At 36.6% G+C, this 50,769-nt stretch carries 45 protein-coding genes and 1 tRNA gene; 19 read left to right on the top strand and 27 right to left on the bottom strand.

Translation table 11 applies throughout. The features are described 5' to 3' along the window. Nucleotides 1-190: hypothetical protein (locus tag E0946_RS04180; protein ID WP_133201221.1), on the bottom strand; the 190-nt coding region annotated here is incomplete at its 3' end. A gap of 616 nt (nucleotides 191-806) precedes the next feature. Between E0946_RS04180 and dnaN the strand changes: the two genes are divergently transcribed. The 6 genes from dnaN to mtaB are packed head-to-tail and all read left to right on the top strand — an operon-like array spanning nucleotide 807 to nucleotide 8,005. Further along, entirely contained in the window at nucleotides 807-1,979 is a 1,173-nt protein-coding gene (dnaN, locus tag E0946_RS04175) for a DNA polymerase III subunit beta (protein ID WP_133201220.1), read from the top strand. Nucleotides 1,980-1,983: 4 nt separating this feature from the next. Next, on the top strand, nucleotides 1,984-3,060 hold the full coding sequence (gene recF / locus E0946_RS04170; protein ID WP_133201219.1) for a DNA replication/repair protein RecF: 1,077 nt from the start codon (nucleotides 1,984-1,986) through the stop codon (nucleotides 3,058-3,060). Continuing rightward, nucleotides 3,057-4,292: an MFS transporter gene (locus E0946_RS04165; protein ID WP_133201218.1), complete on the top strand. Its 1,236-nt coding sequence runs from the start codon at nucleotides 3,057-3,059 to the stop codon at nucleotides 4,290-4,292. The genes recF and E0946_RS04165 overlap by 4 nt, the downstream gene beginning before the upstream one ends. Nucleotides 4,293-4,312: 20 nt before the next feature. Then, a complete protein-coding gene (gene aspS, locus E0946_RS04160; RefSeq protein WP_133201222.1) occupies nucleotides 4,313-6,094 on the top strand; it encodes an aspartate--tRNA ligase in 1,782 nt (593 codons plus the stop codon). Further along, a complete protein-coding gene (gene purN, locus E0946_RS04155; RefSeq protein WP_133201217.1) occupies nucleotides 6,061-6,678 on the top strand; it encodes a phosphoribosylglycinamide formyltransferase in 618 nt (205 codons plus the stop codon). Before aspS ends, purN begins: the two co-directional genes overlap by 34 nt. Nucleotides 6,679-6,721: 43 nt before the next feature. Further along, entirely contained in the window at nucleotides 6,722-8,005 is a 1,284-nt protein-coding gene (mtaB, locus tag E0946_RS04150) for a tRNA (N(6)-L-threonylcarbamoyladenosine(37)-C(2))-methylthiotransferase MtaB (RefSeq protein WP_133201216.1), read from the top strand. Here mtaB and E0946_RS04145 read toward each other — a convergent pair. The 16 genes from E0946_RS04145 to E0946_RS04070 form a co-directional block, all read right to left on the bottom strand. Next, nucleotides 7,992-9,770 (bottom strand): peptidylprolyl isomerase, encoded by a 1,779-nt coding sequence (locus tag E0946_RS04145; RefSeq protein ID WP_133201215.1) that lies wholly within the window; start codon nucleotides 9,768-9,770, stop codon nucleotides 7,992-7,994. The genes mtaB and E0946_RS04145 overlap by 14 nt on opposite strands. Before the next feature lie 119 nt (nucleotides 9,771-9,889). Next, the gene (locus E0946_RS04140) at nucleotides 9,890-10,591 is read right to left on the bottom strand and encodes a class II aldolase/adducin family protein (RefSeq protein WP_133201214.1); all 702 of its coding nucleotides are present in this window, start codon (nucleotides 10,589-10,591) and stop codon (nucleotides 9,890-9,892) included. A 65-nt stretch (nucleotides 10,592-10,656) separates the two neighbouring features. Further along, nucleotides 10,657-11,295 carry a hypothetical protein gene (locus tag E0946_RS04135; protein WP_133201213.1) on the bottom strand — a complete coding sequence of 213 codons (639 nt, stop codon included), beginning with the start codon at nucleotides 11,293-11,295 and terminating at the stop codon, nucleotides 10,657-10,659. After that, complete coding sequence (locus tag E0946_RS04130; RefSeq protein WP_133201212.1) at nucleotides 11,288-12,151, bottom strand: hypothetical protein; 864 nt, start codon at nucleotides 12,149-12,151, stop codon at nucleotides 11,288-11,290. Before E0946_RS04130 ends, E0946_RS04135 begins: the two co-directional genes overlap by 8 nt. Beyond that, entirely contained in the window at nucleotides 12,148-12,846 is a 699-nt protein-coding gene (locus E0946_RS04125) for a hypothetical protein (RefSeq protein WP_133201211.1), read from the bottom strand. The genes E0946_RS04130 and E0946_RS04125 overlap by 4 nt, the downstream gene beginning before the upstream one ends. Nucleotides 12,847-12,848: 2 nt before the next feature. Next, a complete protein-coding gene (locus tag E0946_RS04120; RefSeq protein ID WP_133201210.1) occupies nucleotides 12,849-13,964 on the bottom strand; it encodes a DUF6754 domain-containing protein in 1,116 nt (371 codons plus the stop codon). A gap of 18 nt (nucleotides 13,965-13,982) precedes the next feature. Further along, nucleotides 13,983-14,774 carry a hypothetical protein gene (locus E0946_RS04115; protein ID WP_133201209.1) on the bottom strand — a complete coding sequence of 264 codons (792 nt, stop codon included), beginning with the start codon at nucleotides 14,772-14,774 and terminating at the stop codon, nucleotides 13,983-13,985. A 75-nt stretch (nucleotides 14,775-14,849) separates the two neighbouring features. After that, a complete protein-coding gene (locus E0946_RS04110) occupies nucleotides 14,850-16,142 on the bottom strand; it encodes a DUF2851 family protein (protein WP_133201208.1) in 1,293 nt (430 codons plus the stop codon). A 10-nt stretch (nucleotides 16,143-16,152) separates the two neighbouring features. After that, complete coding sequence (mtgA, locus tag E0946_RS04105) at nucleotides 16,153-16,824, bottom strand: monofunctional biosynthetic peptidoglycan transglycosylase (protein ID WP_133201207.1); 672 nt, start codon at nucleotides 16,822-16,824, stop codon at nucleotides 16,153-16,155. An 85-nt stretch (nucleotides 16,825-16,909) separates the two neighbouring features. Then, complete coding sequence (gene rpsT / locus E0946_RS04100) at nucleotides 16,910-17,176, bottom strand: 30S ribosomal protein S20 (RefSeq protein ID WP_133201206.1); 267 nt, start codon at nucleotides 17,174-17,176, stop codon at nucleotides 16,910-16,912. A 672-nt stretch (nucleotides 17,177-17,848) separates the two neighbouring features. Then, nucleotides 17,849-19,132, bottom strand: coding sequence for a glycosyltransferase family protein (locus tag E0946_RS04095; protein ID WP_133201205.1), 1,284 nt, complete (start codon nucleotides 19,130-19,132; stop codon nucleotides 17,849-17,851). After that, nucleotides 19,132-20,253, bottom strand: a complete 1,122-nt coding sequence (locus E0946_RS04090; protein ID WP_133201204.1) for a glycosyltransferase family 4 protein — start codon at nucleotides 20,251-20,253, stop codon at nucleotides 19,132-19,134. The genes E0946_RS04095 and E0946_RS04090 overlap by 1 nt, the downstream gene beginning before the upstream one ends. 8 nt (nucleotides 20,254-20,261) lie before the next feature. Beyond that, complete coding sequence (locus E0946_RS04085) at nucleotides 20,262-21,251, bottom strand: asparaginase (RefSeq protein WP_133201203.1); 990 nt, start codon at nucleotides 21,249-21,251, stop codon at nucleotides 20,262-20,264. Beyond that, nucleotides 21,248-21,940, bottom strand: a complete 693-nt coding sequence (queC, locus tag E0946_RS04080; RefSeq protein ID WP_133201202.1) for a 7-cyano-7-deazaguanine synthase QueC — start codon at nucleotides 21,938-21,940, stop codon at nucleotides 21,248-21,250. The genes E0946_RS04085 and queC overlap by 4 nt, the downstream gene beginning before the upstream one ends. A gap of 133 nt (nucleotides 21,941-22,073) precedes the next feature. Continuing rightward, on the bottom strand, nucleotides 22,074-23,162 hold the full coding sequence (locus E0946_RS04075) for a TdeIII family type II restriction endonuclease (RefSeq protein ID WP_133201201.1): 1,089 nt from the start codon (nucleotides 23,160-23,162) through the stop codon (nucleotides 22,074-22,076). Further along, complete coding sequence (locus tag E0946_RS04070) at nucleotides 23,159-24,757, bottom strand: DNA methyltransferase (RefSeq protein WP_133201200.1); 1,599 nt, start codon at nucleotides 24,755-24,757, stop codon at nucleotides 23,159-23,161. Before E0946_RS04070 ends, E0946_RS04075 begins: the two co-directional genes overlap by 4 nt. Before the next feature lie 402 nt (nucleotides 24,758-25,159). On the opposite strand from E0946_RS04070, the gene E0946_RS04065 reads away from it, so the two are divergent. Beyond that, the gene (locus E0946_RS04065) at nucleotides 25,160-25,447 is read left to right on the top strand and encodes an HU family DNA-binding protein (protein WP_133201199.1); all 288 of its coding nucleotides are present in this window, start codon (nucleotides 25,160-25,162) and stop codon (nucleotides 25,445-25,447) included. 136 nt (nucleotides 25,448-25,583) lie between these two features. Here the strand turns inward: E0946_RS04065 and E0946_RS04060 are convergent, their stop codons facing one another. Then, nucleotides 25,584-27,119 (bottom strand): NAD(P)/FAD-dependent oxidoreductase, encoded by a 1,536-nt coding sequence (locus E0946_RS04060; protein ID WP_207930823.1) that lies wholly within the window; start codon nucleotides 27,117-27,119, stop codon nucleotides 25,584-25,586. A gap of 32 nt (nucleotides 27,120-27,151) precedes the next feature. After that, nucleotides 27,152-27,227, bottom strand: a tRNA-Phe gene (locus tag E0946_RS04055). 462 nt (nucleotides 27,228-27,689) lie between these two features. Between E0946_RS04055 and E0946_RS04050 the strand changes: the two genes are divergently transcribed. From E0946_RS04050 to E0946_RS04000, 12 genes are all read left to right on the top strand, one after another. Continuing rightward, complete coding sequence (locus E0946_RS04050) at nucleotides 27,690-28,505, top strand: mechanosensitive ion channel family protein (protein ID WP_133201197.1); 816 nt, start codon at nucleotides 27,690-27,692, stop codon at nucleotides 28,503-28,505. Between the two features lie 24 nt (nucleotides 28,506-28,529). Further along, nucleotides 28,530-29,231, top strand: a complete 702-nt coding sequence (locus E0946_RS04045; protein ID WP_133201196.1) for an HAD family hydrolase — start codon at nucleotides 28,530-28,532, stop codon at nucleotides 29,229-29,231. Then, nucleotides 29,231-29,647 carry a secondary thiamine-phosphate synthase enzyme YjbQ gene (locus E0946_RS04040; RefSeq protein ID WP_133201195.1) on the top strand — a complete coding sequence of 139 codons (417 nt, stop codon included), beginning with the start codon at nucleotides 29,231-29,233 and terminating at the stop codon, nucleotides 29,645-29,647. The genes E0946_RS04045 and E0946_RS04040 overlap by 1 nt, the downstream gene beginning before the upstream one ends. A 142-nt stretch (nucleotides 29,648-29,789) precedes the next feature. Next, complete coding sequence (locus E0946_RS07330; protein ID WP_207930822.1) at nucleotides 29,790-29,927, top strand: hypothetical protein; 138 nt, start codon at nucleotides 29,790-29,792, stop codon at nucleotides 29,925-29,927. A 639-nt stretch (nucleotides 29,928-30,566) separates the two neighbouring features. After that, a complete protein-coding gene (locus tag E0946_RS04035) occupies nucleotides 30,567-32,024 on the top strand; it encodes a FlgD immunoglobulin-like domain containing protein (RefSeq protein ID WP_133201194.1) in 1,458 nt (485 codons plus the stop codon). Nucleotides 32,025-32,096: 72 nt separating this feature from the next. Further along, on the top strand, nucleotides 32,097-32,711 hold the full coding sequence (locus tag E0946_RS04030; protein WP_133201193.1) for a hypothetical protein: 615 nt from the start codon (nucleotides 32,097-32,099) through the stop codon (nucleotides 32,709-32,711). A 78-nt stretch (nucleotides 32,712-32,789) separates the two neighbouring features. Next, nucleotides 32,790-33,044: a hypothetical protein gene (locus E0946_RS04025; RefSeq protein ID WP_133201192.1), complete on the top strand. Its 255-nt coding sequence runs from the start codon at nucleotides 32,790-32,792 to the stop codon at nucleotides 33,042-33,044. Between the two features lie 514 nt (nucleotides 33,045-33,558). After that, nucleotides 33,559-34,794, top strand: a complete 1,236-nt coding sequence (locus E0946_RS04020) for a right-handed parallel beta-helix repeat-containing protein (RefSeq protein WP_165942079.1) — start codon at nucleotides 33,559-33,561, stop codon at nucleotides 34,792-34,794. A 625-nt stretch (nucleotides 34,795-35,419) separates the two neighbouring features. Beyond that, on the top strand, nucleotides 35,420-37,792 hold the full coding sequence (gene priA / locus E0946_RS04015; RefSeq protein ID WP_133201190.1) for a primosomal protein N': 2,373 nt from the start codon (nucleotides 35,420-35,422) through the stop codon (nucleotides 37,790-37,792). 65 nt (nucleotides 37,793-37,857) lie between these two features. After that, nucleotides 37,858-38,181: a DUF1292 domain-containing protein gene (locus E0946_RS04010; protein ID WP_133201189.1), complete on the top strand. Its 324-nt coding sequence runs from the start codon at nucleotides 37,858-37,860 to the stop codon at nucleotides 38,179-38,181. Nucleotides 38,182-38,243: 62 nt separating this feature from the next. Next, nucleotides 38,244-39,494, top strand: coding sequence for an imidazolonepropionase (gene hutI, locus E0946_RS04005; RefSeq protein WP_133201188.1), 1,251 nt, complete (start codon nucleotides 38,244-38,246; stop codon nucleotides 39,492-39,494). Between the two features lie 3 nt (nucleotides 39,495-39,497). Beyond that, the gene (locus tag E0946_RS04000; RefSeq protein WP_133201187.1) at nucleotides 39,498-41,420 is read left to right on the top strand and encodes a bifunctional serine/threonine-protein kinase/formylglycine-generating enzyme family protein; all 1,923 of its coding nucleotides are present in this window, start codon (nucleotides 39,498-39,500) and stop codon (nucleotides 41,418-41,420) included. A gap of 243 nt (nucleotides 41,421-41,663) precedes the next feature. Here E0946_RS04000 and nadD read toward each other — a convergent pair whose 3' ends face one another. From nadD to E0946_RS03960, 8 genes are all read right to left on the bottom strand, one after another. Beyond that, entirely contained in the window at nucleotides 41,664-42,245 is a 582-nt protein-coding gene (gene nadD, locus E0946_RS03995; protein ID WP_133201186.1) for a nicotinate (nicotinamide) nucleotide adenylyltransferase, read from the bottom strand. Beyond that, on the bottom strand, nucleotides 42,242-42,964 hold the full coding sequence (locus E0946_RS03990) for an outer membrane protein assembly factor BamD (protein WP_133201185.1): 723 nt from the start codon (nucleotides 42,962-42,964) through the stop codon (nucleotides 42,242-42,244). The genes nadD and E0946_RS03990 overlap by 4 nt, the downstream gene beginning before the upstream one ends. Before the next feature lie 9 nt (nucleotides 42,965-42,973). Continuing rightward, a complete protein-coding gene (locus tag E0946_RS03985; RefSeq protein WP_133201184.1) occupies nucleotides 42,974-43,558 on the bottom strand; it encodes a hypothetical protein in 585 nt (194 codons plus the stop codon). Further along, a complete protein-coding gene (locus E0946_RS03980; RefSeq protein ID WP_133201183.1) occupies nucleotides 43,551-44,834 on the bottom strand; it encodes a tetratricopeptide repeat protein in 1,284 nt (427 codons plus the stop codon). Before E0946_RS03980 ends, E0946_RS03985 begins: the two co-directional genes overlap by 8 nt. A gap of 23 nt (nucleotides 44,835-44,857) precedes the next feature. After that, complete coding sequence (locus E0946_RS03975; protein WP_133201182.1) at nucleotides 44,858-46,273, bottom strand: aminopeptidase; 1,416 nt, start codon at nucleotides 46,271-46,273, stop codon at nucleotides 44,858-44,860. A gap of 16 nt (nucleotides 46,274-46,289) precedes the next feature. Then, on the bottom strand, nucleotides 46,290-46,769 hold the full coding sequence (locus E0946_RS03970) for a GreA/GreB family elongation factor (protein WP_133201181.1): 480 nt from the start codon (nucleotides 46,767-46,769) through the stop codon (nucleotides 46,290-46,292). Between the two features lies 1 nt (nucleotide 46,770). Next, nucleotides 46,771-47,583: a hypothetical protein gene (locus tag E0946_RS03965; RefSeq protein ID WP_133201180.1), complete on the bottom strand. Its 813-nt coding sequence runs from the start codon at nucleotides 47,581-47,583 to the stop codon at nucleotides 46,771-46,773. Nucleotides 47,584-47,653: 70 nt separating this feature from the next. Further along, nucleotides 47,654-50,769 (bottom strand): DEAD/DEAH box helicase (locus E0946_RS03960; protein WP_133201179.1); only part of this gene is annotated, 3,116 nt, incomplete at its 5' end.

Genomic DNA, 50,769 nt, shown 5'->3' with positions numbered 1-50,769 from the left:
GGTATCCTGGAGAGGGAGATAATCTCTTCATATTTTTTGCGATATCGGCATAGAGTTGGTTTTGTGCTGTCTGACGACGGCGTGAATAGTGACGAGCATAGTAGCATTTCAAGCGTGGATTGTAACAATAAATCAGGTCATCAAAATTACCGCTATACGATTTAATCAGGTTTTTGTAATATACTTTCATTTTGCCCTCCTATAAGTTATAAAAGTGTAAATTATATTGAGTTGGTGGTGAGCTTATGTCCACTTTCGGACATAAGCTGGACATGAGTTGGACATGAGCTGGACATCAGCTCTCCATTTAAAGTAAAAAAATTAATCTTTCTATAAATATAGGGATGACATTTAATGGTGTGTGGATGTTAATGGTGTGCAGATGTCCTCATCTGCACCTTACGGTATCAGCTAAAAGTATATCCGAAAGAAAATAAAAGCATAATAACTTTTGAATAAGCGTTAATTAAACAATTTCATAAGGTTATCACGCAATCGTGAGCTTAGCAATAAGTGAAAGTCATCAGGGTATGATGCAAAGGTGGATCTTTGCATACCATTATAAGTTAATAATGAGTTAATAATCTTACGAATGGATTAGAGCTGGTGCCGTATGATGAAAAGGGGGACCTTTTCATACCAATTTAATAATGAGTTGATGAACGTACGAATGGATTAGAGCTGGTGCCGTATGATGAAAAGGAGGACCTTTGCATACCTGTATAAATTCAGAGAAACTTATTGACAAGGTGGCAAAAAGAAATTTTAAGGAATTAATAGAGTAATATCTTAATAAAGGGGTAGTTATGAAATTCGCAGTTGAAAAAAGTGAATTAGTTCAGCACATTCAGCATTTAGCAGGGATTATATCAACGAAAGCTGCTTCTCCAATTTTGACTAATTATTTAATAGAGGCAGATGAGAAAAAAGGTGAAGTTAAGATTACTGCTACGGATTTAAAAATTACTGCAGTAGTAGTTTTAAATGCAGCTGTGAGTGATAGTGGAATTATTGCTGTATCAGCAAGTTATTTTAATAGTATAATATCTCAGATGCCGGATTCTGTGATCAATATCTGGCAAAATGAGGACCTCTTGATGATTCAATGTAACAAGATTGAATTCAATATTCTTTGTGCTGATTACACTCTCTTTCCTCAGCTTCTAATGCCCAGTTTTGACAACGCTACTCTGGTTAATGCAGAGACTTTTAATAGGATGATTAGCAAGACCGTTTTTGCTGTCTCTACTGATGTCAATAGACCGGTCCTTACTGGAGTTTGTTGGAAAATTATGGAAAAAGTTAATTTAATGGCAGCAACAGATGGAAGAAAGGTGGCAGAAATAATTGTTCCGAACACAGCTGCTTCAGTCACAGAAAGTGGTGAAGAAAATATTGATGAGTCCATCTTTGATGATCCCTATTCTGGACAGTTATTAGAGAAGATTATTCCTGTAAAGACATTGAATTTCTTGCAGAAGATACACGACCCCGCGGTTAAGGAAATGAAGGTCATTTTTGAGAGAAATAATATCATCTTCGGCTATGCTGATTATCTGGTAGTTTCCAATATCATTGACCATAACTATCCGGAATATGAAAAAGCCTTTTTAGCAGAGCTTCCCAATCATCTTATTCTGGATAAGGAAACTTTAATGCAATCCATACGCAGAATTGCATTATTAGCACCAGAAGATAGTGGCAGGGTCAAATTTGATGTGGATAAAGACCATTTTGAAATCAGCACTGTCAATAAAGAAACAGGTGAGGCGAAAGAATTTATAGATAAATATGAATACAATGGAGTTCCGACCTCTATTTCCTTTAATAATAAATATTTGCTTTCCATACTGGATGCAATAGATACAGAGCAGGTCTTGATAAAATTAGGTGATTCCAGAGACCCGATAATGGTATTTAATGAGCCTCCACTCAAGAATCAGAAAATAACCTTTTTGTTGATGCCTTTGCGGACCTGATTTATTGATTCTAAAACAGCTCTTTCTGGTGCATTTTCGCAATTATGAGAATGCCAGATTTGATTTGCATCCTGCTGGTAATTTGATAATCGCACCCAATGGTTATGGTAAGACCAATCTACTTGAAGCTATAGCTTATTGCGGGATAGGTAAATCGGTGCATTTTCATAGGGATGAATATCTCTGTGAGCAGGGCTATGATTTTTTTTCGTTAAAAGGTCTTTTCCAAACTGATAATGAACTCGGTTTGGAGATACAGATATCCTGGCAAAAAGGGAAGAAGTTATTAAAAATCAATGGAAATCCAGTTCGGCAACTCAGTAGAATCTATGAAGGCGTGAAAGTAATCTATTCCGCACCAGAAGATATGAATCTAATTGATGGTTCACCTCGTTTTCGCAGACAATATTTTGACCTTGCTCTCTCTCAAATTTATCCTGAATACATAAGTCTTTTAAGGAATTATTTACATATTGTGGAACAACGCAATAACCTGCTCAAAAAAGAATATACTTATGCTGAAAAACACAGCTGGGACATCCATTTCTGTGAATTCTTATTCCCTGTCCTGCAATACAGGCAAAAATATCTGAATCTCGTCAATCAGGCTTTAAAAGAACAATATCCTCATATCTCTGAACAGGTTAAAGATATATCAATACAGTATAAAGTTAATGGAATAGAGGATTATCCAAATAGTATAGATAAGCTTTTAAGGATATTAGAGGAACTGGAAAAGAGGGAGAAAAATTATCAACGAACGCTGGTTGGACCTCATCTGGATGACTATGAATTTCTGCTCAATCAAAACAATCTTAAGAGCTACGGTTCTCAGGGTCAAAAAAGAATCACCGTAATTATTTTAAAGCTGATTCAAGCTTCCTTGATAGAGAATTTAACCTCTATAAAACCTATTATGCTTTTTGATGATGTTTTTGCAGAATTAGACCAGCTGCACACGCATCGCATCAAAGAGTTTCTTGATTTTCACTATCAGATTTTTATAGCCAGTCCCAATGAACAAATAACCAGTGAATGGAACGAACTTACCAGATTGAGTTTACCTGAAAACAAGCAATGAAACTAAGAAAAGAGGCTATCGGCTGGATGTTCTATGATTTTGCCAATTCGGCATTTACCACGGTCATAGTTACAGTCGTCTTCAGTGTTTATTTTGTGCAGACCATAGCTTCTGGAAGACCTGAAGGTGGTGAATGGTTATGGTCTCAAGCAATAGCTATCTCAATGACTTTAGCTGCTATCTTTGCTCCTATTCTCGGTGCTATGGCAGATTATTCTCGTTCCAAAAAGAGATTCCTCCTTTTCTTTACTATTTTAACTATTATTTCCACTGCACTACTTTACTTTGTTGGTCAGGGAGATTTAATTCTGGCAATGATACTTTTTATCATAGCCAACTTTTCTTTCAATAGTGCCAATGTCTTTTATGATGCATTTTTACCAGAAGTTGGAATGAAAAAAGACCTCGGAAGGATATCAGGTTTAGGCTGGGGTTTTGGCTATATTGGAGGATTAGTAACTCTCATTTTAGCACTGGCATTGATAGATAAACACATAAAGCTTGTCTGGCCTATGGTGGCTTTGCATATATTAATATTTTCCAGCATAACTTTTTTAACCTTAAAGGAAAAAAAGTATTCAGTGCAAAAAAAGAACTATTTTAAAGTGGCACTGGACCGGGTGTTGTTTTCCTTTAAGCACATAAAAAAAATGCCCGATTTACTCAATTTTTTAATCAGTTATTTTCTCTATAATATAGGAATCTACACCGTTATCGTCTATGCTGCTATTTTTGGTGGAGCACAATTTGGAATGACGCAACAGAGTCTCATCATCTTTTTCATTATTGCACAAGTAACTTCCTTTGTTGGAGCTGCACTTTTTGGTTTGATAGCGGATAAACTCAATGTTCGTTTAGCTTTAAGTATATCTTTAATAATATGGGTGGTGGTAGTGGTCTGGGCATTTTTCTGCAATACTGCACAGGAATATTACTACCTTGGACTTCTGGCTGGTCTAGCTATTGGAAGCAGCCAAGCTAATAGCAGGACTATGCTCTCCTTGCTAACTCCACTGGATAAGCAAGCAGAATTCTTTGGTTTTTATACGCTGGTAGGAAGAATATCTGCTATTATAGGTCCTTTTGTTTATGGAGAAATAACTCGTTTAGCAGGAAATCAGCGCTATGCAATTATATCTTTAATAGTGTTTTTTATAGCTGGCTGGATAATGCTTCACCAGGTTAAGCTGGAAAGAGGCATTAAATTCGGTCAAGAATATGTATTTAAATAACTTTTGAAGGTGAGTTTATGATGATAGACAATCTGGGTAATTTGAAGAGAACAGATTATTGTGGTGATTTGAGGTCTAAAGATATTGGTAAAGATGTGACTTTAATGGGATGGGTTAATAGCAGAAGAGATCTGGGTGGTTTAATCTTTATTGATTTGAGAGATATTAAAGGAATGATTCAAGTAGTGATTCATCCGGAAGAGAAAGAGTCTTTTTCCAAAGCGGAACGATTACGACTTGAATATGTGGTTGCAGCAAAAGGGAAAGTGGTAGCTCGCACTCCGGAAAATGTAAATATGAATATTCCCACCGGAAATATAGAGATTAAAGCAGAAGAAATATATCTTCTCAATGATTGTGAACCTTTACCTATCCAGCTGAATGAAGCTGCCCTGGCAGAAGAAGACCTCAGATTAAAATATCGCTATCTGGATTTACGCAGACCCTCTCTACAAAAAAATATCCTGATGCGACACCAGATTATGCAGACTATGCGAAACTTTCTTTCTCAAGAAGGTTTCTATGAGATTGAGACTCCTATCCTGATGAAAAGTACACCCGAAGGTGCCAGAGATTATCTGGTGCCCAGCAGGATTTATCCAGGTAAATTTTATGCTCTGCCTCAATCTCCTCAGATGTTTAAACAGCTTTTGATGATTGCTGGATTTGACCGCTATTTTCAGCTTGCTCGTTGTTTTCGCGATGAGGATTTGAGAGCTGATAGACAACCAGAATTCACGCAACTGGATATTGAAATGAGCTTTGTGACGCAAGAACAAATCTTTGATTTGTTAGAAAGATTGATGCACACTTTATTTTCGGAGGTGTTGAATATAGAACTCCCCATTCCTTTTACTCGTTTGACCTATAGAGAAGCAATGGACCGTTTTGGCTGTGATAAACCTGATTTGCGGTTTGCTCTGGAATTAAGTGACCTTACCTCTGCTCTGCAAAACACTCAATTTCAAGTATTCCGTTCCGCTATTCAGCAAGGAGCGGTGATTAAAGCTCTATGCATTCCTGATGGTGCAAACTACAGTAGGTCCAAACAGGACGAATTAATCTCAGTGGCAAAACATCAAGGTGGAAAGGGAATCGCTTTTGCTAAAGTGACAGAAAAGGGATTGGAATCTGGGATAAGTAAATTTTTAACAGAAGAAGAAAGCAAGGCTATAATTGAACTCACTCAAGCTAATCCCGGAGACTTAATTGCTATCGTAGCAGATAACTACGATATGACTTCCAAGGTTCTTGCCGCTCTCAGAAATACCATAGCTGAATGGCAAAATCTTATTCCTGATAATACTTTTTGCTTTGTCTGGATAACAGATTTCCCACTTTTCCAGTACAATGCGGAAGAAAAACGATGGGAACCCGCTCATCATATGTTTACCTTACCTAGAGAAGAACATATTCACTGGCTCTATGAACCTGATAAATATGGTCAAATTATAGGTCAGCTCTACGATTTAGTCTGCAATGGAGTGGAGCTTTCCTCTGGAAGTATTCGTTGTCATCGCTATGACCTCCAGAGAAGGATTTTTGATATTCTCGGATTAAGTGAACAAGAACTCAATGAAAGATTTGGATTTTTCCTGGAAGCTTTAAAATATGGCACTCCACCTCACGGAGGAATTGCACCTGGATTGGACCGTTTAGTGATGATAATGACGAGAGCAGAATCTATCAGAGATGTTATTGCTTTTCCTAAGACTTTGAAAGCTACTGATTTGATGTGTGGAGCACCCTCGGAAGTTTCGGAAGAACAATGGAAAGAACTCCATCTAAAACCTGGCGAATAGCAGTTTTAACCAGTGGTGCTGGAAGAGGTTCTAATCTTCAAGCGCTCTATGAATATTTTAAAAAACATTCTCTTCCTGTAGAGATTGCATTTGCCACCGCTTCCCGCAAAGATGCACCAGTGGTGCAATTATGTGAGAAACTGAATATTCCTTGCTACATCCTTTCTCCCAAAAAAGATAAAGACTTTGAAAATCAGCTGTTGGAACTCTGTCAGCAAGAGAAAATTGAACTTATTGCCCTCGCCGGATTTATGAATTTGCTATCCTCCTCTTTTCTGGAAAAAGTGAAGATTCCGGTACTCAATATCCATCCTGCACTTTTACCCAAATATGGTGGAAAAGGTATGTATGGTATGAATGTTCATAATGCAGTATTTGCCTCTGATGATAAAGTATCAGGAGTGACTGTTCATCTGGTGGACCCTCAATATGATAATGGACCGATTATAGCTCAGGTAAAAGTGGATATATCCGATTGTAAAAGTCCCGAAGAAATAGCCGCAAAAGTGCTGGAAATTGAGCATCAAACCTATGCTCCAGTTATCTATCAGTTTTTATGTAAATATTATGCACCAGAGAAATGATGTCTTTCTGGTTTCCTTCTTTACCACTTATTAAGAAATATAAATGATTAAGATTGCCATTGCCACACTCGGTTGTAAAACCAATACTGCTGAATCTGCTATTATTTCCGGACAGTTTAATCCTGAGAAGTACACTCTGGTTCCTTTTGATAGTGATGCAGATATCTATATTATCAATACCTGCACCGTAACTCAAAGGACAGATTATAAGAGTCGTAATCTGATTCGTAAGGCGCTAAAACAGAAAAATAAAAATCCAGCTGTGAAAGTTATTGTTACCGGTTGCTATGCACAAAGAAATTTTGATGAGATAAAAAAACTGGGAGATATTGACCTCATTGTAGATAATCAAAACAAACTAAACCTGGCAGAACTCCTGGATAATGCTGATTATCATTTTCAGGATATAATGACAGTAGACAGGTTTAATTTTAAACCAGTGCAAAAGATGATAGAGCATACCCGCGCTTTTCAGAAAATACAGGATGGTTGTGATTTTCGTTGTTATTATTGTGCAGTTCCATATGCTCGTGGTCCTGCTCGTTCTGCTAAATTTTCCGAGGTCATCACTCAGGCAAGAATGTTTGTGGAAAATGGATATAAAGAGATAGTGCTGGGTGGAATCAATCTGGGATTGTATGAAGATGAGGGGAAAAATCTGGCTGATGTAGTAGAAGCCTTAGAGAAACTTGAAGGTTTAGAGCTAATAAGATTAAGTTCTCTGGAGCCGCATCTTTTTTCTCCGGAGCTTATAAAAAGATTGAGACAATGTACAAAACTCTGTCCCCACTTTCATATCCCTCTTCAATCAGGATGTGACCGTATCTTAAAAAATATGGGCAGACCTTATAATACCAGAGATTTTGAAGCCTTACTGAATAATATCCTTAGTTTTTTCCCTGATGCAGCCATCGGACTGGATGTTATAACAGGTTTCCCAGGTGAAGATAATTCCGATTTCCAGACCACGCTAAACTTTATATCTAAACTCTCTATAGCCTATCTTCATATCTTTCCCTTTTCTCGTAGACCAGGCACAGTTGCCTATTCTCTTCCCGAGCAGGTTCCTAAACCAGAGAAAAACCTTCGGGCGCAAAAATTATTGCAATTGGGGAAACAGAAAAAAGAAAAGTATAAACAAAAATTGATTAATGAAAAGATTATTCTTAGAGGTATTCTTGAGGATATGGAAAATGGTAGAGGAACCTTTTTATCCGACCACTATATTCGTGCTTATACTTTCACCAATGAAAAAGCTGGAGAATTATTAAAGATAATTCCCCAGCAAACATATAGAGATGGTGTTTTCGGAACTAAAGTTGAATGACCTTGTCGGTGGAAGTCAGGTCATAGAAATCTCTTCTATTATCAATAATAGTAACTTTACGGCGTTCTTCTAAATACCATTTATTCAGATGTTCCTGTCCTGCTTTTTCTTTAGCCTCTTTAATGAGAGCAGCTTTATTCTTTTCCCATCGTGCAGGATCTGGAACTTGATGTTTGGTGATTTTACCCAGAAACCAGCGTGACTGGTCATTAATTAGAGGGGTAAAGCTTCCCACGGGAGTTTCAAATAGTGCATTATCCAAATCTGGAATCTTTCCCAGAGAACTTATAGGGTCTCCTTTTTTATGATTGGTGATTTCTATTACCATTAAACTATCCTTTGTCGCTTGTTCCAGATATTGATCAGGAGTAAAGTTCCGAACGAAGTTATGAGCATATTCATTCATATAATTATTTCTTTTATTTTTAGTGACGGTGTTCATAATTCTACTTTTTTCATCTTCAAAAGGAGTATAATAAACAGAAATGCTATCCGATAACTCACAAATATAGGCATCACCGTTGGGTGAATAGTAAATATTAGGAATTGAGCCCACAGGATTTTGGAAGGCAAAACTAACCAAGTTGGCATCTCTTCCTATCCCTTTAATAAATGAGTCTTTTTCCTGGAAAACTCCACTTTCTTCAACTTTATAGCCCATCTCTTGAGCAGCTTTTTGCAACCCTTTCTCCTGTGCCTTTTGATATAAGGAGAAAGCATCCATTTTTAGCTGCTTTAAAGTGGTCTCACTGGGCTCAATACGAAGAAGAATATGACGAGCTAAAACTTCTTCACCGTTTTCTCCCTGACGACGGTCTAAAGTTTGAATGATATGCCAGCCATAATTGGAAAGTACTGGCTCTGCTATTTGTCCAGGATTTGTTTTAAAAGCAGTTTCTTCAAAAACGGGAATCATTTGACCTCTACCGAACCAACCTAAATCGCCACCTTTCTCTGCTGAACCAGGGTCCTGAGATTTAGCTTTTGCCATTTCTGCAAAATCTGCACCTGCAAGTAAATCCTGATATATCTTCATCACTTCTTCCTTTACGGCTAAGGAATCCGCTGTTGAAGTGGCTTTGGGAATCCTTACATAACGATAAGAACGACAGTTCTCTTTGCGATACTGCTCTTTATGGGATTCATAATACGCTCTACCTTCTTCTTCTGTAGCTGTTATATTAGTCAACTTATTGGCATCAAAACAGATTATCTGAGCATCCACGAGGTCATTATCTCGGAACCATTCTTTATAGACGCTATCCTCACTGACTGTGACCTCATTTCTTATAGTATTCAGTAACTTTTGATATTGATAAGTAGCCTTCACTTCTTCTAAAACAGCTTTCTTGAATTCGGGAATATTATTCAGTGCATCTTCATATTTTTTACGGTCAAACTTGCCATTAGTTTTTAATTCAGGAATTTGCTTTACCGCTTCAGGAGGATTCTTTTTCGCTTCTCTCAGGAGTTCCGCTTGCGTTATGGTTATTTTTCCCGCTTTTATAGCTTTATCATAGATATAACGTCCTACCAGCTCTTCCCAGCATTGATTATTTAATTGTGCCTTTTCTTCTGTAGAAAGTGGATGTCCCCATTTTTTCTGATAATAAGCGTAATAATTGGAAAGGATTTTATCATATTCTGCATAGGTGTAAGTAATATTATCTATTTTTCCGACTACTGCTTTAGGATCTGGACTTTTTGCATCCAGAAAGCTCATAGTCAGAATAAATAATAGCAGGATTATAACTCTATGTTTCATTTATCACTCCTTAGATTACTTTTTATGTATATACCCTTTATATTCTACTATTCTTCATTATTATTTAAATTCTATTCGTCAATAAAAAATGATTCAGACGGGGGAGAAGAATAGTATGTTCAAAACCTTAACTGAGTCAAGAAAAGCTTACGAATTGCCAGTTCTGCCGCTTTTTCTACAATTTCCATATAATCCAGAGCTTCATCCAGGTCTTTTCCCGTACAAAGCAAACCATGAGATTGCCAGATTAGAGCTTTGCTATCACCAATAGATTCCAGAGAGTTTGTAGCTAAAGCTTCCGAACCAGGAGGTGCATAAAAAGCTGTTCCCACTCCAGAAGGAAGGTAAATAGGTAATTCTGGCAAAGCTTCTGCCAGCATTTTATTAATTCTAATCTTATTTGGATAAAATGGTAGTTGACTGAGCAAAATAGTGTTTGAAGGGTGACAGTGGATAATCACCCTATCTTTTCTTCCAACTTCCAGAAAATATTGCTGAAGCCTGCGATGAGAAGACCATTCAGAAGTAGGTTTAGCCTCTGCAGGATAGCACTTTTCTTGATTAGCTTGCAATTGAATCAAAATTAAAGAAGAAATAGGGTCTTGTACCATTTCCCGATAACGACTTCTGGTGCGAGTTACCAGATACCATTCTGAGTTTGTTTCTTTCAGTTCGTTCATTTCCTGACTGATATTAAGAGAAAGATTGCCAGCATTGGCTTCTGCCCAGTTATGGCTCATTATCTCTTGGGAAATATTGCTAATCTTATCAATCAATTCTTTTATAGCTGGAGAAAGAGAGACAAGTTCTTTTAAATCCATATCCTTTTTCCTTAAAACCTTCAGTTTTAATAATGCTTAAATTCTTGGAGCAAGAGAGAGCTTTTTCATCTGATTAGATGTAGCCAATCTCGTAAGAGGAAGTCCAATCTACCAATCAATAGTGAAATACGTGCCATAACGGTATAACCAAAAGAGGCACCGAAACTTACCATAAGAAACCAGATTCCAACCTTGGAAGGAATTTTATAGAATCCTTCCTGCTTTTTACTGAAGTAGAAGAAATATATACCACAAATAGTTCCTATAATCAGAAGAATAGTGCCTACAATATCTACTGGAGATGAGTATTTGAAAGGATTGACCATCGTAGCTGCTATCTGGCTGAGAAAATCAGATTGAAAAGCAAGAAGCATAGCTATGGCTGCAGTAGTTCCCACCATAATTGCCATAGGATAATGACTTAGCCATTCCAGTTTGGGAAACATTCGCATCAACATCATAATGCCCAAAGCCATAGGTATGAGTAAAATCCAGTTATGTGCAAAATCAGTGAAAAGCTTATTAAAAAGATTCGGAATTAAGATATTATATATGGTGTAAACCAGCCAATAAGCAGCAGAAAGACCAACGAAAATTTGTTCTGCCAGCTTATAGAATGGGTTATCTTTGTAAAGAAAACTGAAGATACTGAGAGTGAAATAGGCGCTCAGCCAGATACCGATAGTTTTCATCAATTCAGCCATTATTCACCTCCTTTGCCATTTTTTCTTTTCTTCTATTTCTCCAGACGCGAATATTACCTGCTACGATTAAAGCCAGAATCAAAAGATGTGCTATGGATTGTGGATTCATTCCTCTGCTGGCAGTTCCTTCATAACCCAGAAGTAATTCATATTCTGCTGCTGCTTTCAATCCGCCCAATAAACCTGAAAGCTGATTCTGGTCATTTACATAAGGTAAGAAGCCAGGTGCACTAACAGCTGTGGTCCCTCCAGCAACTGGAATGCCAAATTTACCATTAGCAGTCATTATCCAATCTCGTAAACCAGGGTCTCCTGCTGATAAAGAGACCACATATTTTATATCTTTTATGGTCTTAATATTTTTCAATAGAGGTATGCTATCATAATCATTCATAGCAGTGTCTTTGGGGAAAACCGTCTTTAAGTTTCGTCCCATAGTCTGAATAATGACCATACCACCAGGTTTATAACCTAAATTAACATAATCCACACCATACACTTTTTCTTCACCAAACTTTTTTTGGACTTCAGAGAAAGCCATATCTGCCATCTGTGAACCTTGAGGCCACATAGCCATAGCAATAATCCGATGGTTTTTCCGCCAGGCATGCTCAATGATAGCAATAGCCATAGGCTGAAGTTCGGTGACTGTTGAAGGGTCATAATCAAAAGAAATGATGACTGGAGAACCTGCAGGAGTTGATTCTATCAGATTAAAAGCTTTTTCTGTCAAGGGAGTGCTATGTGTCTTCAAACTGAAAGGAAATATTATGGGAATTGCTACAGCTAATACCAGTAGAAGGAAAATGATTCGTCGTTCTCTTAAGGTTTTGGTTAGATTGATATCTTCACTCATTTTTCTCCTCCCAAATAAGACCTTTCAATTCCCAGAATTATCCTTAAAGAAGCTCCCACGACACCTAAAGCTGCACTAATAAGAATAGCTCTTTGAGCAGCGGTATTAGGATATTGCATAATAAAATCGGTTAATTCTGGTAAACGAAGAAAATGCAAGGAATCAGGAATCCAGCTCGTTAAAATAGTGGCAAAACTGGTTCTACCAAGCATCACTATTACCGCGGTAATCAATAGCAGATTAGATTCAAAGGTCCTCATTATGAAAGCACGATAAGCAGCTGAAGCAATATAGAAAGCCAGCAAAGAAAACATCGTAGAAGATAGAGGCATAAAGGCATATTCAAATAGATAATCAAAAGGTTTTGAGCCTAAACTTTCTGCTAACTTTTCTCCCTGACCCAAAATTCCAGGTGTGTTTTCCATTCCCCAGAGCAGACCAAAAATCAGCATTACTCCAAAACTTACCAGTGTGGCAATATGATATTTCCAGTTTGGTGCTTTTTGCGTAATTTTAGCTACATTTGATTGAATTAAGCTACTCTGTCCTAAGAGAATAGCAAAACTGGAGATAATCATAAACCAGTTAGTAAGAGTTTCTTCAAACATTCCAAAGGGTGTGTGAGGAATAAAAGCAGCTACAAGTATAACCAAACCGGAGAGGAAAGCAAGTAATTGAGGTATTTTGCTTTTCATCTTTAGAACACTCCTTCAAAGAAATTTTTGAACCAGCCAAAACCAGCAATTTCAGCAATAATTCCTGCTAAAATCAGGATGATGGTGAGTAATTTACCAAAATCTTGTCCTTTTAGGCTACCTAATTGTTGCGGGTCTCTTGATAAATAGGCAGAAGCAGCATATAATTCTTCTCCAATCAAGGTATAATCACAAGAAACGACAAAGAAAGGTAATTGATGAGGTTGTCCAGTTCCAGCAGTTTGAATAGCTCCAGTGATAAATCCAGTTTCTGTTAGGATTAGAGATTCAGCCCAGAAAGCTCCAAGAAAGAAATTTGCTGCTGGCATTTCACGAAGCATTATTCCATCTACACCAGCCACAAATCCAAACTGGTCATCTGTTACATAAAAGATATTATCCTCTTTATAAGCATCAGGTCTGCCTGCTTTAAGATAGGCATCTTTAACCGTCTCATGAGCAGCGGACATAACCATAGAAAAACGACAAGGCACAAGGAGCTCAGTGCCGTATTCAGCAGATTTCATTGCCACATGGTTCAAGATATTCAAAGATGCTATGGTTTGAATATCATTAAGGTCACTAATTCCAGGAACATAGAGTATAGGTTTACCCTTTTCTGTGGCTCTTCCAATAGCTTCATCTATGCTATCCAGACCACTAATCCTACGGATAAATAGTTCTTTTCCTCTACGAGCAGATAGAATATAATAAAGAACGGAACTGCAAATGATTAGCAGAAGAATGAGGAGGGGAAGTTTATCCATAGAAAACCATTGCTGTTGAGTGGTAGTTTCAGCAAAAAGAGTGAGACTATCCCCTTGTTCTTTATTATATAACACCAAGCGGTACTGATGTTTGATGTCTGGAGTGAGACCGGTTTCTTTGTATTGACCGGACAGTGAAAATTCATTAAATATCTCCTGATAGACACCAAGCGAATCAGCTTTTTGCAAACTTAAAGAATCCCATTTAGCACTTAAATTCCACTTATGAAGCACGGCTGTTCCATCATCCCAAGGTGCATCTTCAGCATAATAAGTGTCAATTTCCTCAGGATTGGCAAAAGCAACCATACTGATGAGTAAAAATAACAGGATAAGGTGTAAATGTTTCATATTCACCTCAATAAAAGCTTAAGATTTCAAGTATAACTCCCTCAGAGCGGTAGTATGTTCAACAATGGTCTCAACCTGTTCCAGAGTTAAAACTGCCGCTGTTCCAGAAGAAAGAGTATTCTGAATTTTATGTACTAATTCTATGGTTTGGGCAAGCAAAGGTGATTTATCTTTAGACATATTCTGGATAAGGTTGAGATTAAAAGCAAGATCTTCCCAGGCATCAGTTTGTAAGGTCCTGGATTTTTCCGTACTATAATCCTTTGCGATTAGTCTGGCTATCTGATTGGTAGTTTCTGTCCAGCCACCGAGATATATAAAAGTGAGCTCTTTTTCTCTATTGTTTGATAACATCAAGGTATCCACACTTTCTTGCATAGCATAGAAAACATCTTTTAACAATCCCCAATTGTTATTCTTTATCTCAGGCTTTACTGCATCTCTTAATTGATTAGCAAACTGGTGGAGACCAAGCTGAGGTGCAAGAGAGATAAACTGATCAGTTACCGAGATTAGTTGATTTTGATTTTTACTGGCTATGGCAAGTTGAGCATCAGAAGAAAGTACTCCCCAGCCAAAAGCATAATATATAGTGTCCTTTTGAGCAGGGACGACCTGAGCTAAAGGTAAGTTGTTAAGTTTAGTTTCTTCCAGCTTATCTAAAGCAAGAAACATTGCTTTGAAAGAGGGAATAGTCCTGAATTCACTCACCTTAAAAGTTTCATCTGGTAGGTTGCTTTGTTTTTTTGTGCAGGAAAACATTCCTAATACCAGGATTAACCATAGGATAAGGATAAGTTTACTTTTCATAATTATCTTCCTTTTCAATATCATTTTTATATATAAAGTTACTAAACTACATTCTATATATTCCTCTTTTCTGATTTAGCTTTTACTGGCAAGACATTCTGAACAGAGATGATAGTTGCAAAAGCGATGAAATAGTTCCAGTAATCCCTGCTGAAGAATAGTTTTGTGATTTATTAAATCATAATGTGCATCACTCATATATCTGCTCATATAGCGTAGGATGTGATTTTCTTCCAGGGCAGGAAATTCTTTATAATATTTTAGTATCTTCCGGCAGTTATCAGATTCAGAATGCTTTTCAAAGAACATATAACTGATAGGTAGAAAAATATTGATGTAGATATTGCTGATTAAGCTTTTTCCAGGTCTGGGCAGAGTTTCAGCTCCAGGAAGGATGGATTCCTTAAAAATGTGGGAAAACTCAGAGAAAGCTTTCTTGCTATCACTTCTTTCTATATCCACTCGTTCCAGAAAATAATTCAATAAGCCCTGATCTTGAGTTTTATTCAGTAGATTTGCCATAGTGAGCAGTCTATAAAGAGGATGGCTATTAGGACGGATGCGGAAAAGTTGCCAGTCTATATCCCAAGAGCGAGCATAGAATCTTTGCCGTTCATAGGTTTCCAGAAGCAAATGATAGAGCTCAGGTTTCAGGTGGTGCTTACAGAGATAAAGAAGTTTACTGGAACAACAATAAATGGAAGCAAGTTCCAGAGCAGTCATCCCATCAGTTTGCCATTCTCGGATATTTTTTAGAGGGATAGTCTGAGATAGAATGAGTAAGTTATGCTTATTTTTCTCATAACCCATAGCTTCCATTATTCCTTCATAGAGAACCTGGTCAAAATCACTCAACATTAAAGCAGCATCAAATCTTCTTACCTTATTCTGGAAGCGCTGAAGACCCCAGCTGGTAAGAATACTAATTAAAGCATCGTTATCAATAGCAGAAAGCAAATCACAGTAGGTAATATTATCATTTAAAGAGGATGTTTCCCGCTTTTCCAGCAGTTTTCGTATTTCATCACTAAGCTGATTTTTCAGTTCCAGAATTTCTATGGTTTTTCCATCTTCTTTTATCGTATATTGCTGTTGTCCTGCATCCATCACAATATGCAGGATAACCTGATTGTAGTGGGGGTCTTCATGATGGTTATGAGCTATCCAATCATAGCTGTGAAGATGGATTTCAACATCTCCACGGAGAATTTCTCCATTTAGTTCAATGATTACATTATGGAAATCAGGACCTCGTGCAGTATTGTATTGACCTTGATATTTAACCTGAAGAGTCTTGCCACTGGCAGTTTTTAGAGGAGTGAGTAGATGACCTGCATCCCAGATATGATAGAGAAATTTCTCATCCATTTAGTCCCTCTCAAAAATATCGCTGCAACATATTATATCGTGCCCGAGCAGAAGGAGAACGATAATAGGTTTGAGGTGCGTAATCTATTGGATTAGAAAGAATGCTCACCAGTTTCATAGCTTGAGTTTTACTCAGATTACGACAACTAGTCCCATAATAATAGTAACTGGCAGTTTCTATACCATAAATTCCCTTGCCCCATTCTACATAATTAAGATACAATTCCAGCATCCTATCCTTAGTCATAAGCAATTCCATAATCACGGTGACCTGAGCTTCCAGATATTTTCGCAGGACATTCCTATTCGTAGTAAGAAATATGGTTCTGGCTACCTGATTACTGATAGTACTTGCACCGTAACGTATCTTTCCACTTTTCTTATTTTTCTCCCACGCTTTCTTAATCATATCCCAATCAAATCCAAAATGATGGTAATAATTGGCATCTTCCACGATAATGGTCATCCTTACAATGGATTTGGGGATTTCTTCTAAGGGGATATATTTTCGGGGTTGACATTCGTAACCTCTAATCAGTTTTCGTTGTATCATTAAAGGCGTTATAGGAGGATTGATAAAATTGTAAAAGAGGCAGAGGGTGGCAATAATAGTCCAAAAAAAGAGATGAGCATAAACTATGAAACGCAGAACCTGAACAAAGAAATTGCGTTTCTTTTTCATTCAATACACACAACCCTGAAACTAAATAATTAATTCAGAACAAACTTAGCCAGAAATAGATATATAATAACCTGACCATTAAAAGCTATTCAGATTTAGTTTGGGTTTTATTAACAAAAGCAGCTACACGAGCTTTGCGACGAGAAGCCGTACGTTTATGGATAACACCCTTCTTTGCTGCCTTGTCCAGCTGGGAATAAATCTCATTCAATAAAGTTTGTCTTTCTTCATCACTCATATCAGTACGAATTTTCTTTTCTAAAGTTTTGATAGTACGACGGACATAATTGTTCCGTGCATGCCTTTTGGCATCAGTTTTCATTCTTTTCATTGGTGATTTGTGTTGGGGCATTTTCTACCTCATATTCTCTTAATATTTTGATTCCATATATAAATGGCTCGCTTTTTTGTCAATGCCTTTGTGGGAACTTCTTATCTTATTTATAACCTAAACTACTTTTTATAAAATAATAGAATTCCTAAAATGACTTAATAAATCTTTTTTATTAAAGCGGACAGTATATAGCATAAAACTTATATTATAAATTACTTATGGTATTATTTAGCATAGTCTTAAATTGTTGTCCTATCTTAAAAAAGAATCTGAAATCTAACCTTTTAATCTTTAGCTTATGTCCAACTTATGTCCAACTTATGTCCAACTTATGTCCAGCTTATGTCCGAAAGTGGACATAAGTTCCTTATCAGTTAGATATTATCTATGCAGTTACTGTTAAGGGGGAATGATATATAAATATAAGGCTAAAACTTTTGCTTAAAATCCGACATCATAGGATTTATACTCTAAATATTGCATACAAGGAAAACACCATAAAATAAAAACTTATAGGTATCAATTTAAAAGGAAACCAATTTCTGGATATATATATAATTCCTTTTAACAAACTAATCTGGTGATTATTAAAGTCATAATGAATTCATTAATAGCAAAAAATTGTATTTTCTTTGGACTATATATATTATCCAAAATAGGGCTTTAACGGAATAAATAATGAAAATTTAATTAAGACTGACTATTTAAGCTATGTATTAAATCTATAAGTTTTAAGACTTGATTTTGAGCGCTAAGTTCTGTAACCTCTATATCATTTTTCAAGGTTTTTCCTGAATGCCACAAGCTATATAAATTTCTCAGATATTCAATTGCGTCTTCAGATTCGTTTATATCAAAGCATTTCCCTGCCTTATAGCGATTTATAAGCTTTTCAGCTTCACTATTATGAGGTCCTAAGCATAGAATCTTATTATAAGAGGCAAGATATTCAAAAAGTTTTGTAGTGAGCATTCCTTCTGCACCTGGATAATAATTAATCAGTAAGAGCAAAACTTGAGAATCCTGCATTTCCTGAAGTGCTTCTTTATGAGGTATAAAATTTTTACAAACATATCTTCCAGGCAATAGATTCTGTAGTAAAGTGCGGTATTCTTCAGAAAGATTAGTCCCAATAAAACTTAGTTCAATATCCTCATCGGGAAAAGCTTTAGCGATTATTTGAATCAGAATATCCAGCCTTTGACCCTCAGTAATGTTTCCTATAAACTTCAACTTAAAGGTGGTTTCTTTCTCTTTTGTCTGAGCAATAACTGGGGCAGGTATCTTTTTATCATCATAACCACTATAGATTACTGAAATTTTATTAGTGGGTAATTGAGAAGCCAGATGTTCAGACACCACAACATTCCAATCAGCCGTTTGAGCAACTTTTGTTTCCAGTTTTTTATGCCAGAAACAGCTAATACGAGATGGTGGATTTAGTTGTAAGTAATAAATAGAGGTCCAAGGATCGCGCCAATCCGCAATCCACTTTATTTTTAATTGTTTTTTTAGCTTTAGTCCAATAAGATGAGTAGAATGAGGAGGTCCAGTAGTAATCACATAATCAACAGGAGTAATACGAAGATAATCAATTGCTTTTTTCAGAGCAGAGGGATTCCAGAATTTTCTGATATCGGGAATAATAAGATTGAGTCTTATCCAGATAAGGATTCTATTAATAAGGTTTTGTTCTTTGTTTTTGCTTATGTTTCCATAAGGTATCGGTCTTTTATTACCAGTAAAGATTTTCCATATTTTTTCAAATTTAAAGGTTTTAGTTCGAATAACCGTTACTTCTGGAGGGATTTCAGCTAAAAGACTTTCATCATAGACAGGATAATCGCCATCTTTAGTAGTAAGAACGGTTACTTCAAATCCTTGTTCAACCAGAATAGGAAGCCATTTAAGCCATCTTTGAACCGTAGATCCTCCACAAGGAGGAAAATAATAGGTGATTAAAAGTAAACGCATCAGGCTTGTAAAATTATTTCTGCTAATCTTTGCCAGGAAAACTGCTGTTTGAAAGATGGTATATTTTTATGCATCTTATAAAACAATCCTTCTTCAAAATAGCGAATTAAGGCTGCTGCTAAAGCTTCTGGATTATCAGGTGGAACTAAAATGCCGGTCTCTTCATCTTTTACATATTCACTTAGCCCTCCTACCTTTGAAGCAATAACGGGCACATTAAATTCATAAGCAGTGGCAATAACTCCACTTTGAGTAGCACTTTTATAAGGAAGCACACAGACCTGACTACGCTGGAAAAACTCTTTAATTTCGTGTTCTTGGATATATCGGAAATGTGTCTCTACTGCATCTTCCAGATGCAATTGATGAATCAAAGAGATATATTTATCTTCTTTTCCGTATACTTCACCGGCGATAATAAGTTTTAGTTCGGGAATCCTTATTCTGGCTTGTTTTAATGCCTTAATTAAAACATCCAGACCTTTATAAGGTTTGATAAGTCCAAAAAACAGAGCAGTTGGTTCTTCCACACTCTCTATATCCAAATCGTCAGGGCTTTCTCCATAACAATCATAGATAGGATGAAATCCCAGAAGACCCCTATCTGCAATATCCTCTGGCATTGTATTCTTCAGGTCTTGAAGACAGGCTTCAGAAAGAACCATAATCCTATCACAATGCTTAAAGAATTGACGGGAAAGGATATTTGAGCCAATCCATTTTTCATGAAAGGTTATATTATGAGCCAGACATATTCTTCTGGTAGATATTAGATGCTGACAAATCCAAGCATAAGAAGGAGCAAACCAGGGTAGAAAATATGAAATAATGGTTAAATCAGGTGCAAAAGCTTCAATAGTTTTTACTGCTTTGGACCAGGTGGAAGGATTATAAGGAGTGTAAACTTTTTCTATGTCAATTTCCTGAGATTGACTAAATTCTGCCGTCTGTCCCTTACCAGGGAATAACAAGTCGGGATACTGATGTTCAAAAGTAAACATCCGAACTTTATTTCCACTTTTCTGAAATTCTTGAGCAAGACGGAAAGCAAATTGTGAAATCCCTCCACGATAAGGAGGTGCTGGACCTAAAAAAGCAATCTTTTGATTGGATTTAAACATATTACAAATCAGTTTCTACTCTGCAGGAAGAAACGTTTAACTACATCAGGGTCACCATATTTACCAAAGAGTGCCATAAGTTTCAGACGAACTTTTATCCCCTTCAAATCTCCTGCCAAAAGACAGCCTATCTCTGCTAAATGTTTGCCACCACCTTCATATCCATATTCTGTAAGCACTCTTCCAGTATAAGTACGAGAACAGATAACCACCAAAATGTTTTTCTCCAGTGCTGCTTTAATATCAGGTACAATTCTGGAAGGAAGATTTCCCCGTCCAAAAGCTTCAATCACAATAGCCTTTGCTCCTGTGGCAATGGAAGTCTGAATGTATCTTCCATCCATTCCAGCTACCGCTTTAATCAAATCAATTCTCGGATCAAGTTTATCTGTCCAGACATTCTCTCTATACAGTGAAATCCTATGATAGACAATTGCATCAGGATCAACACTTCCCAGGGGACCGTAATCACCTGAACGAAATGCATCAACTTTACCAGTGTCAAATTTAGTGACATCACGAGCAGTATGAATCTCATCATTCATAACCACTAACACACCTTTATCAGCAGATTCAGGATGACAGGCAACTCTAACCGCACCCACAAGATTTCTGGGTCCGTCCAGACCAATATCACTTCCACTTCTCATTGCTGCAGTGAATACTACAGGTTTTCTGGTGGTCAAAACCAAATCGCAGAGGAATGCTGTTTCCTCAAGAGTATCCGTGCCGTGAGTTATAACTACTCCATCATAATCAATGATTTTCAAATCTATCAGCTTTGCCAATTCCAGCATTATCTCTGGAGTAATATAAGGACTGGGAACATTCATATAGTCCAGCACATCAATGTTTGCCACATTATTTAATTGAGGAAATTCCCGTAAGAAATCTGCCAGTTCTGAGCTGGGCACCACACCTAAAGACCCTTTCTCCTTCATAGAAATAGTTCCACCAGTCAAAATAATCAGGATGTTCTTTTTCGTTAAATCACTCATTTTATCTCTTCTTTTATTTTATATACGATAGGATCTTTAAAACCCGCTTCAGCAAAAGCTTTTAAACGCAATCTACAGCTTTCACATTCGCCACAAGCTTCCTCATTATCCAAATAACAGCTCCAGGAAAGTTCAAATGGTGCAGCTAATTCCATCCCTTTTTGCACTATTTGTTTTTTGGATAAATGTAGAACAGGAGTGAGAATCCGAATAGGGAATTCATTTTTGGTGCCTGTTTCAATCACTTTTTGAAAAGCCTGGAAAAATACCTCCCTACAATCTGGATAGCCACTACTATCTTCTTCTACTGCTCCAATATAGACTGCTTCTGCACCAATGACCTCTGCCCAGGACACTGCAGCACAAAGTAAATTGGCATTGCGGAAAGGAACATAGGTGATAGGAATATCTCTGGAAGGTTCTTGTTTAGGAACGGCTAAAGAAGAATCGGTTAAAGCTGAACCTCCAATTTCTTTAAACCAATCCCAGTGCAGTATTTTGCTTTCTTTCGGTTTGTAATACTGACATATGGCTCCAAAGCTTTTCTGCTCGCGCTTTTCTGTCAATTGACCATAATTGCAATGGAGAAAATATAGCTCCTGAACTTCCTCTTTTGCAATGGCAACTGTAACCAGACTGTCCATTCCACCACTTAGTAAAATGATAGCTTTTTGATATTTTATTTCCATAATTTTCTCTTTTAATCCTGACTAAACTAAGGCGTGAAAGTGTCAAGTGCTGAATTGATAACTCATTTACACTCAAGAAAGCAGTTTGTGTAAACAGAGGAAGATTTAATTTATGATTAGATATTTAATGATTTTAGGTATTATTCAATTGATGAATGTAATCTAATAAGTAATTTTGTCTTCTTTTATTTATCTTGCCTTCTGAATCAAAACACTGTTGGTTTAAAAACCTCATTAGATGACTATCATTATTAGGGTTAGTTCTCAATATATTACTTGCTTTAATGATTTCAATTTCAGAAAAAAGACACCATCTATCCAGAATGCTTAGTAAAGTTTCATAGTTTTCATTTTTAGAAAGATTATAAGATGAAACTAAGTCAAATTCCTTTTCAAAGTTGGGAGTAGCTATATTATTTATTATAGCTAAAATCTCTTCCATAGTATTTGATGAACCTGAAAGAAAATCCCATAATTCTGATGCTATTAATATCTCTGCTTTATCAAAATATTTCTTTCCATTTACTAAACTATTTAGAAATCTATCCTTATCATAGCTACATTCATCTTCTCCCTTTTGAATATCTACAGTCGGATCAAAAGGAAAACCTAAAAAGAATTTTATTTCCTTGCCCCTATAAAGACGATGTAACGCAGCTTTAGCTTCTAATATCTTTTGTTTTTCTCCCCTCATTTCTCCAGAATTGGGTCTAACACTTTTTAATTCTATAGCAGTTACAGAGGTGTTATCTTCAAAAAATATATCGGTTGAAAAATCAATGGTATTGACTAAATTACTTTCTTTAGCATTTATAATTTCATTCCATTCTTGTTCGTAATCTGGAGTTCTTTGTGAATTACTTAGAGCAGTAATTATTTTATTAATAATTTGTTTTTGAGTCTCTGTTATTTCTAAAGGCTGTTTGTTTCCACTGGATGTCCATGCTCTTTTTTCTCCATTGCAAAGTAGGTTTGCTATATTTTCAAAAAAGGATTGTCCTAAAGTAGTATTTAGACCATGATACCAGCTGCTAAGACTAATGAAAAAATTATTATTTTCTTGGGTAACTGCTATTTTGTCGGAAAAAGCCGCTAAGAAAGCTTTATGAAAGGGAGCATTTCTAATAATACTATTTTCGTCAGGAAAACTTTGAAACCTTTTTTTCAATACCTTAATAACTTCAAGAGCTATTTCCTCTTTTTGGTTTGGACTTAAACTCATAATGACTTATCCTTAAGATGAAATATAGACTCTGAATATGCATTTTTATCTTTTTCCGTACGATTTAAAACTGGTCGTTTATATTGATTTACTATTTTCATGCCTGATAAATCAGCAATGATTGGATATAAATTATATTTATCATTTGCAACGATGAAAATATCATAATCTTTAACCAGGTATTTTTTAAAATTATTTAGTACTGTGCTAATGCCTTCTATATAACTTTTTCTCGCCTCTAAACCTTGACCTTTATATAAAGGTCCAATTTCTAACTCATCATTACGCTTAAATCCAAAAAGGTCATAAGCATATGCATGCTGTTCATGATAATCTATCAGACCTACATAAGGTGGTGAAGTAAATATACCACGAGCTTTATTCTTAGCTAATATGTCAGCAAATTCAGGGTTTACCTTACTTAATTCATCTATGATATCTATGGTTCTACTATCACCTGTCAGGCAATATTGCATTTTATCCTTCCTCAATTTAGCATATTCAGCAAGTCTTTTTACAGTATCACTTGAATACGTAAGCCACCATTTCAGTATAGAAAACAATGGTTTGCATATCTTTTTATGCTTGTGGCAATAATAAGTATAATATACCGGTTCAACTAATGTAGCTAAATCTGAATGTGTTGTGGCACGGCAACTTCGCATTGTCCTACTCAAGATAATTGTAGCAATGTTTCTAATATTCTCATTCTTGATTTGCTGGATTAAACCATAAACATATTCAATCTCATTGCGAACATTGTGTAAATACCACTTATCAAGAAAAGTATCCTGTTTATCTTGCTTCAATTTAATATGATATTCAGCGATCAGATTATTATATATACTTAGAAAATCCATTTCTTTTTGTTTAGCGTATTCTTCCTCATTAATTTCACCTTTTGCAAGTCTGTATTTGAATTCAGGACTGGGGAAATATTTTACATTAAATTTATTTAACTCCTTGATAAGGACATCATCAAAATCTAAAATCCGACTATTAGATAAATAAAGTCTTAAGAGATCGCTAATCTTATTAAGTTCTATTTCAAGCTCTACTAAATTATAATCACCCACTTTACAATTTGATATCAGAGCATTAAATTCTGATATATCTACTCCGATAGCTTTGATGCCAAGTTCACTTGCTTCTACTAAAGTAGTTCCACTTCCACAAAAGGGGTCTATAATTATATCCCCTGGATGGAAAAAAACCACATTCTTTAGTTCATCCGTGTGTTCATCTAAAAAATACTCTACAAGTTGAGGGATAAATTTACCTTTATATGGATGAAGTCTATTAACATGTTTTGTCCGTTCAGCCTCTGTATAATTATCAAAGGATAAAAGCCAATTTATATCTTTATCGTCTTGTTGAATCCACTTATCTACTTTGGAATAATAATGGTTACGATAATAATACATTAAATCTTCTTTTAAGATTTGAGTATTACCATTATTATCATATTTAGGTATCTTACCATATTGAATTAAGTAGGTTATATTTGATACAGTTACTTTCCTACCCATATACTTAGATGCCCAATTACTAGCCTCAGATAAACTTAGAAGTTCTCCTTTTTCGCTACCGTCCATTTGTTAATTCCTACTTTTAATATTTTATAAGTTATTATAAAAATAAGAGGTCTAAATGTCAAGAAAAATAGGGTGCTTTTTTGTAAATCTTCGCTATGGTTTTAATACATTTTTGGGCAATATTTTGGGTTTTTGTTCCATTATTTACCCCAGATAATTATAAATAAATCCGTTTATATAATGGAAAAGAGAGAAAAAAACAGGGGAAATTTATATTTAAGGCTATGTTTATATCTCAATGTAATACAATAAGTTATAATTAGAGGTGGAATTTTTGATACGACATAAATGCTTAATATGCTGTAAAATCATCATTTTTTTATTGACAAATTATATAGAACCTGAATTCAATAGACTTTGTATAATCTCTAACTCTTTAAATACAATCCATAAGGAGGTAAAATGAGCAGAGATGAATTAATTAAAAAGATGGCAGAAGCTGCAGGTATTACCCAAAAAGCTGCTGCACTTGCACTCAACGCTATGTTAGATGGCATCACACAATCTCTTAAAAAAGAAGAGAAAGTGTCGTTAGTAGGTTTTGGTTCCTTTAATGTTGCGCACCGTAAGGCTCGCAATGGAATCAATCCCAAGACTAAAAAGCCATTGAAGATCCCAGCTCGTAAAGTGCCAGTATTCAAACCTGGAAAGCAGCTGAAAGAAGCTGTTAAGGCTGGAAAAAAGAAATAACCTAATGAATTGACATCATGACAAAAGGTGGGACTAATCTCCCACCTTTTTTATATTCGGAGAAAACAAGGATATTTTAATTGGGACAAATAAAATAGTAAGATAAAAAGAGTATTATAGCTTTTATATATGATGATTAACGAATTCTAAATCTTTCTCCTAATCTCCATCCATCTGCTGCACTACTAATAATTCCACCCGAATAACCACTTCCTTCACCTATTGGGTAGAGATTAGCAGCTGAAAGACTGGATAGTTCATTCTTCTTTCTCAAAATTTTAATAGGAGAAGAAGTTCTGGTTTCGGGAGCAATCAAAATTGAGTTGGTGTAAAATTCAGGGAATATGTGGTTACAATATTTTAAAGTTGAGGATAATCTGTTAGATATAGCAATAGGGAAAAGATTGTTTAGATTAAATGGATAGATACCAGGAAGGCAAGTGGAATGGATGTTATGAGAACCATTCTGATTTTGAAGGAAGTCTTTAGCTTTTTGTGCTGGAGCGAGATATCCCTTGCGAAATGCCTTATTCTCTAAGCTTATTTGAAGATTCATACCGTCCCAGATTCCATTTCCATAATCGTTCGCATTAACTGCAGTTACTATGGCACTATTGCCAGCATCACCTTCTCTTGAGGAAAAGCTCATACCGTTGGTTACTACAGTATTTTTTTCACTGGAAGCAACGATAACTTTGCCACCTGGACACATACAAAAGGTAAAACCGGTTTTGCAGGTAAGGCGATAGCTTGCCGCACCTAAAACCTCAGCCCATTGTTCATTTCCGTAAATCCAGCGATTTATATCAGATTGTTTTTGTTCTATACGGAATCCTATAGCAAAAGGTTTAGCTTCCAGAGTTATTCCTCTTTCGTATAGCATTTTCCAGGTATCTCTTGCGGCATTACCCAGAGCTAAAATGAATATTTCAGGTTCTTGCCATTGATTTCCCAAAGCCACTTGTGCAACCTTTCCTTCTTTCAATACTAAATCTGTCAACGAAGTTCGGTAATGGAATTTACAACCTTTAGCTAAAAGATATTCCCGGATTCTTTTCACAATCCTCTGAATTCCATCTGTTCCCATGTGGGGAAGAGCCTCATAGGCAATTTCTTCAGGTGCTCCAAATTTTATTAATTCTGAAAAAATTCTTTGGGTGAAGGCATCATTTCTTCTGCTAGTCAGTTTTCCATCCGAAAAAGTTCCTGCTCCACCTTCACCAAATTGGATATTGGAATTTTCATCTAAAATACCTTTTTGCCAGAAATCCTGAACCTTTATTAATCTATCCTCAAGAGGTTCTCCTCTATCAAAAAGCCATGGCTGTATCCCATTTTCTACCATTGCTAAAGCACAAAACAGTCCAGCTGGACCCATACCTATAATATAAGGATGTGGATTATTAATGAAAATCGGTGGAGGGATTTCTATTTTTAACGGTTTAAATTCTGATAAATCCGGATGATTGGGTGGAGAGGAAGAAAATTCCAGTTCAAGAGTATAAACAAACACCGGATAATTCTTCTTTCTGGTGTCCAATGCTTTATGTATTATCCTGTTTATTATGAAGGTAGAAGGAGGGATATGAAGTTCTTTAGCAACTTTTTCAGCCAAGGTAATATCTTCCCTTGAAGGAATTCTCAAATTGGACAAGATGTATGTTTTCATCATAAATACAAACTTTCTGGTGATAAAAATATAAATGGTGGCGAGACCCAGAATCGAACTGGGGACACAAGGCTTTTCAGGCCTCTGCTCTACCGTCTGAGCTATCTCGCCACACTTACAGGCATAAACTTTTATACCGTTCTATTTGTCAAGACAATTGTTTCTGTCACATTATTATGTCCTATCTACTCTTTTTGAAAGCTGGATATAAACTTTACTATAAGGGATATTAATTCAGCAATTTAGCATAACCTTAACCAGCTTTAACCGTTTATACTTCAATCTATTTTTATCTAATTTAAGTTATAATTAGGTTTAGAGCAGTTGTGTAAAAAGATTAGTAAAGTAATTTAAATTCTTCTTTATGCTATGTTCATACTGTTATCAGTTAAAATAAAAGGAGTTAGTAAATGAAAGGAAAGATTTTTAGATAAATTTATAATAAAATAAAGTGGTATTTAGGAAAATTTGGAGTAATATATAAAAAAAAGATAGACAAATAATAGCATTTCAAAATAGTGTATCATATTGTTTTTTATTTTTATAAATACAAACGAGAATAAGATTTAGCCAATGAATTTAGTAGAAATCTTCCACCAATACCTAACACCAGAGAGATTAAATACCGTAATAAGAGTAATACTGACTCTTGCCATAGGAATACCACTAATAATATTTGTACGGAAATTAGTACAAAAGTTAGTTCGGAACCGATTATCACCCCAAAGTGAGCAGTTGGTAGTTAGAATAGTATATTATAGTCTGGCATTGATTTTGGTAGTTATGGTTTTAAATGAATTTGGTTTTAAGGTTTCTGCGTTACTTGGAGCTGCTGGAATTATAGGAATTGCGGTTGGTTTTGCTTCCCAGACGAGTATTTCCAACATTATCAGTGGTATATTTTTGATTTCGGAAAAGCCTTTTGTTATAGGAGATGTGATTGAAGTTGGTTCTATTATTGGTGAGATTCAGAGTATAGATCTTCTTTCTTTAAAGTTAAAAACTGCAGATAATAAATTTGTTAGAGTGCCCAATGAAACCGTTATAAAAACAGAAGTGATCAATCTGACCCGCTTTCCGGCACGAAGAGTGGACATCAAAATTACAGTTTCATATAAAGAAAATTTAAAAAAGGTTCAAGAATTGCTTATAAAAATAGCAGAAGAAGAACCTAAAGCTTTAAAAGAACCTCAAGCAATAGTTAGAGTGGATAGTTTTGGAGATTCTGGAATAGACTTTATATTTGGCGTTTGGGGGAAGACCAGTGAGCTGTTTTCTTTAAAGACGGAAATTATGATGAGAATAAAGGAAACTTTTGAAGCAGAAAATATTGAAATACCTTACCCGCATATTATTTTATATGCGGATGAAAAAAATAGAAAAAACTAAAACCATAAAGGAAGTGTAAAGAAAATGAAAAAGAAACACAAAATCAAAGCCATCATATTTGATTTAGATGGCACATTGCTGGACACCGTTCAGGATATTGCTGATAGTATGAATCTGGCATTAGCTGAACTCGGTTTGCCTGAACATCCTGTGGAAGCATACAGGGATTTTGTGGGGAATGGGCTGTATAAATTGGTGGAGAGAGCTTTGCCAGAGGACAAACGCACTCCAGAAATGATAAAAGAAGTAGCGGATAAGTTCTGGAAAATCTATGAAGAAAAATGGCCTATGCACACCAAGACCTATCCTGGAATCCTGTATCTGATTCAACTCTGCGTTGCGCATAAGATTAAGCTGGCTATTCTTTCCAATAAGGTGCATTATTTCACTAAGAAGATGATTCGTTATTTCTTCCGTGGAGCAATGATTAATCAAGGCAAGAATCCTTTTGGAGTCTACAGTGGAGAAGTACCTGGAACACCTGATAAACCAGATCCAACCAGAGCTTTGGAACTTGCTGCAAAGCTAAAATGCAAACCTGAAAATGTTGCCCTTGTGGGTGATAGTCCTATTGATATTCAAACTGCTAAGAATGCTGGTATGGTTGCAATTGGTGCTGCCTGGGGCTATAGCAGTCGTGAAGAACTGGAAAAAGCAGGAGCTGACTACATATTTGACACCCCACAAGAAATGGCTCTGGAAATTGAAAAGCTCCCCATTCTCTAATGAAAAGTTACCGAAAAGAAATCTGGATGTTTGTGGATAAAAGACGAGGATTCGTCAATATCACTTCTGAAGTAGAAAACTGCGTTCAAGAAAGTGGCATCCAAGAAGGATTATGCCTGGTTAATCCTATGCATATAACTGCCTCCGTGTTTATCAACGATGATGAACAGGGTTTACATCAGGATTTTGAAAGATGGCTGGAAAAACTGGCTCCGGAAAAACCTTATGCTCAATATGCCCATAATGGCTTTGAAGATAATGCCGATGCGCATTTAAAGCGTCAAATTATGGGAAGAGAAGTAGTGGTGGCAGTAACTAATGGTAGATTAGACCTTGGCACCTGGGAACAAATATTCTATAGTGAATTTGACGGAAAGCGAAGAAAACGAGTCCTAGTCAAAATTATCGGTGAATAGAAGATAAAGTGATGTGGTGAAGATATTTACTCTTAATCAATAATACTGATTAAAATGGTTCAATAAAATGAAGAAAAACCCTGCTTTTTAGCAGGGTTTTTCCTTAACAGAAAACGATTATCAGGGAATATCAGCTTTCAGAGTGAGCAATGTGACAATTCAAAAGGACCCCCACACTGCTGCCTATTACCGAGTTTGCTATATTGCCAATAACGGAAAGCAGGAGATTTCTTTTGTTAATACCACGAATATGTTTGCCGACAGAGCCAATGTTAAATGAATTAGGATGTTATCTTTTAACAGTTTGGGACCCAGGGATACCGAAAATCGTCGATCTAGGCAACGACGAAATTGTCTTTCAATCAGCTATACAAGGTCTGCATCATTGAGGAAGTAGAGACGAAATATTAGGTATTTGGTTCATTCCAGAATGAGATAGAGTTACTTATTAGGAATTTTTATACCTATCGTCAGGGCAGAAATTGTGAATAAACAGCGAAAATTAAAAAAGTATTGGCAACTTTCAGATTTAGACTATATAGTTAAAAGGTCATTAAACCATGTGGCTAAAAAGAGGTTTTTTAATAGAAATGAGGAGGTTGAGACAATGAGTAAAATGTTCTTATCTCTGCTGGGCTTACTCTTATTGGAAGCAGCATATTCAACATCTATTCTTCAGTATTGAGTAGAGCTTACCGATTAGCAAAAAAATGAATATTTCCGTAAGGCAACAGAAGATCCTGATCTATGCACATATAACCCGCTTTTACGCTATCTGTTTTTCTTGCCTAACTGCCACATCTATCTGTTATGCTTATGTTTAGTCATGTTAGGCACTCAGATAAAAAAATCTTGACATAGACAATCACAGGAAACAATATAAAAAATACCTTTTGATGATTTGTAGAGGAGTTTAATTATGAAACGCTTGATGATAGTGTTGGCTTACTTAAGTGTGTGTATTTTATTAGCTCAAAGCTGGAGTCAACCGATTAATGTGTCAAATCAACAAAACATAAAAAGCAAACTTGACTTCTGCATCGATAGCCGTGGAATAATTCATTGCATTTGGATGAGTGGAAATCCAATAGGTTATCAAATCTACTATTCTCGCTCTATTGATGGAGGCTTAACATGGACAACTCCCCTTCAAATCTCAGATATTGATGCTTATACACGATATTATCCCAAAATTGTTGCGGATAGCTCGGGAAGGTTGTTTGTCACATACACATGCACTTATGAGGGAACTGAAACGATAAGACTCAAAAGGTATAACGGACGAGTTTGGACTCCGGAGCAGACTATATCTGCAAGCCAGGTAAATTCTATCAATCTGGCACTGGCTATTGATAACTGTGATAGAGTATATAGTTTCTGGCAGGTATATGAAAATCCCATTGGGTATAAATTTAACTATGTTGTTATTGGTGAGGATAATATTAGCCAAATATTTTCTCCTTATTCTAGCACTCTTGGGAATAACTTAATTTATTCTGTTGTTGCAGATAGCATTGGAAATCTACATTGTTCAGGGGCGCGTAGAGAAACTCCCAATTCGGTAGTCAATGCTTGTTATTACAGATACAATATCTCGGATAGGGAGTGGTTAGCGCCTGTATCAATGTTGAATCAATATGATGCTTATCAGAATGGTAGTGATATCTCTCTTAACCGACAGGGTTTGCCACTCATGACCTGGAGAGAAGTATTGAATCCCAACTACCCATTAAATGACAGAAGTCAATTTTCTCAATTCAATGGTCAAGTATGGTCAAACCCAATTACTATTTCGGAAGATCCCTGGTACCAGACTATGGTTGTAGACGCAAACAACATTGTTCATTTGGTGCAGGTTGAAAAATTCTATATTGGGCCCAGACAAATAAAAAACCTCGTTTATTATACAAGTGATGGCTGGGAAGGTGAAATTATTACGAATAGCACTAATATTGCTACATTTCCAGAGTTAAGATTATACAACAATACTCTATATCTTGTTTACTTAGATAGTATTTCTGCATCTGTCGCTGATATCTATTTTATGAAAAGAGTTCTACCCGACACAAGCATAAATGACGAATTGAACATTGATCCGACGATCATTAGCTCTTTATCAGCAAATCCAAATCCGTTTAGAGAATCAGTAGAGATCAATTATAAGCTGAACAGCGGAGGTCCGGTAAATTTGGGAATCTTTAATATTCGGGGTCAGTTGGTAAAAACTCTATCCAAAGAGTATAAAAACCCGGGTACTTACACAGTTCTGTGGGATGGAAGTAATGAACATGGTAACAGTGTTTCTAACGGTATATACTATTGCAGGATACAGGTAGACAATAAAATTAAAACAATTAAGCTGTTATTAGTAAAATAGACTTTATATGAATTTACTGCATAAAATAATAAAGATCATGCTGCGAGAGCAAGCATAGAAAAGGAGAATAAAATGAAGAAATGCGTTCTGAGTATAGTACTACTATTTCTTGTAGTGCAATTTTTTGCAGCCGAAAAGTACGCTCTCCTGATAACAGGTCAGGCAGCCGATCATGGAGATCCAATTGGTTCGTGGGCATTAGCCAATCCTGGTAGGAAAAGGCATCAGGAGTTTTGGTATGATCTAGCAATGTTGTTTAACATGCTCCTCAGGCAAGGGTATGAGGAGGAAAATATTTATGTTCTATATGGGGAAGGTTTTGATTATGATCCACCTGGGATAACAATGCCAGCAATTTATCTTCATCCCCTCAACGGTCAAATTACTGACTACCCTGCTGATCGAGAGCACCTTGAAACAGTGTTATCTGGATTAGCCAGAGGTAATCAAGAACTAGGAATTCCTCAATTAAACGACGATGATTTTTTGTTTATATGGACTTTCGATCATGGAGGTCATGAAGGTGAAGGTAGTTCAGTTGTTAACCTCTGTCTGATGGACAATGAAGTAATCTGGAATTGGGAGTTCGCTGATATGTTAAGACAAATTAATTCGCAAAAGAAAGTAGTTTGGATGCAGCAGTGTTTTAGTTGCGGATTAATAGATGATATTGAAGCCCTACATTAACCAATTGTTATAAACACGGCATGCCATTACTCAACATTTGCTCAGGGTGCTGACGATATCCCGGTTAAGGAGAATGAGGTGGTTGAAGGTGTTATATATTATCATGGCGAGTTCAATTTTCATACTTATTCCTCAACAAATGGAGCATCTCCATCTGGATTGATACAATATGCCGGACAGCCTTATACAGAAGCCGATTTAAATAGTGATGGTGTGATCAGTGTTTATGAAAGTTCAGTATGGGCGTTCGAAAAAGACACTGTACCTGCAGTCCCTCAATATGGTGATTTTGGAAACATTGGACTAACTACTTCTTACAGTACCCAAATTTAATATTTGGCGATATTGACGAAAACACTTCAATTAAAGGCATCGTAGCCATTACTGACAATGTTTCAAAAGGTGACAACAGCGTATTGACTATTAATTCAGGCACTAAACTGTACTTGAAAAATGCCAATAGGCTCGTAGTTGACGCGGGATCAACCATAATAATCGAAGACAATGTCCATATTTTTGGAGAAACAGCTACTCAATTCGAAAATACTCCTCAGGAAATAGTGGGGAACAGAATTATCGTTAACGGTAGTGCTTCAATCGGACCTAATGTTCTGTTCACCGCATTGAAAAACCAAACATGGGATGGACTGTATTTGTACGGCACTGGTCAGAGTGAGTTGATAGACGTAACTTTCGAGAACTGCAATCTATTTTGTGCTAATGGATCACTATCGGTTCGAGATTCTGATTTTGACCAGTCCTTAGTAAAATGTAGCGGAGCATCTATGAATTTTCGTGACTGTACTATTACAGGCAAGATGTCATTCAACAATGCTTTGGAGGTGAGGTGATACTTGATCATGTGACTGTTATTGGTAACGATAACACTCAGCCATCTGTTAAGGTTTCAAACACACCTTCACTCACTTTGAAGAACAATACTTCTATATCAGGTTTAGGAGGAGGATTGGAACTTAATAGCTGCAGAGATTACTCAATTACCCATTGCAATATTTCCAACAACACAGGTAATGGTATTAGCATTTATGAAACTAATGGTATGTATAACTATATGATTTCAGATTGTGATATTTCACACAATATGGGTGCTGGTATTCGCTTTTATAATTCTATCGGCAATGTTACGAGCTGTTCTATAACAGAAAACGATTATCAAGGAATATCAGCTTTCAGAGTGAGTAATGTGACAATTCAAAAGGACCCAAACACTGCTGCCTATTACCGAGATTGCTACATAGCCAATAACGGAATGCAGGAGATTTCTTTTGTTAATTCCACGAACCTTTTTGCCGACAGAGCTAAAAACATTATTGTGGATAACTCGTTTACTCCGGGGACATTTGACCAGTATCTCGTATATTGCCCAAACATGGAAGCGAATCGCTGGTTACGCTTAAATTTCTGGGGATATCGGGGTAATCACTTCGTTGCCATTATGCCCCCCGAAAACAGATTCTATCCAGAATGTACAGAACCAATGGTAAATGAGGTCGGATATTATCTCTCTCCCGTTTGGGACCCGGGAGTACCAAGACTTGTAGATCCTGGCAACGACGAAATTGTCTTTCAATCAGCTATAGATGCGGCATTAGATGAGAATGCCAGTTTAGCAATTACCCTTTTTAAGCAACTGATATCTGAGTATCCGGAAAGCAAGTTTAGTAGTGCCAGTGCTAAGCATCTGTTCGCTTTGGAAGATGATAAACAAGCCCTGAAAGATTACTATCAAACTGAACCAAACCTTCACTACAACGGAGAGATTGATAAGATTATTAACTATCTGACAACTCACTGCAATATCAAACTTGGTAATTATCAGGAAGCGATATCCTGGTTCGAGGATGTGATATCGAACCCGGAAAGCGAGCTTGATTCTCTGATGGCAGTAATTGATCTGGGATACATTTATATGCTCATGGAAGGGGATGATAAAGCATCTGTCATTTGCAGATATCCGCAATTAAAACCAAAAAACATGTCCGAGTATGAAACAAACAGGGAATCAATATTGGTCAATTTGTTTGGTATTGCTAAAAAACCAAGCTGGATACACCGATTCTGAGTATAACCAACAGGCAGTCATACCGGTTTTAAAAAGTAATTTCCCAAATCCATTCAATTCTTCTACGACCATATCTTTCCTGCTTCCAAAGGATACAAGCTGTTCCCTTGATGTCTATAACATACGAGGGCAGAAGGTAAGATCCCTTATCAATGAACCCAGATTTGCCGGAAACCACTCAGTTGTCTGGAATGGTCTTGATGATAGCGGAAAACCTGTATAATCTGGTCTGTATTTCTATCGATTAACAACTCCGAACTCATCACAGACAAATAAAATGTTATTATTGAAATAGTATCAACTTGCTTAAGAAAGAGAAGGGCTACCTGGCGACAAGGCAGCCCTTTATTTTTTTTATAGGCATCAATCTCAATTCATATCTCTATGGTCTTTATTATTATGGATATAGATGCCATAAAAGCATCAATACAGAAATTCATAACTTATTCATATTGTTTCGTTTAAGAATACCGTTTAAAAAAGTCGTGAAATTCTATTGGAAAAATTGGTTGTACGCTTTGAATAAATAAGTGAGAAAGCATATTTGGTTGGGGAGAAGGTTATATTATCTCTTAAAAAAGATATTTATATTGACATAAATCAGCATTACTAAAGTGTTATATCTATGTTCTATTATGAAATTTATTTACCTATAAACATATTAAAGGAATTCTATTATTGCTCTCCTCTGGAAATTCCTGAAGGGGTGAGAGTACTGGTTTCCTTTAACAGGAAAGATATGATAGGGATCTGTGGAACTCGTTTTGAGAGCGCTCCAGAAAAAGATATTCGCTATAAACAGATTATTGAAGTCTTAGACCAGCAACCACTAATTGATTCCCAATTAATGAGTCTGGCAAAATGGATGGGAGAGTATTATTATTGCTCCACCGGTACAGCTTGTTTTGCTATGTTACCTGCCTGGTTAATTCCTGATATACAGGCTGAAGTTAGATGGGTAGCAGATGATATTCCAGAAAAATACAAAGAGCTGGCTAATGCTTTTTCTGAAGGTCAAGCTCAGAAAGTTAGTGAGTTGCGGAAGAAGCTAAAGGGGAAGCCGGTGCTTCAATGGGTAGAGAAAGCAACGGAAGAAGGGTATCTGGAGCTGAATCGTAAACTCAGTCCTAAAGACAAACCTAAGACAGTCAATTATATACATATTATTGACAAAACGGTTGATCCCAATAGTCTTCCTTCCAAGCAGAAAGAAGCTTTACAATTGATTTATGCCAAATCAAAGGAAGAATTTCCCCTTGCTGAAATATCCAGGGATGTAAGCTATTCTGTAGTCCATGCTTTGGAGCGTAAAGGAATAATCAGCATATTTCCCAGAAAAATAGAACGGGAGTTTTTCCGCTTTGAAACCTCGGGTTTAAAAAAAGTTGTAACTCTCAATGAGGAGCAAGAAAGAGCTATCCAGGAAATTTTGCAGCATAAGGGACATTTTCAAGTTCATCTACTTTATGGTATAACAGGTAGTGGTAAAACTGAGGTTTATATACCTATCATTCGTTCTTATATTCAGGAAGGTAAGGGGGTAATCTTTTTAATTCCTGAGATTGCTCTCACACCTCAGATGGTAGAACGCTTTCAGGCAGAATTTGGCGATATTCTGGCTATCAGTCACAGTCAATTAAGTGATCGTCAGCGCTTAGAACAATGGCAAAGAATTGCTAAAGGAGAATGTAGATTAGTTATAGGTGCTCGCAGTGCTATATTTTCACCGATGCCAAATCTGGGTCTAATTATTGTTGATGAAGAGCATGAGCAATCTTATAAACAGGAGAATAATCCTCGTTATAATGGCAGAGATGTGGCAGTAATGAGAGGGAAAATTAGCGATGCTCAAGTTATTTTAGGAAGTGCAACTCCTTCTCTGGAATCCTGGTATAATCAAAAAAAGGGTAAATATCTATTACATTGTCTGAATAGTCGTCCTCTGGATATAAAATTACCCCAGGTGCAGATAGTATCCTTGTGTGAAGATTACAGTCAGCAGATGTTTTCTGATGAATTAATTTCTGCTATATCTTTCAGGCTGGAAAGAAAAGAACAGGTTATCCTTTTTCAAAATCGGCGTGGCTTTTCATCTTATATGCAGTGTCTAAAATGTGGTGAACTTATCAAATGTCCAAATTGTGACATCAGTATGTATTATCATCGTGACCGGGAGGAGATGCAATGTCATTATTGTGGAAACACCTATCCCAGCCCAAGAAAATGTCCCCAATGTGGTAGTTATAGCTTTGTCTATGGTTCACCAGGCACGCAAAAAGTTGAGCAAACTCTTAGAATACTATTTCCTCAAGCCAGAATATTACGTCTGGATTCAGATTCAGCCAGACAGCAAGATATCTACAAGATTATGTTTCGCAGGATGAAAGATAAGGAAGTGGATATCCTTTTAGGAACTCAGATGATATCCAAAGGATTGGATTTTCCAGAGGTGACACTGGTGGGTATCGTAAATGCAGATATCAGCTTGAACATACCAGATTTTAGAGCCGCAGAACGCACTTTTCAGCTTTGCACTCAGGTGGCAGGTCGCTCAGGTCGTGCCGACAAAGAAGGTGAGGTTATTATTCAGACCTATAATCCCAGACATTATGCTATAATTTATGCCAGTAAACAAGATTTCCCTGGATTTGCTGAAGAGGAATTATCTCATCGTAGACATCTCTATTATCCACCATATTATCGGTTAGCCAGGATATTATTTCAATCAGCGGACAATAATTTACTGCAAGAGGAAATGGATGAGCTCTCTCAAAAGGTAAAGAACTTGCTCAATACTTTTCCCCAAGGAGAAATATTCCTTCTGGGACCTGTTCCTGCACCTTTTACTAAAATGAAGAATCTTTATCGTTGGCATCTAATTATTAAGGGACGCACAACTCAATCTATCAAGAAGGCAATAAATACGGTCCTTAATGAATACAAGATTTCCTCTACTATTCATTATACAATAGATATTGATCCCACTACTTTAATGTAGAGCAAGAAATAATTAACTTGCCAAAATCAATCATTTGTAAAATAAGAACAAAAAAGGAGTTTATTATGGAAAAAAAGGAAAAAGGCTTTGAAGACCTAACCATATCGGAAGATTTGGAAGGTGAAGATTATTCGGACAGCTATCTGACACTGGAAATGGATGACGGCACCCAACAGGATTTTATTGTCCTGGATATATTTGAATATGAAGGTAGTCAATACATTGCTCTTGCGGATAAAGATACTCTGCAATATGATATCCTATCTATGAATTTTATAAATGATGAAGAAGTGGAATTGAATTTCATTGAGGATGAGGATAAATTTAACGAGATAGCAGACTGGTTTGAAAAATTATTTTATAATGTAGAAGAAGAACCTGAAGATTAATCAGAATAGAACCCAATATCAGCATTATATTCTTTTAACTAATAGGGAGAAGACAGAGAAAAGTGCAGGTTGACACCATAGTTAGAAATTGCAGGCAACTCATAACCTGTAAGGGTAAAGATGGACCTCTAAAGGGAAAAGAAATGAGAGATATAGTCATCTTTGAAGATGGTGCATTAGCTATAAAAGATGGCTATATAGTTGATATTGGAAGTGATGCGGAGATTGCGGAGAAATATACTGCTGATGAGATTATATCTGCCAAAAATTATTTTGTTCTTCCTGGGTTTGTAGATTGTCATACGCACCCTGTTTTTGTTCACACTCGCGAAGATGAATTTGCTTTGCGTTTACAGGGATATTCTTATATGCAGATTGCAAAAGCAGGTGGAGGTATTCTAAATACCATAAAGACTACCCGGAATGCCAGTGAGGAACTACTTTTTGACCTGGCAAAAAAACGCATAGAAAAAATGATGGAACTGGGGACAACCACTTTGGAAGCGAAAAGTGGCTATGGCTTGGATACAGAAAGCGAATTGAAAATGTTAAGAGTTATAGACCGTCTGGCAAAAGAATTACCTGTAACTATTGTTCCTACATTCCTGGGAGCACATGAGTATCCAGAAGAATATAAAAATAATCACGAAGGATATCTGGACCTTTTATGTAATGAGATGATACCAGCAGTAGCCAAGCAAGGTATTGCCAGGTTTTGTGATATTTTCACAGAAGCTGATGTCTTTAGCATTGAAGAATCCCGCAGAGTGCTTAATTGTGCCAAACAATATGGTTTACAGTTGAAAATGCATGCGGATGAAATAGAACCATTGGGAGGAGCAGAACTGGCAGCTGAATTAGGATGTATTTCTGCGGATCATTTAGGTTCAACTTCGGATGCTGGGATTAAAGCTTTAAAAGATAAAGGTGTGATACCGGTTTTACTTCCTGCTACTTTATTTTCTCTGGGAAGCAAGACCTATGCCAGAGGCAGGGAAATGATAGATATGGGTCTACCAGTAGCTTTAGCCACTGATTATAATCCGGGGAGTTGTAACTGTGATTCAATTCCTCTAACTATGAGTATTGCCTGTATCCAGATGAAACTTATTCCCGTAGAAGCATTTTGTGCCACTACTATTAATGCTGCTTATGCTCTTGGCTTAGGAGATAAAGTGGGGTCATTAGAAATTGGAAAGCAGGCAGATTTTACTATCTGGGACATACCATCGCTTAATTTCATTCCTTATCATCTTGGAAGTTCCTATATTGTTAGTGTTTATGCGAAAGGCAAGTGCATCTATAAGGCTTAATCAATGAACGATACCACCAACGGTATTGCTTACACTATAGTTCAAACCCTTCATAGGTCTCGTAAATACTGGGTTTATAAAGCCCGGGATAATAATACGGGTAAATTTGTTATCTTAAAGGCAAATGACATACAATGGCGTAATGATCCCACTTGTATTCAAGCCTTGAGAGAAGAAAGTGAAGCGGGATTAAAGCTAAACCATCCCTATATAAGAAAGACCATTGGATTATTTGAAGATGATGGTGCATATTATCTGGTAAGTGAATTTATAGAAGGGGAAACCCTGGACGCAATCCTTGCTCAAAATCATTTTAAAATATCTTATGAACTGGCTCATAAATGGACTTTGCAGCTTTTAGAAGCCATCAATTATGCTCATCAATGTGGTATCTTACATTTAAATCTTAATCCAGCTAATATATTTATCAATAATTCTCAAGATATAAAAATCTCCGGTTTTGGTAAAGACCCACAAAGCTGGAAATATGCCAATCCAGAAGAAAGCAAATATCATCCGATATTATTTACTGCTCCAGAGGTATTTTTGGAGCGTAAACCTTATGATTTTAGAGCTGATATCTATTCTATTGGAGCTATAGCCTATCTACTTTTTTGTGGTCAGCTTCCCTGGTCTTTAGACCCGCCTTTAAGTCCTTCTGCTCAAAAAAGTAAAACTCTGGAACAAATCGTTATAAATCCCAATTTATTAGGTAAACTGATACCTGAAAGGCTATTTAAGATTTTAAATAAAGCCCTGATGATTGACCTTCAGCTTCGTTTTAATAATGCAGAAGAAATGCATTCTGCTATTATTTCAGAGCTGGATATACCTTATATTCCCTCTACAACTAAGGCTGAAGCAATCAGTACACAAACAACTTTGACGAAAGAAACAATTTTGCCTTCTCAAAGTGAGAGTTCTTATTCTAAGAAGCAACATCTTTCTGAATCGGATTTATCTGAGAAAGAAAAAAATGTGAAGTCCTCTTCTAAAAAAGATAATCAGGAACAACAAATTGTCATAACCACTGACCATTCTCTGACAAAGATGCAAAAGACATTAAAAATAATAGGGATTATATCCGCTGGAATTTTAATCTACATTATCGTTAAATATGTTATTATCAAAGGTATTCAAAACAGTATCAAGGCAAAACAAGAGAGTTCTGTGGTTACACCATATGTAACAGAAGGTACAGTACGCAATCAACTTCTGGAATTAAATGCGGTAGAGGGAGATTCTACCATAATTGGTTCTATGGAACCTGATGCTGATCCCGATGAATTTCCACCTCATACAGTTTTTATTCCCTCATTTTATATCAGTCCCTATGAAATAACAATGGAACAATGGGCTATGGTTTTCCCGGGGAGCACATTGAAGGACGAAGAAAGAGATTTACCCGTAACTAATGTATCTTTTGATGAAGTTATCCAGTTTTGTAATGAAAAAAGTTTGTTAGATGGATTACAGCCCTGCTATGAATATGTAGATAATTATATTGTCTGCGATTTTCAAGCCTCAGGATATAGGCTTCCTACTGAAGCTGAATGGGAATTCGCTGCCAAAGAAGGAAAATATGAAACACCCTATACTTATAGCGGTTCTAATAACATAGACCAGGTTGCCTGGTATATAGAAAATAGTGGAGGACATTCTCATCCAGTGGGTGAGAAAAAGTATAATAAACTTAAACTATTTGATATGAGCGGCAATGTGAGCGAATGGGTCTGGGATTGGTATGCACCTTATTCAGCTAATGTGCCATTTTCCTTTACAGGTCCTGAATCTGGAACAGATAAAGTTATTCGGGGTGGTTCCTGGAAAGACCCTGCCAGAGAGGCGAGAATAACCAATCGCGCCTATGCTAAACCCTATAGTAAGACCAATTATATCGGTTTCAGGGTCGTACGAAGTAAGTAAAATATCTTAAAATATTGCCTGTTTGTTTCTTGTCTCCCACTTAGCAAAAGAGCTAAGGGAGAGCCAAGAAAGAGCTAAGAGAGAAGTTGTAATCTATTGCAATATAATTTGATATGCGATTTAGATGGCTTAAGTGCATAGTAATAAATAAAATAGATATGATTTTCCTAAGGATTGGAGAGGATTAAACAGATTATTTTCTCAAATATATTATTACTTCTTTAGGTTATAAATTAACAATAATTAAGTTTTAGGGGCAAGTAGCGGCTTATATAGCTGTAAAACCTTATCCAGAATAGAATCAGGTACCAGACCTTTGATGGACAATCCCGCAGCTATATTGTTTCGTATCTGAGTTGAAGATATATCTATTGGAGTAAGATTGAGCACCTGATGTTTTATTTCATTTATAACTTCTGGGATGATAGGATAACCAGGTCTGGGAATAATCAGGAACTGCACATTTTCTTTTAGCCAGGGATAGTTATGCCAGCGAGAAAGAGAAGCCAGATTATCCGAGCCTATTACCCAGAAGAATTGATGTTCAGGATATTTCTTATATAAATGTTGTAATAAATCTGAAGTGTAGCCAGTTCCTTTAGCATCATCATCCCAGACTTCCATTCCCGGTTCCATAACCTCTTTTACGAGTTCATAACGAGAATTAAAATCCAGCACGATACGGTCTTTTTTAAAATTATGAATAGCGTTGGGAAGAAAAATTACGCTTTCTACTAAACCTGAATGAAGGATTCCTCTGGCGATATGCAGGTGTCCATTATGAACCGGGTCAAAGCTTCCACCTAATAAAGCCAGATTGCTCATTTGAAATATTTTTCTAATTTTTTGCTCTCTTTAGAACCGGGATATTTTGCTTTTAAGGTATTATAATAGACGAGAGCTTGGTCATCCAGTTTTTGTTTATGGAGGATTAAAGTTGTATAATAGAGAGATTGTCGGTCCAGACTATTTGTATTTCCTTCGGCTATAATTTCTTTAAAATACATCAAAGCAGCGCTGTAATCCCGCATTTTATAGTAAGTGTAGCCAATATGGAATTTCTTTTCAGTCAGTCTATATTTTGCTTTCTGAATATATTGAAGAGCTTCATTGCAACGCGGGTCATTCGGATACTTGCTTATAAATTTTTCAAAAGCTTCAATAGCCATTATTGTCTCAGTTTGGTCATACTGCGGTCCTAAAGATTGTTCGTAAAGACAGACGGCAGAACGGAAAAGAGCAGTGCTAACTTCGGGATAATTAGGAAAATTAATAATGTATTCCTGATAGGCGGAATAAGCATCAGCAAAGCGATTGATTTTAAAGTAGCAATCAGCTTCACGCAAAAGTGCATAAGCAGAAGCAGTGGATATTCTATCCATATAGACTTGAGCATACAATTCTGCAGCACGAGAGTATTTTCCTTTGGCATAAAGCTGGTCTGCTTGAGAAAGCTTTTCTTCCGTAGTCAAGACAGTTTTATTTGAGGAACAAGCAGTTATTACAGTTAAAATGACGAGTAAAATAGTAAGTATTTTATGCATAATAATACCTTATTCAATAGTCCAGAGCAGATAAATTATTGAGGATATAGCGGTTACAGCCAGTATAGGTTCAAACCATTTAAGAGAAGTTATATTGGAATTACTGGAGCGAATTTTGGAATCAGTAAAGCTTAAGTTATCCACTCTGAGAAGCTTATAGGAGGGCAGCTCTATTTGCTTTATCTGAAAGCTATAGAGAGGATAACTTTCGCTATGATAACTCAAGAAACTTTTAGTTTCTACCTTGGTGCTGCCTAAATCCATAGTAATTATTACCAGACGAGCTTTAGCTAAGGATAGAGGTAATAAAGATTTAGGGATAGAATCGGTTAATGAAGGAAGATAAAAAGGATTATTTTCCGAAGTCCATTCCCGAATATCAGCACCTTTTTCCAGCAACATATACCTGATATGATAATCCAGTGCAGAGGTGAAATCACCAGCCTGAATATCCAGAAAAATGGGTTCGGAAAGGTCTATGAGGTTGACTATTTGAGTGCTAATAATTTCAGGTTCGGCAAGTGGATAATGGGTTTCTGCACAAAGGCAGAAACCCATCAAAGCCAAAAGTATTATCAGCGAGCTTTTAGACATCTTTAAGCTTACTCAGATACTTATCCACTATAGGCATCTGAGGATAGGCAGGATTTTGATTTTTGATAACCATCAGTTCCTGATAAGCAGATTTAAAATCATTCATTTGATAGTAGGTGAGACCTATTTTCAATTGTGCATCCCAGGCTTTTTGGTGTCCGGGATAATTTGAGACCACAATTTGAAATTCCCGCAAAGCTTTAGGATAATTCTTTGCACTATAATAGTTTTCACCTATCCAGTAATGTGCATTAGGAACAAGTTCTGAATCTGGATAGGAAGTTAAGAATTCTTCAAAAAGGAGAATAGACTTTTCATAATTGCCTTTATAATATTCATTCAAGGCAGTTTTATATTGTTTGTCCCGAGCTTCATTACGGCGTTTTTCTGCTGCGGCTCTTTCTTGAGCTATAACCATTTGTAAATCGGAAGTTAAGGCATCCAGGTCTTTACTTATAGCGAGAACTCTTGCCCGAAGGTCATTTACTTCAGAAGAACTTGCCGGTTGGGTGCTCTGTATTTGATTAAGTTCTTTTTGCAGAGAAGCTATTTCTTTCTGCGCTGTTAATAAAGATTGATGAATGGCAGTCAGTTCCTGTTTAATATGTTCTTGTTCTGCCAGAGTTGTATTAATCTTAGCTATTTCATTTTTAATTGCTTCACTTTCCTGTTCAGAAGAAGCCACTTTACTTTGCAGGGTCATAAGTTCTGCGACTAATGATTGTTGCTCGGTTAATTGAGAAGATAAAGCTTCTACCTGACTGGACAATTGAACCAGACTTTCTGACCAGGCAGAGGTTTCGGCTATAAGTATTGCTACTTCTTCTTTTGTTGCCATATTCTTTTGTGCATCTTTCATCTGCTTTAAATAGTCAGAATAGGCATCAAAGACATCATTTGTTTCAGTATATAATTGAGCCATTCGGATATCCAGGGAGTTGATGCTATTCATAACTTCCGTCACTTGCTCATTAATCTGGTTTATTTGATTTTGTAGTTTTGCAATACTGGCAGTGGATTGGTCTGTGACCTGTTTCAAATTATCAATTTCAGGTAGCTGTTGATTGATTATACTAAGTTGCACCATAATATCGTTCAGTTTTTCCCGATGATTAGCTAATTCTTTATTAATCATTTCCAACTGAACATCCTGATTGTTTTGGCGGGCTTGGAGAATTTGAACTTTTTCTTCTTGAGCTTTAAAAGTCTTATTACTAACACAGGAACAAAGTATTAGCATTAAAGCGCAGAGCAAAATGATGGTTATCTTTTTCATCTAAACCTCCTGTCATTTATTTATTATTGAGAGATTAGAAATGCTTTATATCCAGCATAAGTGGAATATAAATCTGCTTTACTGGATAGTTCATAAAGCGAATGCATTCCCATAAGACCAGTTCCACAATCTACTACTTCGGCACCAAGATTAGCCAGAATATAGGCAATGGTTCCACCGCCACCTTCATCCACTTTACCCAATTCACCCATCTGCCAGAAAACTCCAGCATTATCAAAAATTCTAATTACCTGAGCTACAAATTCCGCATTAGCGTCATTACATCCAGATTTACCACCACTTCCTGTAAATTTAGAAATTCCCACACCATGATTAAAGATAACGGCATTTTGCAATTCATGGACATTTGGATAATTTGGGTCTACCGCAGCAGTAACATCTCCAGAAAGAACCCGAGAATTCATAAAGGTCTTCCTTAGATTGGAACTGCTACCAGATTCACCATTATGAGCAAGTAAAGCAGCGATAAAATCCTGTAAAAATACTGATTGAGCACCAGTATTACCCTGGCTTCCCACTTCTTCTTTATCAGAAAAATACACGACCATTGTTCTTTTCGGTTTCTTATCCATAGCAGAAAGCAAAGCCTGTAAACCTGAATATGCACAGATTCTATCGTCCTGCCCATAACCAACAATCATAGAAGCATCCAAGCCTGCATCTCTGGCAGAAGTGGCAGGAACCAGTTCCAGTTCAGCAGAAATAAAATCCTTTTCCTGAATTCCATATCTCTGATTAAGAAGTTTCAAAGCGTAAAGTTTTATTGCTTCTTTCTCTTCTGTCTTAGGTTCCATCATACCGGAAAAGATAAGATTCATATTTGAAGCACTGATGGCTTCACCCAAGGTCTTTGTATACTGTTCCTTTCTGGCTAAATGGGGCAACAAATCAGGAATAATAAAGACCGGTTCTTCATTATTTTCGCCAATAGAAATATTGATGGTAGTCCCATCAGATTTAATGATAGTGCCATGAATTGCTAAAGGTGTGGAGACCCATTGATATTTCTTTATACCGCCATAATAATGAGTTTTCATACAGGCAACTGCACTGGACTTATCTTCATATAAAGGATTTTGTTTCAAGTCCACTCTGGGAGCATCTATATGAGCTGCCACCATATTAAATCCTGCGCTTACAGGTTCTGAACCCAGCACTGCCATAGCAATGGTCTTATTACGGAATACAGAATAAACTTTCTTGTTTTGTTTTGCAGCAGGAAGTGCTTTAAATTTATTAGCCTTAAGCAGTTCTTCAGTCCAGATAACGGTCTCTCTTTCCGTTTTGCATTGGTTCAGGAAGTCCTTGTAAGGGACAGCAAAATCAAAAGCTTTCTTAATCTCTTCTGCGGAAGCTTCTTTCCAGAAATTCTTTCGCTCGTAAAGAAGTTGGTTAACCTGTTCTTTCTTTGCTTGCATTTATATCTCCCTATATTTATGAAATTTCTAAAATCTCTAAAATCCGTTCTCCCATCGGAGCATCTACCACTACTTTATCTCCTACCTGCTTTCCTAACAGGCTATTTCCTATAGGGGATAGCACTGAAACGGGTTGTATTCCTTCTTTATCAAAGAAGTTCAATTCATCTGCTCCAATTATTTGATAGACTATTATTTCTCCGTTTGCTTCATCCCGAATGCGACAGATAGCACCAAAACGGACTCTATCCTTGGGAATGGTACTGATGTCTATAACCTTTAGATGAGCCGCCCTTCTTCTTAAATAATCTATCTCCGTATCAATCTGACGCTGTCTTTCCCGAGCTGATTTATATTCGGCATTTTCGCTTAAATCGCCATATTCTCTTGCTGTAGCTACAGCTTTAATCACTGCTGGTCTTTCTCTTAGCAGTCCTTGAATGCGTCTCTGAAGTCTATCCATACCCTCCTGGGTAATTAATGTGCTTAAATCCATATTATGCTTGAGATTTCTTTTTCTGGAGTAGTTTTTGTGCTGCCAGTGCTGCCCTTTTTAGTCTCGCATTACCACTTTTTGTCCATCTCTCAACAGTTTGTTCTATCTCTGGATGATAGAAAGTGATAGAACTACAAAGTAATTCTGCTATCTGAGGATCTCTGCTCATATTAAATTGGCGCCAAATATTTAAATAGGCATCTGGACTTAATTTTGCTATAGCCTTAAGAAAAGAGATATGATTATTTGTCAGCTCACCCAGAGGATGATACCATTGATTAAGGAAATGCTGAACTATCTCATCAATCAAATGAGGGTCTTTTCTCATCAATTTTATCAGCAGATTTATGGCTTGTTTGCGAATTTTCTCTTTATGTGAGGTAGTCCATTTATATACCTGAGGCAGAAACTGGTCAGGATTTTTCCTCAATTGAGGAAGCATAACTTTTTCCATCAAGATAATGAGTTCGTTTTCAGAAGCAGTATTGACCGCAGTATCTATCAAGGGTAGATAAAGAGAAGGATTTTTGGCAAGCAATTTACTCATAATGATTATAAAAGCCAGCTTACCATTCTCACCTTTCTTGTCCCAGAGATGTTTATAAAAAGGAATAAACTGGGAGTGATTTTTCCCGATTTTATTAACTAAGGCATTAGCAACAAAGACAATTACTTCATTTGGTATCTTACCATTGACGCGTTCAGGATAGGCATTATAGATAATTTCAAAATCATAGTCATTCTTAGGGAGCTTATTTTCCACATAATCTGCGGTGTCCTTGTTCAATCTTTCCTTCCAGTCAATGGTTAGCATCTCGTCTCCTTTTAATTCCTTTAACCTACAATGTCAATGGCTTTTCAAGCAGCAAAATGTCAAGGGAAATTTAGTAGGTGAAAAGGTCACGAATTTCTTCCGGAGTAAGATTAGATAAGAATTTTCTGGTATCCGAGACCACTTCATCAAAGAGCTGCAATTTATGCTGCTGAAGATTCATAATCTTTTCCTCCACCGTGCCTTTAGTTATTAAACGATATACCTGCACCTTATGTGTCTGTCCAATTCTATGAGTGCGGTCTATAGCTTGATTTTCCACCATAGGATTCCACCAGGGGTCATAAAGGATAACTGTATCTGCTGCAGTAAGATTTAGACCTGTTCCGCCAGTCTTAAGACTGATTAAAAATAACTGCAGCTCAGGGTTATTCTCAAATCTTCGCACTTCCTGCAATCTATTTTTGCTCTTACCATCCATATAAGCATAATTAAGATTCATATTATCAAAGACTTGTCGTATAATTTTTAACATCTGGACAAATTGGGAAAAGACCAGAATTTTATGTCCACTTCCCATAGCATCTTCCACCAATTCTATTAACAATTCAAGTTTTGAAGAAGCTTCTGGTTCCGGAAGGATATCCGGGTCTGCCAAATGAGGATGATTACAAATCTGACGCAATTTAGTCAAAGCTGCCAGAACATTCACAAAATTCAATTGTGCCGCTTCTGGACTGTGCAAAAGCTTCTTTTGTACTGTATCAATCACCTGTAAGTAAAGTTTTTCTTGCACAGGATGTAGTTTACACCAGGAAACCTGTTCTTGTTTATCAGGTAATTCCAGCAGCACTTCTTTTTTCACTCTTCGGAGTAAAAATGGTGCAACAATACGTCTTAATCTTGCCGGACCGTTTTCGGTGTCATCAATGTAATCTTTTTTAAAGCGTTTCAAAGTTCCCAAATAGCCAGGCATCAAAAAGTCATAAATAGACCACAATTCGGTAAGATTATTTTCCACAGGAGTTCCTGTAAGGGCAAGACGATGTTCAGCCGCGATTTTTTTGATGGCATAGGTGCGTTTGGCATTAACATTCTTGATGTTTTGAGCTTCATCCAGGATTATCCAGTGAAGTTTTTTATCTTTTAGGATATCTATATCGTTCAAAACCACTGTGTAAGAAATGATAAAGAGTTTCACATTTGGATTCTGAAGCAGCTGAACACGAGTTTCCTTATCTCCTTCAACAATAAGATAGGGTATATTGATATGGAATTTATCTATTTCGGCTGCCCAGTTATAGAGTAGAGTTTTAGGGCAGACTACCAGACTTTGAGTGTTTTCAGGAGCATTTTGAATGGCAGCTAAAGCTTGAATAGTTTTTCCCAGACCCATTTCATCTGCCAAAATCCCTCCCAGGTGGTAATATTCCAGCATTTTTATCCAGGCATAACCTGCTTTTTGATAACCACGCATAATAGTCTGTAGATAAAGTGGAAGCGGTTCAGTATGTTCCAGATGTCCACGCTTAAGGTCAATTCCCAATTGCGTGAGAAAATCATCTCCCAACACCCTAAATGCGGGATTTTCTTGCATATAACGATGATAATAAGGAAGCTCTATCAAACGAGCACGATAAACATTATCCGCAAGACGCTCACTATGTTTAATCAATCTGGAACTTTCAAAAAAGACTTCAGGATTGACAATATAGAGAATTCTTCCATCTTTAGTATGCAGGAATTCTTCCTTAGACCGGAAGAAACGATTGAGTTCCTCATAAGTAAAGCTTAAATCTTTGTAATAATAAGATACTTCATAACTGAACCAATCTATTTCTTCACTACGTCTTGCTTTAATTTCAACTTGTAAATCCACCTTTTGAATGAAGTTTCCTCTCAATTCGGGAACTATTTCCAAATCCCAGGCAGGAGATTCCAGTTCAAACAGACTTTTACGAAGTTTATCCAGACCTTCTTCTCCTTCATAAATCAATTGAGAGAACTGTTCCAGTCTGCTCTTATTAGCTTCTGGCAACTTTTCAAAGAGTTCTTTTGCTTGGTCAAAGATATGAGGTGGAATGTAGAACCAGGCATTTCCTGTTTCTTCTTCTGAGATATAGTCACTACGAATTAGAGGTGCTTGAAATCGGATAGTGGAAAGTGGTATTTCCAGTTTCCCACCTTCTTCTAAATAAGGAGATGGATACACCAGTTTTCCTTCCAGAATATAATCTTCTCCCATAGGGAAAACCTTAAATTTGATGCGTGGTTCTGTGCTAATAATCTCGGGAAGCTCAATAGAGGGGTCCAAATCCAGATATATCCCCTGTTTATGCAATTGCTTATGAACCACAGTGCTCCAGTAAATTAAATCTTTAGCACTAATGAATAGTTCCTGATTGAAAAGCCGGTCAATATTTTCATTAGTCAGAGGAAGATACACAGGATGTACTACATTGCGGAAAAATAGCCAGGTGGGATAACCAGAATATACTGCCGAAAGTTCATCTATAATAACTGGATAGACGCGGTAATTGACCTTGCCAGCAGGTTCTATACGCAAACTTAAGGGATAGGGTTCAGAGCTAAATTTTAAAGGTTCACCCGTTTCTCTAACTTTGACTTTGCCATTTAAAGCTTGAAGATAACCCAGAGCTCTGGGAAAATCTTTTTTATAGAGCGACCAGAACTTTGCTTTGGAACTATAGGCAGCTTTATTAGCATTTAGAAATTTAAAAAGTGCCTGTTCAGTATCGGAAAAAACCTCCAACTGGGAGAGCAATTCCTTCTTTTCTTGTTCTGTGATGCCTTCTATATCAGCTCCCGCTTGAATCCTAATAAGCAAAGATATATTGAGGGGTTCATAACTATCGTGATACAAACGAACTTTATCTACATCCGGAGCATATATTCCTTCAATCTCCAGTGCTGCTTTATCATAGATATCCAGCCATTTTTCTCTCCCACGCAAAACAGTTCCATCGCAGGTCTCAACAGCTGGTTGTTCAAATATATCTGTTCTTAGATTCATATAAGCATAACGCAGAACAGAAAGATAATGTCTGCAGCTTTCATCATCTTTACATTCATGACAATGGTGACTTATAATTCTCTGAGTTTCAGGGTCATAGACTACATCCAGCTGAGTGTTAAAAAACTCTCTTTTATCTGGAGTGGCAACAAAATGAATATGATAGCATCCCTTCTCATCTATGGATTGCCAGT

It is taken from the genome of Candidatus Syntrophosphaera thermopropionivorans, from assembly GCF_004353895.1.
GTDB classification, from domain to species: domain Bacteria; phylum Cloacimonadota; class Cloacimonadia; order Cloacimonadales; family Cloacimonadaceae; genus Syntrophosphaera; species Syntrophosphaera thermopropionivorans.
Note: the sequence above shows the minus strand (reverse complement) of the source record. Positions and strands in the feature narration are given on the sequence as shown.

Excerpts from the sequence above, each read along its gene's own strand:
- dnaN (WP_133201220.1), top strand. The coding sequence starts at position 807 with ATGAAATTCGCAGTTGAAAAAAGTGAATTAGTTCAGCACATTCAGCAT.
- E0946_RS04165 (WP_133201218.1), top strand. The coding sequence starts at position 3,057 with ATGAAACTAAGAAAAGAGGCTATCGGCTGGATGTTCTATGATTTTGCC.
- aspS (WP_133201222.1), top strand. The coding sequence starts at position 4,313 with ATGATAGACAATCTGGGTAATTTGAAGAGAACAGATTATTGTGGTGAT.
- purN (WP_133201217.1), top strand. The coding sequence starts at position 6,061 with ATGGAAAGAACTCCATCTAAAACCTGGCGAATAGCAGTTTTAACCAGT.
- mtaB (WP_133201216.1), top strand. The coding sequence starts at position 6,722 with ATGATTAAGATTGCCATTGCCACACTCGGTTGTAAAACCAATACTGCT.
- E0946_RS04145 (WP_133201215.1), bottom strand. The coding sequence starts at position 9,770 with ATGAAACATAGAGTTATAATCCTGCTATTATTTATTCTGACTATGAGC.
- E0946_RS04140 (WP_133201214.1), bottom strand. The coding sequence starts at position 10,591 with ATGGATTTAAAAGAACTTGTCTCTCTTTCTCCAGCTATAAAAGAATTG.
- E0946_RS04135 (WP_133201213.1), bottom strand. The coding sequence starts at position 11,295 with ATGGCTGAATTGATGAAAACTATCGGTATCTGGCTGAGCGCCTATTTC.
- E0946_RS04130 (WP_133201212.1), bottom strand. The coding sequence starts at position 12,151 with ATGAGTGAAGATATCAATCTAACCAAAACCTTAAGAGAACGACGAATC.
- E0946_RS04125 (WP_133201211.1), bottom strand. The coding sequence starts at position 12,846 with ATGAAAAGCAAAATACCTCAATTACTTGCTTTCCTCTCCGGTTTGGTT.
- E0946_RS04120 (WP_133201210.1), bottom strand. The coding sequence starts at position 13,964 with ATGAAACATTTACACCTTATCCTGTTATTTTTACTCATCAGTATGGTT.
- E0946_RS04115 (WP_133201209.1), bottom strand. The coding sequence starts at position 14,774 with ATGAAAAGTAAACTTATCCTTATCCTATGGTTAATCCTGGTATTAGGA.
- E0946_RS04110 (WP_133201208.1), bottom strand. The coding sequence starts at position 16,142 with ATGGATGAGAAATTTCTCTATCATATCTGGGATGCAGGTCATCTACTC.
- mtgA (WP_133201207.1), bottom strand. The coding sequence starts at position 16,824 with ATGAAAAAGAAACGCAATTTCTTTGTTCAGGTTCTGCGTTTCATAGTT.
- rpsT (WP_133201206.1), bottom strand. The coding sequence starts at position 17,176 with ATGCCCCAACACAAATCACCAATGAAAAGAATGAAAACTGATGCCAAA.
- E0946_RS04095 (WP_133201205.1), bottom strand. The coding sequence starts at position 19,132 with ATGCGTTTACTTTTAATCACCTATTATTTTCCTCCTTGTGGAGGATCT.
- E0946_RS04090 (WP_133201204.1), bottom strand. The coding sequence starts at position 20,253 with ATGTTTAAATCCAATCAAAAGATTGCTTTTTTAGGTCCAGCACCTCCT.
- E0946_RS04085 (WP_133201203.1), bottom strand. The coding sequence starts at position 21,251 with ATGAGTGATTTAACGAAAAAGAACATCCTGATTATTTTGACTGGTGGA.
- queC (WP_133201202.1), bottom strand. The coding sequence starts at position 21,940 with ATGGAAATAAAATATCAAAAAGCTATCATTTTACTAAGTGGTGGAATG.
- E0946_RS04075 (WP_133201201.1), bottom strand. The coding sequence starts at position 23,162 with ATGAGTTTAAGTCCAAACCAAAAAGAGGAAATAGCTCTTGAAGTTATT.
- E0946_RS04070 (WP_133201200.1), bottom strand. The coding sequence starts at position 24,757 with ATGGACGGTAGCGAAAAAGGAGAACTTCTAAGTTTATCTGAGGCTAGT.
- E0946_RS04065 (WP_133201199.1), top strand. The coding sequence starts at position 25,160 with ATGAGCAGAGATGAATTAATTAAAAAGATGGCAGAAGCTGCAGGTATT.
- E0946_RS04060 (WP_207930823.1), bottom strand. The coding sequence starts at position 27,119 with ATGATGAAAACATACATCTTGTCCAATTTGAGAATTCCTTCAAGGGAA.
- E0946_RS04050 (WP_133201197.1), top strand. The coding sequence starts at position 27,690 with ATGAATTTAGTAGAAATCTTCCACCAATACCTAACACCAGAGAGATTA.
- E0946_RS04045 (WP_133201196.1), top strand. The coding sequence starts at position 28,530 with ATGAAAAAGAAACACAAAATCAAAGCCATCATATTTGATTTAGATGGC.
- E0946_RS04040 (WP_133201195.1), top strand. The coding sequence starts at position 29,231 with ATGAAAAGTTACCGAAAAGAAATCTGGATGTTTGTGGATAAAAGACGA.
- E0946_RS04035 (WP_133201194.1), top strand. The coding sequence starts at position 30,567 with ATGAAACGCTTGATGATAGTGTTGGCTTACTTAAGTGTGTGTATTTTA.
- E0946_RS04030 (WP_133201193.1), top strand. The coding sequence starts at position 32,097 with ATGAAGAAATGCGTTCTGAGTATAGTACTACTATTTCTTGTAGTGCAA.
- priA (WP_133201190.1), top strand. The coding sequence starts at position 35,420 with ATGTTCTATTATGAAATTTATTTACCTATAAACATATTAAAGGAATTC.
- E0946_RS04010 (WP_133201189.1), top strand. The coding sequence starts at position 37,858 with ATGGAAAAAAAGGAAAAAGGCTTTGAAGACCTAACCATATCGGAAGAT.
- E0946_RS04000 (WP_133201187.1), top strand. The coding sequence starts at position 39,498 with ATGAACGATACCACCAACGGTATTGCTTACACTATAGTTCAAACCCTT.
- nadD (WP_133201186.1), bottom strand. The coding sequence starts at position 42,245 with ATGAGCAATCTGGCTTTATTAGGTGGAAGCTTTGACCCGGTTCATAAT.
- E0946_RS03990 (WP_133201185.1), bottom strand. The coding sequence starts at position 42,964 with ATGCATAAAATACTTACTATTTTACTCGTCATTTTAACTGTAATAACT.
- E0946_RS03985 (WP_133201184.1), bottom strand. The coding sequence starts at position 43,558 with ATGTCTAAAAGCTCGCTGATAATACTTTTGGCTTTGATGGGTTTCTGC.
- E0946_RS03980 (WP_133201183.1), bottom strand. The coding sequence starts at position 44,834 with ATGAAAAAGATAACCATCATTTTGCTCTGCGCTTTAATGCTAATACTT.
- E0946_RS03975 (WP_133201182.1), bottom strand. The coding sequence starts at position 46,273 with ATGCAAGCAAAGAAAGAACAGGTTAACCAACTTCTTTACGAGCGAAAG.
- E0946_RS03970 (WP_133201181.1), bottom strand. The coding sequence starts at position 46,769 with ATGGATTTAAGCACATTAATTACCCAGGAGGGTATGGATAGACTTCAG.
- E0946_RS03965 (WP_133201180.1), bottom strand. The coding sequence starts at position 47,583 with ATGCTAACCATTGACTGGAAGGAAAGATTGAACAAGGACACCGCAGAT.